At 70.5% G+C, this 46,955-nt stretch carries 39 protein-coding genes, 3 pseudogenes and 1 riboswitch; of the genes and pseudogenes, 24 read left to right on the top strand and 18 right to left on the bottom strand.

Annotated elements, in window-relative coordinates:
* Positions 1-70 precede the first annotated feature (70 nt).
* The 7 genes from U9R90_RS17875 to U9R90_RS17845 all read left to right on the top strand — a co-directional run bounded on the left by U9R90_RS17875 (position 71) and on the right by U9R90_RS17845 (position 8,372).
* Entirely contained in the window at positions 71-733 is a 663-nt protein-coding gene (locus U9R90_RS17875) for an SCO family protein (protein WP_411057448.1), read from the top strand.
* Positions 733-1,227 carry a copper chaperone PCu(A)C gene (locus U9R90_RS17870; RefSeq protein ID WP_411057776.1) on the top strand — a complete coding sequence of 165 codons (495 nt, stop codon included), beginning with the start codon at positions 733-735 and terminating at the stop codon, positions 1,225-1,227. Before U9R90_RS17875 ends, U9R90_RS17870 begins: the two co-directional genes overlap by 1 nt.
* 14 nt (positions 1,228-1,241) lie before the next feature.
* Entirely contained in the window at positions 1,242-3,335 is a 2,094-nt protein-coding gene (locus U9R90_RS17865; RefSeq protein WP_411057447.1) for a copper resistance protein CopC, read from the top strand.
* Between the two features lie 6 nt (positions 3,336-3,341).
* Positions 3,342-4,685: an iron uptake transporter deferrochelatase/peroxidase subunit gene (gene efeB / locus U9R90_RS17860; RefSeq protein ID WP_411057446.1), complete on the top strand. Its 1,344-nt coding sequence runs from the start codon at positions 3,342-3,344 to the stop codon at positions 4,683-4,685.
* Positions 4,686-4,773: 88 nt separating this feature from the next.
* Positions 4,774-5,709 (top strand): prephenate dehydratase, encoded by a 936-nt coding sequence (gene pheA, locus U9R90_RS17855; RefSeq protein WP_411057445.1) that lies wholly within the window; start codon positions 4,774-4,776, stop codon positions 5,707-5,709.
* Positions 5,710-6,261: 552 nt separating this feature from the next.
* The gene (gene serS, locus U9R90_RS17850) at positions 6,262-7,539 is read left to right on the top strand and encodes a serine--tRNA ligase (protein WP_411057444.1); all 1,278 of its coding nucleotides are present in this window, start codon (positions 6,262-6,264) and stop codon (positions 7,537-7,539) included.
* Positions 7,536-8,372 carry an HAD family hydrolase gene (locus U9R90_RS17845; RefSeq protein WP_411057443.1) on the top strand — a complete coding sequence of 279 codons (837 nt, stop codon included), beginning with the start codon at positions 7,536-7,538 and terminating at the stop codon, positions 8,370-8,372. The genes serS and U9R90_RS17845 overlap by 4 nt, the downstream gene beginning before the upstream one ends.
* A 31-nt stretch (positions 8,373-8,403) precedes the next feature.
* Here U9R90_RS17845 and U9R90_RS17840 read toward each other — a convergent pair whose 3' ends face one another.
* The 5 genes from U9R90_RS17840 to U9R90_RS17820 form a co-directional block, all read right to left on the bottom strand.
* Complete coding sequence (locus U9R90_RS17840; protein ID WP_411057442.1) at positions 8,404-9,027, bottom strand: NADPH-dependent F420 reductase; 624 nt, start codon at positions 9,025-9,027, stop codon at positions 8,404-8,406.
* 295 nt (positions 9,028-9,322) lie between these two features.
* Positions 9,323-10,042 (bottom strand): ABC transporter permease subunit, encoded by a 720-nt coding sequence (locus U9R90_RS17835; RefSeq protein WP_411057441.1) that lies wholly within the window; start codon positions 10,040-10,042, stop codon positions 9,323-9,325.
* A 16-nt stretch (positions 10,043-10,058) separates the two neighbouring features.
* Positions 10,059-10,970 carry an ABC transporter ATP-binding protein gene (locus U9R90_RS17830; protein WP_411057440.1) on the bottom strand — a complete coding sequence of 304 codons (912 nt, stop codon included), beginning with the start codon at positions 10,968-10,970 and terminating at the stop codon, positions 10,059-10,061.
* Entirely contained in the window at positions 10,967-11,848 is an 882-nt protein-coding gene (locus U9R90_RS17825) for an ABC transporter permease (RefSeq protein ID WP_411057439.1), read from the bottom strand. Before U9R90_RS17825 ends, U9R90_RS17830 begins: the two co-directional genes overlap by 4 nt.
* Positions 11,845-12,960, bottom strand: coding sequence for an ABC transporter ATP-binding protein (locus tag U9R90_RS17820; RefSeq protein ID WP_411057438.1), 1,116 nt, complete (start codon positions 12,958-12,960; stop codon positions 11,845-11,847). Before U9R90_RS17820 ends, U9R90_RS17825 begins: the two co-directional genes overlap by 4 nt.
* Before the next feature lie 208 nt (positions 12,961-13,168).
* On the opposite strand from U9R90_RS17820, the gene U9R90_RS17815 reads away from it, so the two are divergent.
* The 6 genes and pseudogenes from U9R90_RS17815 to U9R90_RS17790 all read left to right on the top strand — a co-directional run bounded on the left by U9R90_RS17815 (position 13,169) and on the right by U9R90_RS17790 (position 18,436).
* Positions 13,169-14,014, top strand: a complete 846-nt coding sequence (locus U9R90_RS17815; protein WP_411057437.1) for a M24 family metallopeptidase — start codon at positions 13,169-13,171, stop codon at positions 14,012-14,014.
* 2 nt (positions 14,015-14,016) lie between these two features.
* Positions 14,017-15,807, top strand: coding sequence for an SDR family oxidoreductase (locus U9R90_RS17810; RefSeq protein ID WP_411057775.1), 1,791 nt, complete (start codon positions 14,017-14,019; stop codon positions 15,805-15,807).
* Entirely contained in the window at positions 15,804-16,730 is a 927-nt protein-coding gene (locus tag U9R90_RS17805; protein WP_411057436.1) for a metal-dependent hydrolase, read from the top strand. Before U9R90_RS17810 ends, U9R90_RS17805 begins: the two co-directional genes overlap by 4 nt.
* A gap of 31 nt (positions 16,731-16,761) precedes the next feature.
* The gene (locus U9R90_RS17800) at positions 16,762-17,715 is read left to right on the top strand and encodes a MerR family transcriptional regulator (RefSeq protein WP_411057435.1); all 954 of its coding nucleotides are present in this window, start codon (positions 16,762-16,764) and stop codon (positions 17,713-17,715) included.
* 95 nt (positions 17,716-17,810) lie between these two features.
* A pseudogene (locus U9R90_RS17795) lies at positions 17,811-17,984 on the top strand (RNA 2'-phosphotransferase); the annotation flags it as partial.
* A 5-nt stretch (positions 17,985-17,989) separates the two neighbouring features.
* Positions 17,990-18,436, top strand: a complete 447-nt coding sequence (locus U9R90_RS17790) for a hypothetical protein (RefSeq protein ID WP_411057434.1) — start codon at positions 17,990-17,992, stop codon at positions 18,434-18,436.
* Positions 18,437-18,483: 47 nt separating this feature from the next.
* Here the strand turns inward: U9R90_RS17790 and U9R90_RS17785 are convergent.
* Together U9R90_RS17785 and U9R90_RS17780 are read right to left on the bottom strand one after the other, a co-directional pair.
* Positions 18,484-19,167: pseudogene (locus U9R90_RS17785) on the bottom strand (LLM class flavin-dependent oxidoreductase); the annotation flags it as partial.
* 404 nt (positions 19,168-19,571) lie between these two features.
* The gene (locus U9R90_RS17780; RefSeq protein WP_411057433.1) at positions 19,572-21,242 is read right to left on the bottom strand and encodes an SNF2 helicase-associated domain-containing protein; all 1,671 of its coding nucleotides are present in this window, start codon (positions 21,240-21,242) and stop codon (positions 19,572-19,574) included.
* Positions 21,243-21,444: 202 nt separating this feature from the next.
* Between U9R90_RS17780 and U9R90_RS17775 the strand changes: the two genes are divergently transcribed.
* From U9R90_RS17775 to U9R90_RS17760, 4 genes are all read left to right on the top strand, one after another.
* On the top strand, positions 21,445-21,756 hold the full coding sequence (locus U9R90_RS17775; protein WP_411057432.1) for a hypothetical protein: 312 nt from the start codon (positions 21,445-21,447) through the stop codon (positions 21,754-21,756).
* A 47-nt stretch (positions 21,757-21,803) separates the two neighbouring features.
* A complete protein-coding gene (locus U9R90_RS17770) occupies positions 21,804-22,052 on the top strand; it encodes a hypothetical protein (protein WP_411057431.1) in 249 nt (82 codons plus the stop codon).
* Positions 22,049-22,450, top strand: coding sequence for a DNA-binding protein (locus U9R90_RS17765; RefSeq protein ID WP_411057430.1), 402 nt, complete (start codon positions 22,049-22,051; stop codon positions 22,448-22,450). The genes U9R90_RS17770 and U9R90_RS17765 overlap by 4 nt, the downstream gene beginning before the upstream one ends.
* A 142-nt stretch (positions 22,451-22,592) precedes the next feature.
* On the top strand, positions 22,593-23,504 hold the full coding sequence (locus U9R90_RS17760) for an LLM class flavin-dependent oxidoreductase (RefSeq protein WP_411057429.1): 912 nt from the start codon (positions 22,593-22,595) through the stop codon (positions 23,502-23,504).
* Positions 23,505-23,562: 58 nt separating this feature from the next.
* Here U9R90_RS17760 and U9R90_RS17755 read toward each other — a convergent pair.
* Both U9R90_RS17755 and U9R90_RS17750 read right to left on the bottom strand, forming a co-directional pair.
* Positions 23,563-23,915 (bottom strand): annotated as a pseudogene (locus U9R90_RS17755) (hypothetical protein); the annotation flags it as partial.
* Positions 23,916-24,013: 98 nt separating this feature from the next.
* Positions 24,014-24,631, bottom strand: a complete 618-nt coding sequence (locus U9R90_RS17750; protein ID WP_411057428.1) for a hypothetical protein — start codon at positions 24,629-24,631, stop codon at positions 24,014-24,016.
* A 185-nt stretch (positions 24,632-24,816) separates the two neighbouring features.
* Here U9R90_RS17750 and U9R90_RS17745 point away from each other — a divergent pair, with 185 nt between their 5' ends.
* Together U9R90_RS17745 and U9R90_RS17740 are read left to right on the top strand one after the other, a co-directional pair.
* Complete coding sequence (locus U9R90_RS17745; protein WP_411057427.1) at positions 24,817-26,235, top strand: helix-turn-helix domain-containing protein; 1,419 nt, start codon at positions 24,817-24,819, stop codon at positions 26,233-26,235.
* 64 nt (positions 26,236-26,299) lie between these two features.
* Positions 26,300-27,184 carry a Cof-type HAD-IIB family hydrolase gene (locus tag U9R90_RS17740; protein WP_411057426.1) on the top strand — a complete coding sequence of 295 codons (885 nt, stop codon included), beginning with the start codon at positions 26,300-26,302 and terminating at the stop codon, positions 27,182-27,184.
* Between the two features lie 110 nt (positions 27,185-27,294).
* Here the strand turns inward: U9R90_RS17740 and U9R90_RS17735 are convergent, their stop codons facing one another.
* The 5 genes from U9R90_RS17735 to U9R90_RS17715 all read right to left on the bottom strand — a co-directional run bounded on the left by U9R90_RS17735 (position 27,295) and on the right by U9R90_RS17715 (position 36,512).
* Positions 27,295-28,350, bottom strand: coding sequence for a M23 family metallopeptidase (locus tag U9R90_RS17735; protein WP_411057425.1), 1,056 nt, complete (start codon positions 28,348-28,350; stop codon positions 27,295-27,297).
* Positions 28,351-28,474: 124 nt separating this feature from the next.
* Positions 28,475-30,223, bottom strand: a complete 1,749-nt coding sequence (locus U9R90_RS17730) for a GAF domain-containing sensor histidine kinase (protein WP_411057424.1) — start codon at positions 30,221-30,223, stop codon at positions 28,475-28,477.
* Between the two features lie 176 nt (positions 30,224-30,399).
* The gene (gene cydD, locus U9R90_RS17725) at positions 30,400-33,942 is read right to left on the bottom strand and encodes a thiol reductant ABC exporter subunit CydD (protein WP_411057423.1); all 3,543 of its coding nucleotides are present in this window, start codon (positions 33,940-33,942) and stop codon (positions 30,400-30,402) included.
* 45 nt (positions 33,943-33,987) lie between these two features.
* Positions 33,988-34,992: a cytochrome d ubiquinol oxidase subunit II gene (cydB, locus tag U9R90_RS17720; RefSeq protein ID WP_411057422.1), complete on the bottom strand. Its 1,005-nt coding sequence runs from the start codon at positions 34,990-34,992 to the stop codon at positions 33,988-33,990.
* Between the two features lie 11 nt (positions 34,993-35,003).
* Positions 35,004-36,512, bottom strand: coding sequence for a cytochrome ubiquinol oxidase subunit I (locus U9R90_RS17715; RefSeq protein WP_411057421.1), 1,509 nt, complete (start codon positions 36,510-36,512; stop codon positions 35,004-35,006).
* A gap of 202 nt (positions 36,513-36,714) precedes the next feature.
* On the opposite strand from U9R90_RS17715, the gene U9R90_RS17710 reads away from it, so the two are divergent.
* The gene (locus tag U9R90_RS17710) at positions 36,715-37,089 is read left to right on the top strand and encodes a cyclophilin-like fold protein (protein ID WP_411057420.1); all 375 of its coding nucleotides are present in this window, start codon (positions 36,715-36,717) and stop codon (positions 37,087-37,089) included.
* An 83-nt stretch (positions 37,090-37,172) separates the two neighbouring features.
* On the opposite strand, the gene hisC is transcribed toward U9R90_RS17710, so the two are convergent.
* Positions 37,173-38,252, bottom strand: coding sequence for a histidinol-phosphate transaminase (gene hisC / locus U9R90_RS17705; protein ID WP_411057419.1), 1,080 nt, complete (start codon positions 38,250-38,252; stop codon positions 37,173-37,175).
* Positions 38,253-38,604: 352 nt separating this feature from the next.
* Here hisC and U9R90_RS17700 point away from each other — a divergent pair, with 352 nt between their 5' ends.
* From U9R90_RS17700 to U9R90_RS17690, 3 genes are all read left to right on the top strand, one after another.
* Positions 38,605-39,720, top strand: coding sequence for a LacI family DNA-binding transcriptional regulator (locus tag U9R90_RS17700; protein ID WP_411057418.1), 1,116 nt, complete (start codon positions 38,605-38,607; stop codon positions 39,718-39,720).
* A 172-nt stretch (positions 39,721-39,892) separates the two neighbouring features.
* Complete coding sequence (locus tag U9R90_RS17695; protein WP_411057774.1) at positions 39,893-40,954, top strand: metallophosphoesterase; 1,062 nt, start codon at positions 39,893-39,895, stop codon at positions 40,952-40,954.
* Between the two features lie 183 nt (positions 40,955-41,137).
* Complete coding sequence (locus tag U9R90_RS17690; RefSeq protein ID WP_411057417.1) at positions 41,138-41,986, top strand: hypothetical protein; 849 nt, start codon at positions 41,138-41,140, stop codon at positions 41,984-41,986.
* 75 nt (positions 41,987-42,061) lie between these two features.
* Here the strand turns inward: U9R90_RS17690 and thiC are convergent, their stop codons facing one another.
* Positions 42,062-43,888, bottom strand: a complete 1,827-nt coding sequence (gene thiC, locus U9R90_RS17685) for a phosphomethylpyrimidine synthase ThiC (RefSeq protein ID WP_411057416.1) — start codon at positions 43,886-43,888, stop codon at positions 42,062-42,064.
* Positions 43,881-44,015, bottom strand: a riboswitch (TPP riboswitch). Its footprint overlaps the gene before it by 8 nt.
* A 71-nt stretch (positions 44,016-44,086) precedes the next feature.
* Between thiC and U9R90_RS17680 the strand changes: the two genes are divergently transcribed.
* Complete coding sequence (locus tag U9R90_RS17680; protein ID WP_411057415.1) at positions 44,087-45,472, top strand: YibE/F family protein; 1,386 nt, start codon at positions 44,087-44,089, stop codon at positions 45,470-45,472.
* A gap of 101 nt (positions 45,473-45,573) precedes the next feature.
* Here the strand turns inward: U9R90_RS17680 and U9R90_RS17675 are convergent, their stop codons facing one another.
* On the bottom strand, positions 45,574-46,011 hold the full coding sequence (locus U9R90_RS17675; RefSeq protein ID WP_411057414.1) for an SsgA family sporulation/cell division regulator: 438 nt from the start codon (positions 46,009-46,011) through the stop codon (positions 45,574-45,576).
* Between the two features lie 101 nt (positions 46,012-46,112).
* Positions 46,113-46,838, bottom strand: a complete 726-nt coding sequence (locus U9R90_RS17670; protein WP_411057773.1) for an IclR family transcriptional regulator — start codon at positions 46,836-46,838, stop codon at positions 46,113-46,115.
* Positions 46,839-46,955: the final 117 nt, after the last annotated feature.

Genomic DNA, 46,955 nt, shown 5'->3' with positions numbered 1-46,955 from the left:
CACCCCGAGGGCCGGACCCACCGGCCCGGTGTGCGCCGGGTCCACCGCCCCCTATTTGGGAATATGTCTCATGCGCAAGAAGACCCTCATCGCCGCCGCGGTGCTCGCGGCGGCCACCCTCACCCTCTCCGCCTGCGGCAGTGGCGGCGGCGGTGACGACACCGAGAAGCCGCTGGCCGATGTCTCCACCGAGCAGGACACCAAGGCCGCGACCGTCCTCGACCAGCCCTTCACCAAGCCGGACCTGGTCCTGAAGGACACCAAGGGCGAGAAGTTCGATCTGCGGGAGCAGACCAAGGGCAAGCCGACGCTGATCTACTTCGGCTACACCAACTGCCCCGACGCCTGCCCGCTGATCATGAGCAACATCGCGATCGCCAGGAAGTCCCTGTCCAAGGCGGAGCAGGAGCAGCTCCAGGTCGTCCTGGTCACCACCGACCCGGAACGCGACACCCCGGAGCACCTCGGCAAGTGGCTGAAGGGGCAGGACCCGTCGTTCATCGGTGTGACCGGTGACTTCCCGACCATCCAGGCGAGCGCCCGCACCCTGGGCATCACCATCGAGGAGCCGGTCAAGGAGAAGGACGGCACGATCACCTCGATGCACAGCAAGCAGGTCATCGCGTTCTCGCCGAAGACGGACAAGGGGTACGTCTTCTACAACGCCGAGACGGTCAGCGACGCCGACCTCGCCAAGGACCTGCCGAAGATCATCAAGGGAGAGAACCCGTGATCCGCCGCCGCGGTGCCCTGATCGCCGCCATAGCCGTCGCCGGCAGCCTCGCCCTCGCGGGCTGCGGGGGCGACACCGACACGTCGTCGAAGTCGCAGGCGAAGGCGGAGTCGAAGTCGGACGCCAAGCCGGAGTTGAAGATCAGCGGGGGATTCGTCCCCGAGCCCGCCATGGCCGACATGGCCGCGGGTTTCCTCACCGTCACCAACGCGGGTGCGGGTGCGGACCAGCTGACCTCGGTCACCAGCGACATCGGTGAGGTCACCATGCACTCCACCAAGGACCAGTCCATGAAGCCGGTGAAGTCCTTCGACGTACCGGCGAACGGCGCGCTGAAGCTGGAGCGCGGCGGCAACCACCTGATGCTCCAGAAGCTGAAGCACAAGCCGAAGCTCGGCGAGAAGGTGTCGGTGGAGCTGCACTTCGCCAAGTCCGGCACCGTCAAGGCCGAACTGGACGTCAAGGCAGCCAACCACAACCCGAAGACCCAGTAAGGGACTGACCGTTGATGAAGGCCACCGCTCGTCCCCGGCCGACGGCCGCCCCGCGTCTGACAGCCGCTCCCCGTCTGACGGCCGCCCCCCGTCAGATCGGGCAGCTGCTGCTCCTGCTGTGCGCCGTACTCGGCTCGCTGCTGGTCACCGCGGCGCCCGCGTCCGCGCATGCCGCGCTGACCGCGAGCGACCCGGCGCAGGGCTCCGTCGTCGAGAAGGCACCCACCGAGGTGACGCTCACCTTCTCGGAGAAGGTCGCGCTCTCGGACGACGCGATCCGGGTGCTCGACCCGGCGGGCAAGCGGGCCGACAACGGGAAGATCAGCGACCTGAGCGGTGACGGTGTCGTCCGGTACGGCGTGAAGCTGCGCGCGGGGCAGCCGGACGGCACGTTCACGGTGGCCTGGCAGGCGGTGTCCGCCGACAGCCATCCGATCTCGGGGGCCTTCACCTTCTCCATCGGCGCGCCGTCCGCCACCACGGTCGCCCTGCCGGACCAGGCGGCGGGCGGCGGCGTCGTCGGCACCCTCTACGGGCTCGCACGCTATGTGTCGTACGCGGGTTTCATCCTGCTGATCGGCGGGGCGGCCTTCGTCCTGCTGTGCAGTCCGCGGGCGGCCGAGCAGCGCCCGGTGCAGCGCCTGGTCGTACGGGGCTGGCTGGCGCTGACCGCGGCGACGTTGGCGATGCTGCTGTTGCGCGGCCCGTACACCGGGTCGGGGAAGCTCGCCGACGCGCTCGATCTGGCCGGGATCGGCGACGTACTGAACACCAAGACGGGGGCGGCGCTGGTCTCGCGGCTGCTGCTGCTCGCGGCGGCCGCGCTCTTCGTCGCCGTGCTCTTCGGGGCGTACGCGCGGCGTGCGGAAGCCCAGGAGGAAGCCCAGGCCCAAGCCCAGAAGTCCCAGGAGGCCCAGGCCCAAGCTCAGGAGAAGAAGGACCTCGCCTTCGGGCTCGGCATCGGCGGCACGGTCGTCGCGGCCGGTCTCGCCGCGACCTGGGCGCTGGCCGAGCACGCGTCGACCGGCATCCAGACACAGCTGGCGATGCCACTCGACGTGCTGCACATGCTGGCCGTGGCGACCTGGCTGGGCGGTCTCGCCGCGCTGCTCGTCTCGCTCTACCGCACTCCGGCGATCGAGCGGACGGCGGTACGCCGCTTCTCGCGGGTCGCCTTCTGGTCGGTGGCGGTGCTGGCCACGACCGGCGTGTACCAGTCGTGGCGGCAGGTCGGGTCCTGGTCGGCGCTGACGGGTACGTCGTACGGTCAGCTGCTGCTGCTCAAGATCGGGCTGGTGGTGGTGCTGGTCGGGATCGCCGGGATCTCGCGGCGCTGGACGGCGCGGCTGCTTGAGGCGAAGGCCACGGCGGACACCCGGGCGGACGGCAAGGCAGCCAGCAAGGCGGACACCAAGGTCGTCAAGCAGCGGGTGACCGTACCGGCAAAGGCTGAGGCGAAGGCTCAGACGGCAGCCAAGGCCGAGGGGGCCACCGACGCCGACCCCGCCCCCGACCCGGAGCGCGACCCCGACCCGGAGCGCGCCGCCCAGTTGGCCCGCCAGCAGGCCGTCATGGCCACCGCGCGCGCCAAGCGCGACCGCGACGCCGACCAGGAGCGCTCGGGCCTGCGGCGTTCGGTGCTCGCCGAGGCCGCGGTCGCGGTGGTCGTACTGGCCGTGACCACCGTGCTGACCAGCACCGAGCCGGGCCGCACCGAGGTCGAGGCCGCGTCCCAGAGCGCCGCGTCGAGCGCCGCCCGGCCGACCGGACCCGTACAGCTGTCGATCCCCTTCGACACCGGCGGTGAGAACGGCAAGGGGACCGTGCAGATCGAGCTGGCGCCAGGGCGGGTCGGCACCAACGAGGTGCACGTCTACGCCCTCGACCCGAAGAGCAAGCCGCTCGACCTGGAGGAGATCAGGATCGCCTTCACGCTTGAGTCCCAGGACATCGGTCCGCTGCCGGTCACGCCCGACCGCGTCAGCACGGGACACTGGAGCGCGAGCGGAGTGCAGATCCCGATGGCGGGCGACTGGCGGGTCGAGGCGACCGTGCGTACCTCCGACATCGACCAAGTGACTGTGGACAAGAACGCGAAGATCGGCTGAAGCAGCATGTCGAACACCTCGGACACCTCCGTGTCGGACACGTCCTCCGAGCCGAGCTCCACACCGCGCTCCAAGCAGGACGGGCAGATCTCCCGGCGCCGGCTGCTCGGCACCGCGGGCGCCACCGGCATCGCCCTGGGCGCCGTGGGCGCCGGAGCCGGGTACGCGGCCGGGCACGCCGCCGCCTCGCCCGCATCGCAGACCCCGCTGAGCTCCGTCGGCTCGACGGGCGTCGCCTTCGAGGGGGAGCGCCAGCCCGGCATCACCACCCCCGCGCAGGCGTGCGGCCACCTGATCGCCTTCGACCTGGCGCCCGGAGCCGGCCGCAAGGAGGCGGCGGCCCTGCTGCGCCGCTGGTCGACGACGGCCAGGCGGCTGATGGACGGCGAGAGCGGCGGCGGCGACACCGCGATCGCCCTGGACGCGGGCCCCTCGTCGCTGACCGTCACCTTCGGCTTCGGGCGCAGCTTCTTCTCCCGTACGGGGATGGAGAAGCAGCGCCCCGGTGCCCTGGACCCGCTGCCCGACTTCTCGTCCGACCGCCTTGACCCGGCCCGCAGCAACGGCGACCTGTGGGTGCAGATCGGCGCGAACGACGCCCTGGTCGCCTTCGACGCGCTGCGGGCGATCCAGAAGGAGGCCGGGGACGCGGCCCGGGTGCGCTGGCAGATGAACGGCTTCAACCGCTCGCCCGGCGCGACCGCGCGGCCGATGACCGCCCGCAATCTGATGGGGCAGGTCGACGGCACCAACAACCCGAAGGAGTCCGACGACGACTTCGCGCAGCGGATCTTCGTCCCGACCGACGCGGCCGACCCGAGCGACCCGGACGTCCCGAGCGCGGGCGATCCCGCCTGGATGGCGGGTGGCTCGTATGCCGTCGTACGGCGTATCCGGATGCTGCTCGACGACTGGGAGGGGCTCTCGCTGACCGACCAGGAGGCGGTCATCGGCCGCCGCAAGAAGGACGGCGCCCCGCTCTCAGCAGGTCCTGACGGCACCGAGACCACCGAGATGGAGCTCGACAAGACCGGCAAGGACGGCAAGGTGCTGGTCGCGGCCAACGCCCACGCCCGGATCTCCCGGCCGGACCAGAATGGCGGCGCCGCCATGCTCCGCCGCGCGTTCTCCTTCCACGACGGCTACGACGCGGACGGGAAGCCGGACGCGGGGCTGCTCTTCGTGTGCTGGCAGGCCGATCCGCTGCGTGGCTTCGTGCCGGTGCAGCGCAAGCTCGACCGGGGTGACGCGCTGTCGGCGTTCATCCGGCACGAGTCGAGCGGGCTGTTCGCGGTGCCCGGCGGGGCGCGGCGCGGGGAGTACGTGGGGCAACGGTTGTTCGAGTCGTGAGCGGCCCGCCCGTGTGCTGAGCCGGGGTGTCCGAGTCGTGAGACGGCACTCCGGGCCTGGAGCGCGCGGAGCCCATTAGGGTGACCGTATGTCGGCTACGCGCTACACCTATCTCGGCCCTGAAGGCACCTTCACCGAAGCCGCGCTGCGTACGCTCCCGGAGGCGGCCACCCGCGAGCTCGTCCCGATGGTGTCCGTGCCCGCGGCCCTGGACGCGGTGCGGAACGGCGAGGCCGCCGCCGCCCTCGTCCCCATCGAGAACTCGGTGGAGGGCGGCGTCACCACGACCCTCGACCAGCTCGCCACCGGTGAGCCGCTGATGATCTACCGCGAGGTGGTGCTGCCGATCGCCTTCGCGCTGCTGGTACGCCCGGGTACCTCGCTGTCCGACATCAAGACGGTCACCGGCCACCCGGTCGCCCAGCCGCAGGTGCGCAACTGGCTGGCGGCGAACCTGCCGGACGCGCTGTGGGAGTCCTCCGCGTCCAACGCGGACGGTGCGCGCCTTGTGCAGGAGGGGAAGTTCGACGCCGCCTTCGCGGGTGAGTTCGCGGCGGCGACGTACGGCCTTGAGGCGCTGGTCACCGACATCCACGACGCGCAGAAGGCCGCGACCCGCTTTGTGCTGGTCGGCCGTCCCGCGCGGCCCGCGGCGCCGACCGGGGCCGACCGTACCTCGGTGGTCATCTGGCTGGGTGACGACCACCCCGGTGCGCTGCTCGAACTGCTGCAGGAGTTCGCGGTGCGCGGGGTCAACCTGGTGCGCCTCGAGTCGCGGCCGACGGGCGAGGGCATCGGTACGTACTGCTTCTCGGTGGACGCCGAGGGGCACATCACGGACCGCAGGGTCGGCGAGGCGCTGATGGGGCTCAAGCGGATCTGTCCCCAGGTCCGGTTCCTGGGGTCGTATCCGCGGGCCGGGGTCTCGCGCGGGGATGTGCGACCGCTGCGGCCTGGGACGTCGGACCGTGAGTTCCTGGAGGCGTCGGACTGGCTGACGCGCTGCCAGGACGGTCGCTTCTGACGACCGTCTTTCACAGGTGCCGAAAGTTATCCACAGGTTCGGTTCTCGACCTGGGGATAAGTCGACAGCCGAGTCGGGCGTAGTCGACAAATCGCCCTAGAGGCCACGACTACCCCCACAGGGGCACAGGTCGCCGTTCGTCACCCCAATTCCTTTGATCAACTCTTTGGGGTGGGTGATTTCCACTCGAAAGTGGGTGTGAGTCGGGTTTGAAGCGGGAATCCTTCGGCTCGCATTCCCCCCGGTCAGGACAGGGATCGGGAATCCACAGATCTTGAACACAGCCTGTGGATAACTTTCCCGGGCTGTGCGTTTCTGTGGACAAGAGGCCGCCACGGGGTCACCAACTCCCGCCACGGGCAAGGAGAATCGGTCAAGAGGCCGCATCCGCTCTGCCCCGATTCAGGGAATGGTGCCCCCTTTTATTGACGACCCCGAACGATCACGTCGCGAGGAAATCAACAGCCTCACCAACCCCCTCAATTAGGACATAACGCCACGCAGGGGAATATCGAGTCGAAGGTCGGAACCCCACACCGGTAGCCTTGAGGGGTGATTGACCTTCGCCAGCTCCGTGAGGACCCCGACCGTGTCCGCGCCTCGCAGCGCGCCCGTGGAGAGGACGTCGCCCTGGTCGACGCCCTGCTCTCCGCCGACGAGCGGCGCAGGTCGTCCGGCGTCAGCTTCGACGAGCTCCGCGCCGAGCAGAAGGCGCTCGGCAAGCTCGTCCCCAAGGCCACCGGGGACGAGAAGACCGAGCTCCTGAAGAAGGCCGGTGAGCTCTCCGCCGCCGTCAAGGCCGCCAGCGCCGCGCAGGACGAGGCCGAGGAAGAGACCAAGCGGCTGCTGAGCCGGCTCGGCAACCTCGTCCACCCGGACGTCCCGGTCGGCGGCGAGGAGGACTTCACCGTCCTGGAGACGCACGGCACCATCCGCGACTTCGGTGCCGAGGGCTTCACGCCCAAGGACCACCTGGAGCTCGGCGAGGCGCTGGGCGCCATCGACGTCGAGCGCGGCGCCAAGGTGTCGGGCTCGCGCTTCTACTACCTGACGGGCATCGGCGCGCTCCTTGAGCTCGCCCTGGTGAACGCCGCGATCGCGCAGGCCACCGAGGCCGGTTTCATCCCGATGCTGACCCCGGCGCTGGTCCGCCCGCGCGCCATGGAGGGCACCGGCTTCCTCGGCCAGGCCGCCGAGGACGTCTACCACCTCGACAAGGACGACCTCTACCTGGTCGGCACCTCCGAGGTACCGCTCGCGGCGTACCACATGGACGAGATCATCGAGGCCGACAAGCTGCCGCTGCGGTACGCCGGCTTCTCGCCCTGCTTCCGCCGCGAGGCGGGCTCGCACGGCAAGGACACCCGGGGCATCATCCGTGTGCACCAGTTCGACAAGGTCGAGATGTTCTCGTACGTCGCACCGGAGGACGCGGAGGCCGAGCACCTGCGCCTCCTCGAGTGGGAGAAGCAGTGGCTGACCAGCCTCGGGCTGGCCTTCCAGGTGATCGACGTCGCCAGCGGTGACCTGGGCTCCTCGGCCTCGCGGAAGTACGACTGCGAGGCCTGGATTCCGACGCAGGGCAAATACCGCGAGCTGACCTCCGCGTCGAACTGCAATGAGTTCCAGGCACGTCGGCTGTCGGTGCGGATGCGCGACGGCAAGAAGGCCCGGCCGCTCGCCACGCTGAACGGCACGCTGTGCGCCGTACCGCGCACGATCGTGGCCATCCTGGAGAACCACCAGCTGCCCGACGGGTCGGTACGGGTACCCGAGGTGCTCCGTCCCTACCTGGGCGGGCGCGAGCTGCTTGAGCCGGTCGCCAAGTGACGCTCCCCGCCGAGGCCGCCGAGGCCGCCGGGAGCTCCCCGTTCCCGTACAAGCTGGTCGCGACCGACCTGGACGGGACGCTGCTGCGCTCCGACGAGACGGTCTCGCCGCGCACCCGTGACGCGCTGACCGCCGCCTGTGCGGCGGGCGCGGCGCATATCGTCGTGACCGGCCGGGCGGTGCCCTGGACCCGGCACATCCTCGACGACCTCGGCTACGAGGGGCTCGCGGTGTGCGGCCAGGGCGCGCAGCTCTACCACGCGGGGGAGCACCGGCTGCTGACCTCGGTGACCCTGGACCGCCAGCTGGCCGGGCTCGCCGTGTCGAAGATCGAGGCCGAGGTCGGCCCGCTGGCCCTGGCCGCGAGCCGCGACGGCCTGGCGGGCGAGGTGCTGGTCGGCCCCGGCTACCGGGTGCAGGAAGGCCCGCTGCCGGTGGTGGAGCTCACCGAGACCGCCGAGCTGTGGTCGGCACCGGTGAACAAGGTCTACCTCCAGCACCCCGGCCTGACCGACGACGAACTGGCCTCGGTCGCGCGGCAGGTCGCCGGGGACCTGGTGGGCGTGACGATGGCCGGTGCGGGCATCGTCGAACTGCTCCCGCTGGGCCTCTCCAAGGCCACCGGGCTGTCGCTGGCCGCACGGCGGCTCGGCCTCAAGGCCGCGGACACGATCGCGTTCGGCGATATGCCCAACGACATCCCGATGTTCGGCTGGGCGGCCTGCGGCGTGGCCATGGCCAACGCCCACGCCGAACTGAAGGCGGTGGCCGACGAGGTGACGACGTCCAACGAGGACGACGGCATCGCGCGGGTCCTGGAGCAGCTGCTCTAAGGCCCGCTCCAGGAGCCGCGCCGCTGTCGTCTCAGCGGGTCGGAGTGACCAGCCGCAGGTTGAAGACGTGGTCGCCGAGAGCGCCCGCGACGGCGATGAACATCAGGGCCAGGTGCTCCTGGCCCCGCGCGGTGGCGATGCCGCCCAGGTCGAGCCGGGCCTCGGGCGGCCAGCCGAGGTCTTCGAGCAGCCCGGCGACCTGTGCCTTGGCCGCCGCGTCGTCGCCGGAGAGGAAGACCGTGCTGGGGCCGCTCAGGGTCTTCTCGGGGTGGGCCATCACCACGCTGTCCATGGTGCAGAGCGTCTTGACGACCCGGGTCCGCGGAAGCGCCCGCTGAAGCTGCTCGCCGAGGCTGGCGTCGAGATGGGAGAGCCCCAGGTCCGGGGTGAGGTCGATGGCGATGTCCAGGAGGACCTTTCCGGCCAGCTGGGTCCGTACGGTGGGCAGCAGGTCGAGCGAGGCGTTGCCTCCCGTGGCGTTGACGACGATCTCGCCGTGCGCCGCCGCGTCGGCCACCGGGACCACCGGCAGCTCCAGGTCCCGCCCGGTGGTCTCCGGGTCGCGTGACCCGAAGACCACCTCGTGGCCCGCCGCGGCCGCTCCCGCCGCAACTGCCTTGCCTACATTGCCTGTTCCAAGGATTCCGATACGCATGGGAACGACGCTAGGCGCCGTACGCGGCCCGGGTATCGGGACAAGGGACCAGATGCGGCCGAGGTGGGACTAGGGCGTGTGTCGGAAGTCCCTCCGTCCGCCCGGAGGGCGGGCCCTGCGGCGTCTGGTGCGTGCTCTCGGCGTGCCGGGCGCTGGCCCTCGTACTGGATGTACTTGGGCCTGTGCCCGGTGCGGCGAGAGTGCGTGCCAGGCGTCGCGGGGCAGGAGGGACCTCCGACACACGCCCTAGGCCGCAGGGCCTCGTCCCACCTCGGGGTGCGGACCGCTCAGCGGGTCACTCCTCGCCCGCCAGCGTCAGCGTGCGCAGCTTCTGGCCCGCGTACCAGGTCGCGGCGACCGTGACCGCGGCCAGCAGGATCGCGGCGGTCGGGAGGGCGACGGCGGAGCTGACCAGCTGGCCGCCCGCGACCTTCTCGGCGAGGGCCAGGGACCACTGCTGGACGCTGAGGGTCTTGGCGCCCTCGATCAGCGAGCCGAACAGCGTCTCCCAGACCAGTGCGTAGACCAGCCCGATGACCACCGCGTGCCTGCTGACGGTGCCCAGGAGCAGGAAGACCGCGGCGTACGCGATCGAGGCGACCAGCGCGGCGACGGTGTAGGCCACCGCGATCTGCTGGCCGTTGCCGTTCAGGATCATTCCGGCGATGAAGGTGGGGATCGCCGAGAAGGCCATGGTCACGGCGATCGCGACAGTCAGCTTGGTGAGGATGATCGTCGGCCGCTTGATGGGCTTGGCCAGCAGATACACCACCGAGCCGTCGTCGATCTCCGGACCGATCGCGCCGGTGCCCGCGATGACGCCGATCAGCGGCACCATCGTGGCGAGCGCGAACCCGCCGAGCACATCGGCGGCGATCTGGTCGTCGGCGCCGCTGAAGCCGCGTACCGCACCGGCGATCACCAGCAGCAGGGCGGGCAGCAGGAACAGGATCAGGGCCCGGCGGCGGCCGAGCAGGGCCCGGTAGGTGAGCCGGGCGACCGTGGGGTCGTACATTTTCGTCAAGCTCCCTTCAGGCCGCGACGAGGTAGGAGAAGACCGACTCAAGGGACTCGTCGGACGGCGAGACCGTGAGCAGTCTGATGTGGTGCTCCTTGGCGACCTTCGGGAGCAGCTCGGTGAACCGCCCGAAGTCCACGGCCTGTACGCGCAGCGCGCCCTCGGCCAGGTCCACCTCGATGCCCGCCGTCGACGGGTCCGCGATCAGTGCGGCGGCCAGCGCGCGGTCGTCGCTGGAGCGCACCAGATAGCGGTGCGGGCGGTCGGTCATCAGGCGGCGGATACGGCGGAAGTCGCCGCTGGCCGCGTGCCGTCCGGCCACGATCACCTCGATGTGCGAGGCGAGTTGCTCGACCTCCTCCAGGATGTGCGAGGAGAACAGCACGGTGCGGCCGTCGGCGCCCATCCGGCGCAGCAGGTCCATCAGGTGCATGCGCTGGCGCGGGTCCATGCCGTTGAAGGGCTCGTCGAGCAGCAGCACGGACGGGTCGTGGACCAGTGCGGACGCCATCTTCACGCGCTGCCGCATGCCCTTGCTGTACGTGGAGATCTTGCGGTCCTCGGCGTACTCCATCTCGACCGTGGCGAGCGCCTGTTGGGCGGCCTTCTTGCCGAGACCGTGCAGTTCGGCGTTGGCGAGGACGAACTCCTTGCCGGTGAGGAAGTCGTACATCGCCTCGCGTTCGGGGACGATGCCGATCTCGCGGTAGATCTGTTCGTTGCGCCAGATCGTCTTGCCGTCGAGGGTGACCGTGCCGGTGGAGGGGGCGAGGAAGCCGCCCATCATGTTGATCAGGGTGGACTTGCCGGCACCGTTGGGGCCGAGCAGGCCGGTGACGCCCGGGCCGATCGTCATCTGGATGTCGTTTACGGCTACGACATTTCCGAACCAGCGGGATGCGTGGTCGATGTTGAGGGTTGTCACAGCCCGACCTTTCGGTAGCGGCGCATCAGGGCTCCGTACGAGCCCGCGACGAGTGCGAGGACGACCAGCAGGTAGACGACGCCCGTTCCGGTGCTCGGTCCTTCCCCTCCGGGGAAGGCGGACGCGGCGCCGAGGAACGCGGTCTGCACACCGTCGATCAGCGTGACGGGCGAGAACAGCCCGAGCCAGGAGACCGCGCCGGTGGAGCCCTGCTCCCAGGCGATGGCCTGCACGGTGGACACCGCGCCGTAGGAGACGGTCATGACGGCGATCACGGCGGCGACGCCGAAGCCGCGGCGCGGGGTCAGCGCGGCCATCACCAGCCCGAGGCCGGCGAAGAGCAGCGAGAGCAGGCCGACGGAGAGCAGGCCCTGTGCGAAGCCCTTGGTCTGGTCGGTGAAGTCCATCTTGGCGAGCAGTGATCCGATGTAGAGGATGGCGACGGGTGCGGCGGTCAGCGCGAAGAGGGCCGAGGCCATCGCCGCGTACTTGGCGAGTACGTAGTCGATCCGCTCGATCGGGCGCGAGAAGTACAGCGGTACGGACTTGAAGCGCAGGTCGCGGGAGACCGACTGCGGCGCCTGGGCGGCCAGGAAGAGCGCGATGACGGCCTGCAGGTAGATCGCGTAGCGCGTGTAGTCGAGCGGCAGGTCGTTGAGGTCGGTGGCGACGGCGACCGCGACGATGATCGCCGCGGGCAGGCACATCACGGCCAGGAGCAGCATCGGCAGCACCTTGGACTTGGCGCTGCGGCCAAGGCCGTAGGCGCCGCGCAGGGACTGCGAGTAGAGGGACCTGCGGGCGTACGCGCGGCCCAGGCGCTGGCCGTCGTACTTGCGGTAGCCGATGTTGTGGATCTGGGTGGTCTCGGTGCTCATCGGACCTGTACCTCCGGTGCCTGGACCTGTCCCTCTGGGGCCTGCGTCGCCGTCGCCGGGGCTGCCGCGTCCGCGGCATCCGCCTCTGAGTGGAAGACCTCCGCGATGTGGTGGCGGCGCTGTTCCATGCGGACGAGTCCGAGGCCGAGGTCCGCGACGGTGTCGCGCACGATGTCGTACGTCTGCTCGCCGGTGGCCTCGATCAGCAGGATGTGCCCGGCGCCGGGCAGACCGTCCTCCACGCGCGCGTGGAGTGTGACGCCCGCGGCGGCGAGTGCCTCGCGTACCGCGCGGCTGCCGTCCGGGTGGGCGTCGGTGTCGGTGACCTCGATCGCCAGGGTGCCCATGGTCTGGGTGAAGTCGCTGGTGGAGCTGGACCGCAGCAGGGAGCCGCCGTCGATGACGACCACGTGGTCGCAGGTGCGCTCCAGCTCGCCGAGCAGGTGCGAGGTGACCAGGACCGAGATGCCGAAGTCGGTGTGGACGCGGCGGATCAGGTCGAGCATGTCGTCCCGGCCGACCGGGTCGAGGCCGTTGGTGGGCTCGTCCAGGAAGACCAGCTCGGGGTCGTGGACCAGCGCCTGGGCCAGCTTGACCCGCTGCTTCATACCGGTCGAGTAGCCGCCGATGGGGCGGTACCGCTCTTCGTAGAGGCCGACATGGCGCAGGGTGTCGGCGGTCCGTTCGCGCGCCGCGGTGGGCGGCAGTCCGGACATCCGGGCCATGTGGACGACGAACTCGGTGGCCGAGACATCGGGCGGCAGGCAGTCGTGCTCCGGCATGTAGCCGACCTTCTCGCGGATGTCACCGCCCTGGGTGGCGACGTCCAGGCCGAGCACGTGGGCACGGCCTTCGGTCGCCGGGGACAGACCAAGAAGGATCTTGATCAGCGTGGACTTGCCGGCCCCGTTGGCACCGACGAGTCCGGTCACACCGGGGCCGATATCCACGGAGAGCCGGTCAAGAGCGGTCACCCGGGGGAACCGCTTGCTCAGGCTTTCGGTCGCGATCACAGTCACGTTTTCGAAGGTAGTGGCGCGGGCCACACCAGGCGTCAGACCAGGCGGCTGCTTCGGTCTCCGACTTCGGGCGTACGCGCCCGTAGGGGTCATCCCAAAGGCCTGTGCCCGTGTGTCAGGGGCAGGCGCGCACGGTTGACAGGGGCAGGCGCGCACGGTTGACAGGGGCAGGCGCGCACAGTTCCGGGCAGCGGGGTTTTCCACAGGTCTGCGACAGGCCTCTTGACGCAGCCGCTGAGCATTGTCACATTCATCAGTGTCAAGTTACGAGCACGTACCGCACACGGGACGGACCGGTGGCATGGCCTCAGCAGTGATGTCTGAACTCAGCGCGGAGCTGCGGGGGTTCAGGGAAGTGCAGACCCTGGCATACGAGTGCGCGGAAGCGGTCGCGGCGCAGCTCAGGCCGGGGGTGACCGAGCGCGAGGCGGCGCGGATGCAGCGCGAGTGGCTGCGTGAGCGCGGGGTGCGCGACTGGTTCCATCTGCCGTTCGCCTGGTTCGGGGACCGTACGGCCTTCGTGGGCTTCAAGGTGCCGCTGCAGTTCTTCCCGACCAACCGGAAGCTGGAGCCGGGGATGCCCTTCATCCTCGACATGGCCCCGGTCTACCGGGGCTACACCTCGGACATCGGGTACTCGGGGTGCCTGGGCCTCAATCCCGTACACAACAAACTCCTCGCGGACCTCCAGGCCCACCGCGAGCTGATCCTGCGCGAGGTCCGCGAGCGGCGGCCGCTGCGGGAGATCTACGAGAACGTGGACCGGCTGATGGTCCGCCAGGGCTATGCCAACCGGCACCGCGCCTACCCCTTTGGGGTCATCGCGCACAAGGTCGACCGGATCAGGGAGCGCCGCTGGTCGCCGACCGTCTTCGGGTTCGGCACCCAGGCGCTCAAGGGCCTGGCGGGGGACGCGATCCACGGCCACCGCGACGGCTGGTCGCCGCTGTGGAGTCCGTACAGGTTCTCCGACCACCCACCCCAGCCGGGCCTGTGGGCGGTCGAACCGCACCTCGGATTCCGGGGTACGGGCGCGAAGTTCGAGGAGCTCCTGGTGGTCACCGACTCGCGTAATCCTGAGGAGAGCGCGTTCTGGCTGGACGACGATCTGCCGCATGTGCGGCGCTGGGCGGAGGACGCGGCATGAGCATGGACGGTCTGCGGGGGGCGCGGGAGCGCTGGGTCCGTACGGGCGGCGTGGAGCTGTGCGTCGCCGAGCTGGGGGACACGGCGCAGCCGACGGTCCTGCTGGTGCACGGCTATCCGGACTCCAAGGAGGTCTGGTCCGAGGTCGCCCAGCAGCTGGCCGAGCACTTCCATGTGGTGCTGTACGACGTACGGGGCCACGGCAGGTCGACGGCGCCGACCCCGCTGCGCGGCGGTTTCACCCTGGAGAAGCTGACGGACGACTTCCTGGCGGTCGCGGACGCGGTCAGCCCGGACCGGCCGGTGCATCTGGTGGGGCACGACTGGGGCTCGGTGCAGTCCTGGGAGTTCGTCACGGTCCGGCGCACCGAGGGCCGGATCGCGTCCTTCACCTCGATGTCGGGTCCGTCCCTCGACCACTTCGGGCACTGGATCAAGAAGCGGATGGCGCGGCCGACTCCGCGCCGGGTCGGCCAACTGCTCGGCCAGGGCGCCAAGTCCTGGTACGTGTACCTGCTGCACACCCCGGTGCTGCCGGAGCTGGCCTGGCGTGGCCCGCTCGGCAGCCGGTGGCCGAAGATCCTGCAGCGCGTGGAGAAGGTCCCGGCCGGTGACTACCCGACGTCGTCGCTGCCGTCGGACGCCGCGCACGGCGCCTGGCTCTACCGGGACAACATCCGCGCCCGGCTGCGCAGGCCGCGCGCCGACGCGTACGCCCACGCGCCCGTGCAGCTGATCACCCCGACCGGCGACATGTTCCTGTCCCCGAAGCTGTACGAGGAGCTGGAGCTCTGGGCGCCCCAGCTGACCCGCAGGGTGCTGCCGGCCAAGCACTGGGTGCCGCGTACCCGCCCGGACCAACTGGCCGCCTGGATCACGGACTTCGTGCACACACAGGAAGACCTCGGACTGACCTCGGTGAAGGGGGCCGCGGTGGCGGCGCGGAGCACGGCGGCCACCGGACGGCACGCGGACCGGTTCGGCGGCCAGCTGGTACTGGTCACCGGAGCGGCCAGCGGGATAGGGCGAGCCACCGCGTTCGCGTTCGCCGAGGCGGGGGCCAGGGTGGTGGCCGTGGACCGGGACGCCGAAGGCGCGGCCCGTACGGCGGAGCTGTCGCGGCTGATCGGCGCTCCCGACGCCTGGGCCGAGACGGTGGACGTCAGCGACGAGCAGGCCATGGAGAAGCTCGCCGAGAAGGTCGCCACGGAGTACGGCGTGCTGGACGTCCTGGTGAACAACGCCGGGATCGGGCTCTCCGGCTCCTTCTTCGACACCACCGCGGACGACTGGAAGAAGGTCCTGGACGTCAACCTCTGGGGCGTCATCCACGGCTGCCGGATATTCGGCAAGCAGATGGCGGACCGCGGCCAGGGCGGCCATATCGTCAACACCGCGTCGGCGGCCGCCTATCAGCCGTCCCGGGCGTTGCCCGCGTACTCCACGTCGAAGGCGGCGGTGCTGATGCTCAGCGAGTGCCTGCGCGCCGAGCTGGCGGGCCAGGACATCGGGGTCTCCGCGATCTGCCCCGGCTTCGTCAACACCAACATCACCGCGACCGCCCGCTTCGCCGGGGTCGACGCGGCGGAGGAGCAGCGCCGCCAGAAGAAGTCATCCCGGCTGTACGGGCTGCGCAACTACCCCCCGGAGAAGGTCGCGGACGCGGTCCTCGACGCGGTGGTGAAGAACCAGGCCGTGGTCCCGGTCACCCCCGAGTCGCGCGGCGCCTATCTGATGTCCCGCTTCACGCCCAGGACGCTGCGCGCGATCGCCCGATTGGAGCCGCCGTTGTGAGCACGGAAGGACACTGTCCGCCGGAAGCGCACTATGCGATCGTCCCGCGCCGGGTCTCCTTCGACTGGGAGCGGACGCCGCTGCACTGGATACCCGGCGAGCCCACCGCCACCCATGTCATCAATGTGCTGCACCTGCTGCTGCCCGCGGGGGAGCGGTGGTTCGTCAAGGTCTTCAAGGAGGGCCTGCCGCTGGTCGACGACCCGGAGCTGCTGCGGGACGTCAAGGGCTTCATGGGCCAGGAGGCCACCCACAGCGTGCAGCACGCCCATGTGCTGGACCACCTGGCGGCGCAGCACCTCGACACCCGCCCGTACACCCGGTACGTCGACTTCCTCTTCGAGAAGCTCCTCGGCGAGCAGCCGCCGCTCGGCGCGCCGGTACCGACGCAGGAGTGGCTGCGCTTCCGGCTCGCGGTGATCGCCGCGATCGAGCAGTTCACGGCCGTCCTGGGCGACTGGGTGCTGCGGGCCGGCGCGCTGGACGAGACCGGCGCGGACGAGGTCATGCTGGATCTGCTGCGCTGGCACGGCGCGGAGGAGGTCGAGCACCGCGCGGTCGCCTTCGACATGTACCAGCACTGCGGCGGCGCGGGGCTGCCCCGCTATGCGCGGCGGGTTTGCGGGATGGCAGTCACCGCGCCGGTGATGCTGTACCTCTGGGTCTGGGGCGCCGCGTATCTCATCCGGCACGACCCCCGGCTCGCCGGGCGGCTGCGCTACTCGCTGCGCGAGCACAACCGCGCCGTACGCCGCGGGCTGCTCCCCACCTGGCGGGAGATCGGTGCGGCCGTTCCCCGCTATCTGCGGCGGTCGTACCATCCCTCGCAGGAAGGCTCGCTGCGCCGGGCCGTCGAGTATCTGGCGACCTCGCCGGCGGCGCGGGCCGCGGCGGGAGCCGTCGGCAGAGCGGCCATCGCGTGAGACGCGCCGCAGGGTGAGAGGGGTGGGGAGCGTGGACGAGCAGTCTGCCGCCGGGCACCGGGCCGAGTACCGGATCGAGGACCTGGCGCACCACAGCGGTGCCACGGTCCGTACGATCCGGGCCTACCAGGACCGCGGTCTGCTCCCCCGCCCGGAGCGGCGCGGCCGGTCGAACGTGTACGGGGACACCCATCTGGCCCGGCTGCGGCAGATCGCCGATCTGCTCGACCGCGGCTACACCCTGGCCTCCATCAAGGAGCTGCTCGAGGCCTGGGACTCGGGTCGCGGTCTCGGCGGCGTACTGGGCCTGGTCGCCGAGGTGGACGGGCCGTGGACCGACGAGGAGGCCGACCGCATCACCCGCGCCGAGCTGGACGCCAGGTTCGGCGGCCGGCCGAACGACGCGGCGGTCGAGGAGGCCATCGCCCTCGGCGTCCTGGAGCGCATCCCCGGCCGGGACGACGAGTTCCTGGTGCCGAGCCCTCAGGAGCTGGCGGTGGCCGCCGAGTTGCACGAGGCGGGGGTGCCGCTGGCCGCGATCGCCGCGCATCTGCGGGAGTTGCGCGGCCAGGTCGAGCACATCGCCTCCCGTTTCCTGGAGTTCACCACCGAGCATGTCTTCGCCCGCTATCTGGGCCACACCCCGCCGACCGACGCCGACGCGGCCGAGGCGGCTGTCCTGGTACGCCGGCTGCGGCCACTCGCCCAGCAGTCCGTGGACGCCGAACTCGCCCGCGCGATGCGGACGTTCGCCACCCGCCACCTCCAGCACCACCTCGGCGCCGCGAAGCCGGCACCCGAGCCGAGCGGCGACGTCTCCGTATCCCTTCCAGCCCATACGGTTCAGGCTGTGCACAGGCTTGTTGGGCAGGACAACGCCGCGGAGTTCATCGCGGTGGCGGCGGAACGCGAGGTGCAGTCCAGGGCGTTGGACGCCCTTGCCGCAAACCCCCTGAGCTCCCCGGATGTTGGCGAACCCCACTAATCGGGCCGCCACTTGTCCACAGCTTCACCAACTCGCCTGTGGAAAACCAGTGTTGCCTGTGGATCATGCATGGCTGGGTCGACATCGACACGCTCGTCGCGGCCGACCGCGAGACCGCGACCCGTGTCGGCGCCCGCCGCGGCCGTCCCGTCGTCCTGTCCGTGGACGCCGGAGCCATGCACCGCGACGGCCACGAGTTCCGGGTCAGCGACAACGGCGTCTGGCTCACCGCCGCCGTCCCCGCGAGCTATCTGCGCACGGCAAAATAGGGCGCATGGAACAACTGGGAAGCACCGAAGCCGTCGTCCAGGCCGTACGCGAGATCGCCGCGCAGTACGACCGCGAGTGTCACGCCACTCATGACATAGGCGCCGACCAGACCTCGCGCCGTACCGCCGCGGGCATCACCGTCACCACCGACCCTGACGGCTCGCTGCCGCACGAGGCGCATCTGGAACTCAGCGGCACCCCGGCGATCGAGGTGCGGGTCTTCCCCGAGGGCGACGCCAAGATCACCGTCGACAACGTGGAGTTCCACGACCTGCCACGCGACGACGTACCCCCCTTCCTGCACTCGGTGTACGGCGGCCTCGCCTACGTCAAAGGCCGGTTCTTCCCGCCCGGCTGGCGCCTCGTGGTGCCGCTGCCCGGCGACCGTACGTACAAGGAGATAACCCACGGCGTCGGCCTCACCCCCTGGCTGAGCAGCAAGGTCCGCTAGGGGGGCTCCCCGATCTCCGTGGGCCCGCGGCGGCGGATCACGAGGGCTCAGCCGAGTTGGGCCAGGGCCTCCGTGGCGATCCGCTCGAAGACCGCCTGGTCGGCGGCGAAGTCCGAGTCCGGGATCGGCGCGCGGATGGCGATCTCCGTGAAGCCCAGCTCTCGGTGCTTGCCCGCGAAGTCGACGAACGCGTCCAGCGACTCCATCGGACGTCCGCGGTCCGGTGTGAACCCGGTGAGCAGGATCTTGTCCAGCTCGGCCACGTCCCGGCCGATGTCCACGCACGCCTTGCCGAGCTTCTCGAACTGCCCGCGAATCGCGTCCCGCGACTGCCCCGGGGTGCCTGTCTCGAAAAGCTTCGGGTCGCCCGTGGTCACCCACGCCTGCCCGTGCCTGGCCGCGAGCTTCAGCCCGCGCGGCCCGGTCGCGGCGACGGCGAAGGGCAGCCGGGGCCGCTGGACGCAGCCGGGGATATTGCGGGCCTCGTCAGCGGAGTAGTGGGTCCCCTGGTGGGTGACCGCGTCCTCGGTCAGCAGCCGGTCAAGGAGCGGGACGAACTCCCCGAACCTGTCGGCGCGCTCGCGCGGGGTCCACGCCTCCTGGCCCAGCGCGGTCGCGTCGAAGCCGTTGCCACCGGCGCCTATGCCCAGGGTGACCCGCCCGCCGGAGATGTCGTCCAGCGAGATCAGCTCCTTGGCGAGCGTCACCGGATGCCGGAAGTTGGGCGACGTGAACTTGCGGGCCGAGGCAGCCGGTTGGCGGGGCCCGCGTACGCGTTACTCCCCGTTCTGCTGCCAGACGGAGGTGAGCGCGGCGACCGGGTCGGTGTCGGCCGGTGCGGCGGGCCACCATTCGCCGTCGTCCTCCCTGAGGTAGGGGTACCAGCGGGTGTCGGGGCCCAGGCGAAGTTGGATGCCGTGGTTGGTGAGAGTGAGGCGGTTGCGCCAGGCCCGGAGAGGGGCGGGCGCGGCGGTCATATCGGCGAGGGCCTCGGCCAGGGCGGTACGGGCGGCCGTCATCATCGTCGGGTCGGGGGTGTGGGCCTGTTCGGCGACGGTGATGGCGGTGGGGCCGCCGTGGCGCCAGGCGCGGGTGAGACGGGCGAACGCGGTCGGTTTGGTACCGGTGTTCTGGATCAGGTGGTGGAACCACTCGGGTCCGGGACTGCTCGCGGCGATGCGGACCGCGTCCTGGTGCTGGGACAGGTGCAGGCTGGTGGTGTCGCCCGCGAAAATCCGCGCGGCGCGTGTCGCAACGTCGGCCATGAGGTGCTCCAGGTCCGGGGTGGCCAGGCCGGTGCCGGGTGGTGGGGCCACGGGCAGCGCGGCTGTGTGGGCGGCTGGTTCCGGGAGTTCGGGCAGCAGAGGGGCGTGCTCGGCCCAGCGGCAGTACGCGGCGGCGGCCGGAATACCGGTCGGGGCGGGTGGAGCGGCGGTCTGCCGGGGTGCCGTACGGCGGGCGCGCAGCTGGGCGAAGACCTCCTCGCGGCCGCGCCCGCGCAGCGCGAAGAGTACGAACGGGTCGGCGTCGGCGGTTCCATCCGGCGTCGCTTGGCGCGGGCCACCAGCTTCGGGTCGGCGACCACCCATTGGTCGCGCAGCCGGACCAGGGGGCGGCGTGCCTCGGCGAGGGCGTCCAGCTCAGCCTCGGTGAGCGGCTCACCGCCGAGTGAGATCCGCCAGCGGAAGTCGAGCAGGGCATCGGTGTCGAGGAGGCCGCCCACGGCGGACCCGGGGGCGGTGCGCTGCTCGATCTGAGCGGTCGCGGTGAGCGCCTTGACCAGTTCGCGCGGCCAGTGCACGTCGATACCGGCCGCGCGCAACGTGTCGGTGGCGTCCCCCAGCAGGTCGAAGGCTTCGTCGTCGGTCAGCCGGAGCTGATCGGGCGTGGCGTCCTTGAGTAGACGTGCGAGAGGGGGCCAGACGCGGGCGCCGCGGCGCAGTGCGAGCAGCGTCTCGGTCTCGGCACGCGGGCCGAGCAGCCGCGCCGTCTCGGTCGGCTCGCTCCACAGTCGGCTGGCCTCGATGACGAGCGCCGGGTCCGCCGCGGTGTGCAGCTGCAGGCTGGCCCGGAACTGTCGGCGCCGCCCCTCGGGAACGTCGACACGCAGCGAGACGCCGACCTCGGCGGCGAACGCGGCGGCGGTCTCCTCGGCCCACTCGCGCAGGACGGGTACGGCCCGCGCCTCCCGCCAGGCGTACGGCAGCGCTCCCATGGCGAGCGGAGCGGCCGGAGTACGGACCAGATCGTCAGCGACCGCGTCGCAGAACTGGCCTACCAGTGCGGCCGGTTCGGCGATCCGCAGCGGGGGTGGTCCGGGCTCGGGCAGGCAGTGGGCGTGGGGCGGAAAGTTCGCGGCCAGGGTGTCCAGCGCCTGACGCTGAGCGGCGGTGAAGGGGCCCGCCTGCCAACTGTCGTAGCCGGCGGGGGTGAGGCCCGGGTGGAGACGGCCGTCGGCGAGTAGCCGCAGCGCGAAGCGGGCGGCGGTCTGCCACGCGGCAGCGGAGGGATGCGGCGCCGTGGCTCCGGTAAGAGCGGCAACGGCCACGGCGACAGGGAGCGCGTAACCCTCCACCCTGCGCCGCCTGACCGAGCGGCCGTGCGGCAGCACCAACTCCACTGACTCGGTTTCGATGCCTGCAGGTGCCACGCTGTTCCCGGCGGCCGCTCCGGCGGGTTTCCACAGCAGCATCCGCCCGAGGCGGGCGGGCTCGCCGGGCAGGAACATTGCCGCCCAGCCGCCTTCGAGTAGCCCCCTCGCGAAGGCGGCTGCCTCCGGCGTGGCCAGCGGCGGCGCACTCCTCATGCCCATACCCGGCTCTCGTGCAACGACCCGTGCCACTCCCGACCGCCTTACCGCTTTCGGAGGGCCTTCTTCGTAGCTCGCCCACCACCGAACTCCACCAAGCACTGTCATCCACTGGCAAGTTCGGGCCTGGCCTTCACTGCCGGAAATGAGCCAGAACGCAGGGGCTTCTGCCTCTACGGCGCAGCGCTACGGTGAGGTCATGAGCCCCTTGGACCCCGCCACGCTGGAGAAGCTGATCGAAGACGCCACCGTGGACGCCTACGGCGAGGAGGAGCAGCTCATCGGCCTCTTCACAATGATCGAGGAGAACCTCGCCGTACCGTTCACCACCACTGTTCTCGGCGTCGAGGTGGACGTGATCGGTATCGATCTGACCAGGGACGGACGCGTGGTCGCCCGCTGTGCTCGGGGAGCGGTCCGGCAGAACATCGGCGTTCTGGACCTGCCGCTGCCCGACCCCGCCCCAGAGGGTTCGCCCTGGATCGAGGCATACCGCCACTGGGCCCGGTGAAACGAACAGAGAGCACGCAACGCGCATACCGCGATATGCTCGCTCTCATGGCTGACACCACGCGCATCACGGTGACGCTCCCCACCGACCAGGTGGCGGAGCTGAAGAAGCTCACAGATAACGTCTCCGGCTACGTGGCCGACGCGGTCGCCCGACAGATCCGGCACCAGCTCCTCGGAGCCGACCTGCGCAGCCACACAGACGAGCACGGGGCGTTCACCGAGGAGGAGCTGAGCGAGGCCCGAGCGCGGATCTTCGGTACGACGCACACCGCGGGCGACGCGAGCGCCGCGTGAGCGGCCACATCGAGACCGTCGTCCTGGACAGCGAGGGGCTGTCAGCCTGGGTTGCCCAGGACCGGAAGATTCTGGCGATGTTCCAGGTGTTCCACGAGATGGGATCCGATCTCGTCGTCAGCGCCAACACCATCGTGGAGGTGAGCCACACCCGGGTGAACCTGCCCCGGCTGCGATGGGCCCTCTCCCGGGTCAAGGTGGAGCCGGTCACGGAGGAAGCGGCCAAGGCCGCGGCACAACTACTCAAGGACGCCGGGCTGCACGGGCACAAGTACGCGATCGACGCCACCGTCGCGGAAGCGGCCCTGCGCCAGCCCGGCCCGGTCGCCATCCTCACCTCAGACGTCGACGACATGACCCGGTTGTGCGGCAACAAAGCCCAGATGATCGGGCTTTGACCGGCCCGCCGTCCCACTCCACCTGAGCTGTCTGGAGGGGCGGGGGATGTCATGGGGCGCGGACGTGCGCACCGAGAGGCCGTCTTGCTGGATGCCCACCGTGTCAGCCTGGACGTCGGCGTATCGCCGTAAGCTCTGAGCCATGAGTCTGCGCCTGAGCACCGTGATCCTGCCCGTACGCCGCTGGCACGACGGCGGCCGCGCCCAGTGGCAGCGCGCCGAGGAGCTCGGCTTCCACACCGCGTACACGTACGACCATCTGTCCTGGCGCACCTTCCGCGACGGCCCGTGGTTCGGGGCGGTGCCCACCCTGACCGCCGCGGCGGCCGCCACCAAACGGCTGCGTTTGGGAACGCTCGTAACGTCGCCGAACTTCCGCCACCCCGTGACGCTCGCCAAGGAACTCATCTCGCTCGACGACATCTCCGGCGGGCGGATCACACTCGGCATAGGCGCCGGCGGCAACGGCTTCGACGCCACGACGCTCCTCAAGGCAGACACGGAGCCGTGGACTCCGCGCGAGCGTGCCGACCGGTTCGGGGGGTTCCTGCCGCTGCTCGACCGGCTGCTGACCGAGGAGTCGGTGACGTACGAGGGGACCTTCTACTCGGCGACCGAGGCGCGGAACATCCCCGGGTGCCTACAGCGGCCGAGGCTGCCCTTCGCCGTCGCGGCCACCGGCCCGCGCGGTCTGAAGCTCGCGGCCCGGCACGGGCAGGCGTGGGTCACGACCGGCGACCCGAAGCTCTTCGAGACAGGCACGCCCGAGCAGTCGCGCGACGCGATCCGGGGACAGATCGAGAAGCTCGCCGCGGCGTGTGCGGAGATCGGCCGGGACGTCGCTGAGCTGGACAAGGTCCTGCTGACGGGCTTCACCCCGGACCGCAACCGGCCCCTGGAATCCCTCGATGCCTTCGTGGACTTCGCGGGTCAGCACGCGGAGCTCGGCTTCACCGAGATCGTCCTGCACGCTCCGATCCCGGACTCGGACTTCGCCACCGACCAGGCCGCCTTCGAGGAGATCGCGACCGAGGCACTCGCGCAGCTGCGCTGATCATCCGCACGGTGCGGGTCAGGTCAGGTCAGGACCGCATTTGCCCTGATCAGCGCGCGATAGGCGAAAAAGCCTTGACTGAGGTGACGAGGGTCCCGAGCCGCAGCCGTTCGGTGGCGGCCGCCGCGGCGGTCAGGGTGGGCAGCACGCCGAACCACGGGCCGTCGCGGAAGGTGCGCCAGGACAGATGGTCGTACGTGTACGCCGAACCACGGGCCGTCGCGGAAGGTGCGCCAGGACAGATGGTCGTACGTGTACGCGGTGTGGAAGCCGAGCTCCTCGGCGCGCTGCCACTGGGCGCGGCCACGTGTACGCGGTGTGGAAGCCGAGCTCCTCGGCGCGCTGCCACTGGGCGCGGCCCCCGCCGTCGAGCCAGCGGCGTACGGGCAGGATCACGGTACTCAGACGCAGACTCGTGAGACAGAGCCTACGTGGGGCCGAGCAGCCCCTCGGCTCGGAGCTCAGCGCAGGGCGCTGAGCTCCCGCCACTCAGCGGTACGGAGACGCAGTCAGCGGTAGAGCTTGTGCACCGCGACACGCGTGGTCCACCTGAAGTCGTTCACCGGGGCATCCTTGAGCCAGCCCAGCTGCCCCCACTTGACGTAGGTGACGGTCCGTCCGTCGCGGCCCACCGACATCAGGTGGATGTCCTTGCTGCCGACCTCGCGGTTCACGGTGTCCAGGCTGTAGACGTACGCGCCGTCCTCCACCCGCAGCTTGCCGTGCGGGCGGCTGGTCGCGTCCCAGTCGGGGTACTCGCGTTCGATGCGGTCACCGCAGCTGAGGAGCGCCCGGCGCAGGGTGGTGACAAGCGCGGCGGCCTCGGCCTCGGTCGCGGCGACCGTGGTGACCTGCTCGCCGCCGGTGTCCAGCTCGGTGCGGAAGGTGCGGTGCCTGGTGCCCTCGGCCTTGAAGGCATCCGGGGCGCAGAGCACCCCGAACTCCGGCAGCCCGTCGGCGACCGGTTCGGCCGTCCACGGCGTGGACGACGGCGGCATCTCGTCGGCGGAGAGGAACGCGGGCTCCGGGGTCTCGGTGGCCGCGGCGGTCGTGCTGAGCGGGACGACGGCCAGCGCGAGACCGAAGGCGGCGGTGGAGGCGGTGAGCGCGGCGCGGAGTGTGTTCATAACGGCATCCCTCGATAGGTGATCGACTGCGGTGAAGACGCTCACTAGCCTCGGCAGCGAAGGGAGTTGGCACAATGGATTGGCCTCCGCACGGCGAGATGGAACGATTCCACCCCCGTTGACGTGGACATATGTGAGTGGGGTGGAACACGGTCCGGAATGGCGACAGAGCGGGGGCGGGGCGGATGGCCAGAGCGAGGGAAGCCGCGGTCGAGGAGTTCGCGGAGCAGGTGCGCGCGCTCAAGGAGCGTTCCGGCCGCAGTTACGGGTCCCTCGCGCGACGGCTGAACATCAGCGCGTCGACGCTGTACCGCTACTGCTCGGGCGAGGCGGTACCGGCGCAGTTCACTCCGGTCGAGCGGCTGGCACGGATGTGCGGCGCCTCGGCCGAGGAGCGACTCCACCTCCAGCGGCTGTGGATTCTCGCGGACGCGGTCCGACGGCCACCGGCCACCGCGGGTACCGCGTCCGCCGTACCGGAGGAGGCGCGGGGCGATCGGTTTCACGTGAAACAGACTCTGCCGCCCGAGCCCGAGACTCCGGAATCTGCCCCGGCGCCGGAACAACCGGAGCAGGCGGAGTTGCCCGGCGACGGCACCCCGTCCACCGCGTCCACACCCCCACACGGACGCCCCACGTCCCGTACGCGCCACCGCCGCTGGGCTGTGCTCGTCGCGGCTGCCATCGCGGTCGCAGGGATGGGGCTGGGTGCCCTGGCGGCCTCCGGCTCCCCCTCCAGCCCGGGCTCCAGCCCCAGCCCAGGTTCCAGCCCCAGCCCGGATTCCGCCTCCAGCCTAGGTTCCAGCTCCAGCCCGAGTTCCAGCTCCAGCCCGAGTTCCAGGTCCAGCCAGAGTTCCAGCTCCAGCCCAGGTCCCGGCTCCAGCCCGAGTTCCAGCTCCAGCGCAGGCCCCAGCCCCGCCCCTGCCTCCGGGGCCACTCCGGCCAAAGGCCGGGAGACACCCGCCGCCGCTGCCGAAGTGCCGTTCACCTGGAGCGTGAAGCCCGATCTCGCGCCGGACGGGTGCGGGCACTTCTATCTGGCCGACCGCGATCCGGACCAGGTCCCCGCACCGCCGCCACCGCAGGACACCGCCGACTGGATGGACCCCCTGGACGCCGTGAGCGGAGGCAGCACCCAGCTCCGTATCAACCTCCAGGGCACCTCCGAGAAGCCGGTGGTGCTCGAAGCCCTGCGCGTACGGGTCACCGACCGCGCGGCGCCCGTGAAGTGGAACCTCTACCAGACGACCGCCGGGTGCGGCGGAGCCCTCAGCCCCCGCTACTTCGACGTGGACCTCGACCAGCCCCGTCCCCGTGCCCGGTCCGTCGCGGGCTTCGACGGCGAGGCCGAGCGGGAGATCCCCGCGGTGTCGTTCCCGTACACCGTGACCTCAACGGACCCCGAGGAACTGGTGGTGAAGGCCGAAACGGCCGCCTGCGACTGCCGCTGGCGCCTGGAGCTGGAGTGGAGCAGCGAGGGCCGCTCGGGCACGGTCGAGATCACCGACGACGGGCGCTCGTTCCGCACCAGCGGCATGAAGGGACGGCCGCTCCACTGGTACGACGACGAGGGCAGCCGCTGGGTCAGCGACGGCACGGGCTGAGGAGTCGGCGCCTCCACAGCCCGTCGGCATCAAATGTGCGCCCTCCCGCACGCCTGTGGGGCATATGCGGCACCATAGGGAAGTGACTGAACAATCCGGCCGCCCCGGACCCCCTCAGGCCCCCACCAGCCCGATCCGGCTGATCGCCACGGACCTGGACGGCACGCTGCTGCACGACGACAAGTCGGTGTCCGAGCGGACGATCGCCGCGCTCGCCGCCGCCGAAGAGGCCGGGATCGAGGTCTTCTTCGTGACGGGGCGCCCGGCCCGCTGGATGGACGTCGTCAGCGCCCATGTGCACGGCCACGGCCTGGCCATCTGCGGGAACGGCGCGGCCGTCGTCGATCTGCACGGCGGCCCCGGCACGCACCGCTTCGTCAAGCTCCGCCCGTTGGAGCGCGCGGCCGCGCTCGGCGTCATCGACATCCTGCGCACCGCCGCCCCCGGCACGTCGTTCGCCATCGAGCGCACCGGCGGCATACACCACGAGCTCGCCTACCCACCGCTGCACCTCGACCCCGCCGTGACCATCGCCCCGGCCGAGAAGCTGCTCGCGGAGAACTCCGACGTCGCCGACCAGCCGGTGCTCAAGATCCTCGCCCACCACACCGAGCTGTCCCCGGACGCGTTCCTCGCCCTGGCCCGTACCGCCATCGGCGACCACGCGTCGGTCACCCGCTCCAGCCCGACCGCGCTCCTGGAGATCAGCGCATCCGGCGTCTCCAAGGCCAGCACCCTCGCGCTGTGCTGCGCCGAGCGCGGCATCCCACCGGAGGAGGTCGTGGCCTTCGGCGACATGCCGAACGACGTGGAGATGCTGACCTGGGCGGGCACCTCGTACGCCATGGGCAACGCCCACGCGGACGTGATCGCCGCGGCCTCCGGCAGGACCGTCGCCAACAACGAGGACGGCGTCGCGGTGATCATCGAGCAGATCCTCCAGAACTAGGGCCCATCCCGGGGATCAGGCCTGGACGCGGCGCCCTGGCTGGCCGACTGACTGGCTGACTGGCTGACTGGCTGGCTGGCTGACTGGCTGACTGGCTGACTGCCTGAGGCTCAGAGCTCGACTCCCCGCTCGGCCAGCCACTCCCTCGGATCGACTCCCGACCCCAGCTGTGGAGTGAGCCGCACCTCGAAGTGCAGGTGCGGCCCGGTCGAGTTGCCGGTCGTGCCCGCCTGCCCGACCCACTGCCCCGGACGCACCCGTTCCCCCTGGTCGACGGTGACCGCCGCCAGATGTGCGTACTGCGAGTAGTAGCCGCCGGAGTGCTTCACCAGGACCTCCATTCCGAAGCCCGCACCGCACTTCACCCGCACCACCCGTCCCGCGCCGACCGCCCGCACCGGCGCCCCGATGCCCACCGCGAAGTCCTGCCCGGTGTGCCGGTTTGCCCACCGCGCGCCGGTGCCGCCGAAGCCCGCCGACAGCTCGTATGTCTCCACCGGCGCGACCCACTTCCGCCCGGTGACCGGTGGCGGCTGGTCAAGGCGTACGGCGCCACGGCAGCGACCCGCCGTGACCTGGCGGTCCGCCTCGCCCTGCAGCGTCCACTGCGCCTCGTCCAACTTCGCCTCGATACCGCGCTTCAGCCCGGCCAGCTGCGCGGTGCGCTTCTCCAGTGCGTGCCAGGCCGCCTTCGCCTTCTGCTCGTCGGCGTCCAGGCGGCGCGCGGCCCGCTGCGTCCTGGCGATCGCGTTGTCGACGGCCAGATCGGCCTGCCAGGCGGCTCGCTGACCGCGCATCAGTTCATCGGGGTCGGCGGCCAGGAGCAGTTGGGCGGTGTACGGGATGCCGCCACCGCTGCGGTACTGGGCGCGGGCGATCCGGCCGAGGTCGGTCTGCAGCATCCGTACTTCGTTCCGCTGCCGGTCGAGCAGCCGCCGCAGCCGCTTGGCGTCGGCGCGCTGCAGATCGGCGGCCCGGCGGCCCTGCTCGTACTCCTGCGTCGCCTTCGCCGCCTCCTTGTACAGCCGCGCCACCTTGGCGCTGGTGCCGGGCTCTTCGGCGGCCCTGTCCGACTCTTCGGCGGCCGTCGCGGGCGTGGCGAGCGCACCCAACGTGGTGAGCACCAGGGCGAAGAGCGGACAGCGGCGGCGGTGTCGGTGGCGCATCTACGGATCGTCGCCCGGCCACGCCGACGGCGCCCGTACGAGGCGTGCAACGGGGTGACCCGTGCCCCGTACGGTCCAGGCGCACTGCGCCGAACAGGGGCCTCCGCCGTACGGGCTCACGGGATCACAGCGGCGCCTGCCAGACCAGCGTCGTCCCACCCCCGCCCGTGCCGATCCCGGGCCCGTACCAGCTGTCCCCGCCCAACTCGTCGGCCCGCCGCCTGAGGTTCTTCAGGCCGCTGCGCCGACCGCCCTCCGGGATGCCGACACCGTCGTCGGCGACCGTGAGGCGTACTCCCCGCCGTCCGTCCGCGAGTTCGACGCCCGCGTCGACGACGACCTCGATCCGCGAGGCCTGCGCGTGCCGGAAGGCGTTGGACAGCGCCTCCCGCAGGGCCGCGATGAGGTTCTTGCTGGTCAGCTCGCCGACCAGGCTGTCCACCGGGCCGATAAAGCGGTGCGCGGGCGTGAAATCCAGTGGCACGGCCGCCATGTTGATCTCCCGCAGCACCCGGGTACGCAGCCCGGCCGGTACCTCGGTGGGGCCCTGCTGAAGGGCGAAGATCGCGGTGCGGATCTCCTGGATCGTCACATCCAGCTCGTCGACCGCCGTACTCACGCCGTCCCGCACCTCGGGGACGACCGCCCTGCGCTGTGCGCTCTCCAGCATCATCCCGGTGGCGAACAGCCGCTGGACGACCAGGTCATGGAGGTCCCTGGCGATCCGGTCGCGGTCCTCGAAAACGGCGAGCCGCTCCCGGTCGCGCTGCGCCTCGGCCATCATCAGCGCCAGCGCGGCCTGCGCGGCGAACTGGGCGGCGAGGTTCTTCTCGGCCTCGGTGAACGGCTGCGCGCCGGGCAGCCGCGGCGTGGCGAGCGCGCCGAGCACCCGCCCGTCACTCCGCAGCGGCAGCATCATGCACGGGCCGAACTCCCAGTCCAGCTCGCTGAGCAGGCGGACGCCGGTGGCCGGTTCGTCCACGAAGACCGGCTCGCCCCCGAGCAGGTCGTCCACCACGGGGGACTCCGGAGGGATCACCATGCCCAGCGCGCCCGAGGGCGCGCCCACGGCGTCCGTGGCGACCGCGGCGATCTCCAGACCGCCCTCGGCCGCGGGCAGCAGCACCAGGCCCACCGCCGAGTCGGCCAGTCTGCGCGCCTGTTCGGCGACGACGGAGAGGGCTTCGTCCGCGTCGGCGCCCGCCAGCAGCGCGGTGGTCACGGCCACCGAGCCGTCGATCCACCGCTCGCTCTGCCGGGTGATCTCGTACAGCCGCGCATTGCCGATCTGGATTCCGGCCTCGGTCGCGAGCACCTTCACCATGTGCAGGTCGTAGGCGGTGAATCCACCGGGTTCCCGCTTCTCGGTCAGGTAGAGGTTGCCGAACACCTCGTCGCCGACCCGGATCGGAACGCCCAGGAAGGTCCGCATCGGGGGGTGGTGCGGCGGGACGCCGACGGACCGCGGATCGGCGGTCAGATCGTCGAGCCGCAGCGGGACGGGGTCCTTGATGAGCGCGCCGAGCAACCCGCTGCGGCCGTCCGGCAGGGTGCCGATCCGGTCCCGCTGCTCCAGGGAGATCCCGTACGTGACGAAGTCGGAGAGCCCGTCGCCCTCGTCGTTGATGACACCGATCGCGGCGAACTCGGCACCGGTGAGGGAGGCCGCGGTCTCCGCGATGCGGTCCAGGATCGAGTGCAGCCGCAGTCCGCTGCCGACCGAGACCATCGCCTCAAGCAGCTGCGGCAGCCGCGCGGCCAGTTCCTCGGGGAGTGCCTGCAGGCTTCGGGCCGCCTGCGCGGCGGCGTGGGAGCCGGTCACGTCACGGTCCGGGAAGGGAGGCGGCTCGTCGGGGACCGCGGCGTCTGACATGCCTTGAGCCTAATGAGACGATTTTGGGAGGGAAAGTCGACTTCAGACACTCACGAGCCTTCAGGCGTTCAGGACCCTTCAGGCGTGCAGGGACCCTCAGGCGCGCAGGGACCCTCAGGCGCGCAGGGACCCTCAGGCGCGCAGGGCCCCTCAGGCGCGCAGGGCCCCTCAGCCACCTATGAACTCCGTACGGCGAGCAGCTCGGTCTCCCGCTCGCGCTCCCGCATCCGCCTCAGCGGCCCGTCCGCCCCGGCCAGCTCCTCGTACCGGCCGCGCTGCACCACCCGGCCCTCGTCCAGGACGATCACCTCGTCCACCGCCTCCACCCCGGCGAGCCGGTGCGTGATCAGCACGGTCGTCCGCCCTTCGGTCGCGGCCAGCAGGTCGGCGGTCAGCGCGTCGGCCGTCGCCAGGTCGAGGTGCTCGGCCGGTTCGTCCAGGACCAGTACGGGGAAGTCGGCGAGCAGCGCGCGGGCCAGCGCGAGCCGCTGCCGCTGCCCGCCGGAGAGCTTGGCGCCGTGCTCGCCCACCAGAGTGTCCAGGCCGTCGGGCAGTGACTCGGCCCAGTCCAGGAGCCGGGCCCGGCGCAGGGCGTCGCGCAGGTCGTCGTCGCTGGCGGTGGTGCGGGCCAGCCGCAGGTTCTCGCGTACGGAGCTGTCGAAGAGGTGCGCGTCCTGGGCGCACAGGCCGACCAGGCGGCGTACGTCGTCCCCGTCCATGGCGGCGGACTCGACCCCGCCGAGCGTGTAGCTGCCCTGCTCCGTGTCCAGGAAGCGGAGCAGCACCTGGGCGAGCGTGGTCTTGCCGGAGCCGCTGGGCCCGACGACCGCGACGCGTTGGCCCGCGGTGAGGGTGAGATCGACTCCGGCCAGCGCCGCGCGGTCTTGTCCCGGGTGCCGGGCGGTGAGGCCTCGCACCGCCAGCGGGAAGGGGTCGGCCGGTGCCTCCGCGGGACGCGCGGGCTCCCGTACGGGCTCCGGCGCGTCCAGTACGTCGTACACCCGCTCCGCGCTCTTCTTGACGCGCTGCCGGTACTGCACGGCCAGCGGCAGCCCGGTCACCGCTTCGAACGCGGCAAGCGGGGTGAGCACGACGACGGCGAGCGCCACACCGTCGAGCCGCCCTTCGCGTACGCCCTGCACCCCGACCAGCGCGGCCGCCGCGACGGTGAGCCCGCAGGCGAGCGCGGAGAGCCCGGCGCCGAGTGCGGTGGCGGTGGCGGCTCGGGAGGCGAGCGAGGTGAGCTCGGTGTCGGCCTGCCTGGTCTGCCTGGTCCGTGCGGTGAGCGCCCCGGCCACGGTGAGTTCGGCGGTGCCGGTGAGCAGGTCGGCCACCCGGGTGGCGAGCACCCCTCGGGCGGGCGCCAGGCGGCGCTCCGTACGGCGGGCCAGCGCGCCGCTCAGCAGCGGCACGCCCACCCCGGCGACCAGCAGCCCCACGGCGAGCAGGGCGCCGGCCTCCGGCAGCAACCAGGCCGTGAACCCGACGGCGCCCGCGCCGACAACAGCCGCCGCGCCGACCGGCAACAGCCAGCGCAGCCAGTAGTCCTGGAGCGCGTCCACATCGCCGACCAGCCGGGACAGCAGATCGCCGCGCCGGGCCGAACGCAGCCCGGCGGGCGCGAGGCGCTCCAGCCTGCGGTAGACGGAGACCCGCGTGTCGGCCAGCATCCGCAGCACGGCGTCGTGCGTCACGAGGCGCTCGGCGTACCGGAAGACGGCGCGCCCGATCCCGAACGCCCGCGTCGCGGTGACCGCGACCATCAGATAGAGCACGGGCGGCTGCTCGGACGCCCGCGAGATCAGCCACCCGGAGGTGGCCATCAGCCCCACCGCACTGCCGAGCGCAAGACTCCCCAGCAGCAGCCCGAGCCCCAACCGCCCCCACCGCTCCCGAGCCGTGTCCCGTACGCGCGCCAGAACCCCGCGTGCCCCCGATGTGGCCAACACCCGACCACGGGCCACGGCCTCGGCTGCTGCCGGGGCTTCGCTCACCACAGCGGCTTCGCCCGTCCCGCCCGCGGCACCGGTCGCCGACGTTCGCGGCTCCGCTCCCGCACGTACGCTCGCCCCCACCTGACCGCCCCCGGGCACCGCCTCGACCCGCACCACCCGATCGGCCACGGCGAGCAACGCGGGCCGGTGCACCACCAGCAGCACCGTCCGCCCGACGGAAAGCCGCCGGACCGCGTCCACGACCTCCGCCTCGGTCGCCCCGTCCAGCGCGGCCGTCGGCTCGTCAAGCAGCAGCACCGGCCGGTCGGCCAGGAACGCCCGCGCCAGCGCGAGCCGCTGCCGCTGTCCCGCGGACAACCCGGCCCCGTCCTCACCGAGTACGGTGTCGACCCCGTCCGGCAGGGCGTCCACAAAAGCCAGCGCCCCCGCATCCCGCAGCGCCTCCCGCACCGCCGAAGCACCCGCGTCCGGCCGCGCGAGCCGTACGTTCTCCGCGATCGACCCGGCGAAGAGGTGCGGCCGCTGCGGCACCCACGCGATCCGCTCGCGCCACTCCTGAAGGGACACCGTGGCGAGGTCGGTCCCCCCGACACACACCCGCCCCGCGTCCGGCCGGACGAACCCCAGCACCGCGCTCAGCAGCGTCGACTTGCCCGCACCGCTCGGCCCGACGAGCGCCACCGTCTCTCCGGGCTCGACCGTGAACGACGCTCCGGAGACGGCCGCGGTATCCCGCCCGGGATAGCGGACCGTCACCCCCTCCACGCTCAACGCCCCCGCGGGCACGGCCCCGGACCCACTCACCGGCACCGGCGTCTCCAGCACCGTGAAGATCTCCTCGGCCGCCGCAAGACCCTCCGCCGCCGCGTGGAACTGCGCCCCGACCTGCCGCAGCGGCAGATACGCCTCGGGCGCCAGGATGAGCACCACAAGCCCGATATACAGGTCCATCTCGCCGTGCACCAGCCGCATGCCGATGGTCACCGCCACCAGCGCGACCGACAGCGTCGCAAGGAGCTCCAGGGCGAACGACGACAGGAAGGCGATCCGCAGCGTCCGCATGGTCGCCTGCCGGTACTCGGCGGTGATCTTCCGGATCGACTCGGCCTGCGCCTTGGCCCGCCCGAACACCTTCAGCGTCGGGAGCCCGGCGACCACGTCGAGGAAGTGCCCGGACAGCCGGGACAGCAGCCGCCACTGACGGTCCATCCGGGCCTGGGTCGCCCAGCCGATCAGCACCATGAAGACCGGAATCAGCGGCAGTGTCACCACGATGATCGCCGCGGAGACCCAGTCCTCGGTCACGATCCGGGCCAGTACAGCGACCGGCACCACGACCGCCAGGCCCAACTGCGGCAGATAGCGCGCGAAGTAGTCGTCGAGCGCGTCGACTCCCCGCGTGGCCAGCGCGACCAGGGACCCGGTCCGCTGACCGCTCAGCCACCCCGGACCGAGTTCCGCGGACCGCTCAAGCAGCCGCCCGCGCAGTTCCGACTTGACCGCCGCGCTGGCCCGGTGCGCCGCCAGCTCGGTGAGCCAGCCGACGACCCCACGCCCCACCGCGACGGCGGCCAGCAACAGCAGCGGCGTACGCAACGAGGCCACATCGAGGCCCTGTTGGAATCCGCCTACCACCACCTCGGCGATCAGCATCGCCTGGGCGACGACCAGTCCCGCCCCGACGAGCCCGAGGAGCACCACCGCGACCAGGAAGAAACGGGTGGCTCGGGCGTACCGGAGCAGGCGCGGGTCGATCGGTTTCACGTGAAACAGTCCCTACTCAGTGCACGTCACTGAAGTGCACCGCACTCAGTGGACATCGGCGGCGATGTGCTGGGTACCGATCCGCTTGCGGAACACCCAGTACGTCCAGCCCTGGTAGAGCAGCACCAGCGGAGTCGCGATGGCCGCGCACCAGGTCATGATCTTCAGGGTGTACGGACTGGACGAGGCGTTGGTGACCGTGAGGTTCCACTCCTCGTTCAGCGAGGATGGCATGACGTTCGGGAAGAGCGTCAGGAACAGCATCGCCACCGCGGCCGCGATCGTGACGCCGGAAAGCGCGAACGACCAGCCCTCGCGGCCCACCTTGATCGCCCCAATGGCCCCGACCAGCGCCACCACGGCGACCAGCATCGCGACCAGGCTCTTGCCGTTGCCCGTGTCGGCCTGCGTCCAGAGCAGGAAGACCAGGGCCAGAACCGCCGTCGCCAGACCCAGCCCGAGCCCGAGCTTGCGTGCCCGTACCCGGATGTCGCCGTCCGTCTTCAGCGCCGCGAACACCGCGCCGTGGAAGGTGAACAGGAAGAGCGTGACCAGACCGCCGAGGATCGCGTACGGGTTGAGCAGATCCCAGAAGTTGCCGACGTACTCCATGTCCTGATCGATCTTCACCCCGCGCACGATGTTGCCGAAGGCCACGCCCCACAGCACTGCGGGCAGCAGCGAGGTCCAGAAGATCGCGTGCTCCCAGTTGGTCTGCCAGCGCTCCTCATTGCGCTTGTGCCGGTACTCGAACGCGACTCCGCGCACGATCAGGCAGACGAGGATGAACAGCAGCGGCAGGTAGAAGCCGGAGAACAGCGTCGCGTACCACTCGGGGAAGGCGGCGAAGGTCGCGCCGCCCGCCGTGAGCAGCCACACCTCGTTCCCGTCCCAGACGGGCCCGATGGTGTTGATCAGGACCCGCCGCTCGGTGCGGTCGCGGGCCAGCACCTTGGTCAGGACCCCGATCCCGAAGTCGAAGCCCTCCAGGAAGAAGTAGCCGGTCCAGAGAACGGCGATCAGAACGAACCAGACGTCGTGGAGTTCCATACCTCAGCTCCTCAGTACGAGAAGGCCATCGGCCGGTCGGTGTCGGGGTCGTCGCCACCGATCTTGGTGGGCGGGTTGAGGTCGGCCTCGGTGAGCTCCGGCGGTCCGGCCTTGACGTACTTGATGATCAACTTGACCTCGATGAAGGCGAGCACCGCGTAGAGCAGGGTGTAGACGACCATCGACGTGATGACCTCCCCCTGCGAGACATTGGGGGAGACGGCGGAAGCGGTCTTCATCACGCCGAACACGACCCAGGGCTGACGGCCCATCTCGGTGAAGATCCAGCCCCAGGAGTTGGCGATCAGCGGGAAGAGCAGGGTCCACAGCGCCAGAATCCAGTAGAGCTTGGTGAACTTCGGGCTGAGCGCCTTGTTCTTGAAGAGCACGAGATGCGGCACCTCGTCCTCACCGACCCGCATCGACTGCGGCAGCATGAACTTCTTGCGGGTGAGCCACAGTCCGAGCACACCGATGGCGAGGGACGCCATCCCGAAGCCGATCATCCAGCGGAAGCCCCAGTACGCGACGGGGATTATCGGCCGGTAGTCCCCGGGGCCGTACTCCTCCTGCATCTGCTCGTTGAGCTCGTTGATGCCGGGGACATGCTCGTTGAAGTCGTCGTGGGCGAGGAAGGACAGCAGTCCCGGAATCTCGACCGCGACCTTGTTGTGGCCCTTGTCCACATCGCCGTACGCGAAGATCGAGAACGGCGCGGAGTCCTCGCCGTCCCACAGCGCCTCGGCGGCGGCCATCTTCATCGGCTGCTGCTCGAACATGATCTTGCCGAGGATGTCGCCGCTGATGGCGACGAGCAGACCGCTGATCGCGACCGTGACCAGGCCGAGCCGCAGCGAGGTCTTCATCACCGGCACATGCTTCTTACGGGCCAGGTGGTAGGCGGCGATGCCGACCATGAACGCCCCGCCGACCAGGAAGGCGGCGGTGATGGTGTGGAAGAACTGGGCCAGGGCCGTGTTCTGGGTGAGCACCGAGAGGAAGTCGGTGAGCTCGGCACGCCCCTTCTCCTCATTGATCCGGTAGCCGACCGGGTGCTGCATCCAGGAGTTGGCCGCCAGGATGAAGTACGCCGAGAGGACCGTGCCGATCGACACCATCCAGATGGTGGCGAGGTGGAGCTTCTTCGGCAGCTTGTCCCAGCCGAAGATCCAGAGCCCGATGAAGGTGGACTCGAAGAAGAAGGCGATCAGGGCCTCGAAGGCAAGCGGGGCGCCGAAGATGTCCCCGACGAAGCGCGAGTAGTCGGACCAGTTCATACCGAACTGGAACTCCTGCAGGATGCCGGTGACGACACCCATCGCGATGTTGATCAGGAAGAGCTTGCCCCAAAACTTGGTGGCCTTAAGGTACTTCTCCTTCTCGGTCCGCACCCACGCGGTCTGCAGGCCGGCCACGAGCGCCGCCAGCGAGATCGTGAGCGGGACGAAGAGGAAGTGGTAGACGGTGGTGATACCGAACTGCCAGCGCGCCAGGGTCTCTGGCGCCAGAGCCAAGTCCACGTCGTCACTCTCCTTACGTCGGCGTGGTCACTGCGGCAGTCTGCCCCTTTGATATCCGGCATCTAGGGACCAACCAGGACACGCTTGTGAACGCGTTCACATTCACAAGCATTATGTCGTACCAGGTTCGGGGATCTTTCGGCGGGGGGGGCCTTTTCGCGACCCCTTCCCAATCACTTCAACATATTGTTGAATCCGCGGCATGCAGATCCGAATCTCCTGGCCCGCCGGGCACCTCACCGCGACCCTCGACGACACCCCGACCGCCCAGGCGCTGCGCACGGTCCTCCCCCTGTCCGCCACCGCCAACACCTGGGGCGAGGAGGTCTACTTCGACACCGGCGTCAGCGTCGCCGGCGAGCCCGGCGCCCAGCAGGTCGTGGACCCGGGCACGGTCGCCTTCTGGACGGACGGCGACGCCCTGGCGCTGCCGTACGGGCCCACACCGATCTCGCGAGGCGACGAATGCCGCCTCGCGAGCCCGTGCAACCTGCTCGGCGCACTCGACGGGGACCCGCGTCAGCTGGCCACTGTCCGCAGCGGCGACCCGATACGCGTGGAGCTGGTCGGCGAGTAAGCCGCCGCCGACCAGCCCTGAGACGTCCGAGACTGCTCAGCTCCGAGATGGCTCAGAGCCGAGACCGCTCAGCCCGAGACGGCTCAGAGTTCCTTGCGGAAGGCCGCGGCCGTGTGCAGGAAGAGGTCGTTGGCCTCCGGCTCACCGATCGAGGCCCGCATGCCCTCGCCCGGGAACGGCCGCACCACCACACCGGCCTTCTCGCAGGCGGCCGCGAAGTCGGCCGTGCGCTCCCCGAGGCGCAGCCAGACGAAGTTGGCCTGTGTCTCGGGCACCGTCCAGCCCTGGCTCCGCAGCGTCTCGACCATCCGGGTGCGCTCGCCGACCAGGGTGCCGACCCGGCCGAGCAGTTCGTCCTCGGCACGCAGGCTCGCCACGGCCGCGTCCTGCGCGAGCTGGCTGACCCCGAACGGCACCGCGGTCTTGCGCAGCGCGGCCGCCACCGGCTCATGGGCGATCGCGAAGCCGACCCGCAGCCCGGCCAGTCCGTACGCCTTGGAGAAGGTGCGCAGCACGCAGACGTTCGGCCGGTCGCGGTAGAGCTCGACGCCGTCCGGCACCTCGGCGTCCCGGATGAACTCGCGGTACGCCTCGTCGAGCACCACCAGCACATCGCTCGGCACCCGGTCCAGGAACCGCTCAAGCTCGGCCCTGCGCACCACCGTGCCGGTCGGGTTGTTGGGGTTGCAGACGAAGATCAGCCGGGTCCGGTCGGTGATCGCCGCCGCCATCGCGTCCAGGTCGTGCACCTCCCCCGGCGTCAGCGGCACCTGCACCGACTTCGCCCCGCTGACCTGCGTGATGATCGGGTACGCCTCGAAGGACCGCCAGGCGTAGATCACCTCGTCGCCCGGGCCCGATGTGGCCTGCAGCAGCTGCTGGGCGACACCGACCGAGCCGGTGCCGGTCGCCAGGTGCGAGGCGGGCACCCCAAAGCGTTCCGACAGCTCGTTCATCAGGCCCGTGCACGCCATGTCCGGGTAGCGGTTGAAGGACCCGGCGGCCGCGGTCACCTGCTCCATCACCCCGGGCAGCGGCGGGTAGGGGTTCTCGTTGGAGGACAGCTTGTACGCCACCGGTCCTCCGGCCGCCGCCGGCTTGCCCGGCTTGTAGGTCGGGATGCCGTCCAGCTCGGCGCGCAGCTTCGGGCTTGTCTCGCTCACCGCAGGTCCTCCTCGTGCCACCCAGGTTCGAATACTGCTCACCTTATGAGGATTCGGCGTCGGTGCGAATGGCCTGTGGAAAACCGCGAGGGGGGAGCGCTCAGATCCATGGCGTACGCCCGTGGCTCACGCCGTGGCGCGCATCACCCGTGAGGGTGAGTTGAGACCTCTTCGAGACATAGACCAGTCAGCAGACCTCTGCGGGTAGACGACCACCAGGCGAGCCCTCGACCCCGTAACTCCCTTGGGTTCCAAGGTCATTCAGGCGATCACCCCATGCAGAAACGTGCCTGTCAACGAGTGAATATGCGCGCCCGCCGAGCACCCTCATGAGCCCTACTATCGGCTCGCCATGACAGCAGCAGGGAAGCACCAGGTGAGCCGGGCGCAGACTCGGGGAAGCCGGCAAGGTCGAGCGGGCATCCGGGACGTGGCCGCCGCAGCCGGGGTCTCCATCACGACCGTCTCCGACGCGCTCAACGGCAAGGGCCGACTCCCCGACGCCACCCGCCGACATGTCCGCGAGGTCGCGGAGCGGCTGGGCTATCGCCCGTCCGCGGCGGCCCGAACGCTCCGTACCGGGAAGTCGGGCCTGATCGGCCTGACGGTGACGACGTACGGGGATGAACCTTTCACCTTCACCGAGTTCGCGTACTTCGCCGAGATGGCGAGAGCCGCCACATCCGCGGCCCTGGACCGCGGCTACGCCCTGGTCATCCTCCCCGCCACCTCACGCCACAGCTCCGTCGACATCTGGTCGAACGTCGCCCTGGACGGCACCGTCGTCATCGACCCCTCCGACCACGACCCGGTCGTCAGCGAACTGATCCGGCACGGCCTGCCGGTCGTCTCAGACGGCCGCCCGGCCGGCTCGCTGCCGGTCACCGCCTGGGTCGACAACGACCACGAGGCCGCCGTCCTCGGCATCCTCGACCACTTCGCCGCGGCCGGCGCCCGCCGTATCGGCCTGCTCACCGGCACCACCACGGACACCTACACCCGGCTCTCCACCCAGGCGTATCTGCGCTGGTGCCGACGGATCGGGCAGGACCCGGTGTACGAGGCCTATCCCGCCCACGACCCGTGTGCCGGGGCGGTGGCCGCCGACCGGCTGCTGGCCCGGCCCGACCGACCGGACGCCGTCTACGGCCTCTTCGACCCGAACGGCACCGACCTGCTCGCGGCCGCCCGGCGCTATGGACTGCGGGTGCCCGACGACCTGCTCCTGGTGTGCTGCAGCGAATCCCTGGTGTACGCCACCACCGAGCCGCCCATCACCACACTTTCACTGAAGCCGCGCCGGATCGGCACCGCCGTCGTGCAGCTGCTCATCGACGCGATCGAGGGCGTGGACGCCGGCCGTCCCGTCGAGCAGGTAATACCGACCGAACTGATCGTGCGGACCTCCTCACAGCGCCGCCCGCCACGCACCACCGTCAGCCCTCCGCGTACGCCCGGGCCGGGCTAGCAAGGAGAGTTACCCCTCAATTCGGGAGAAATCCCGATGAACTGTGGGTCCGACATCGATTCACCACCCCTGGTGCATCACACAGTGCGAGCGGCATTCCTATGATGGGCGCACGACACTGCGGACCACTGCGACCAGGCGGTCCGATCCGGTGGAGGAATGCGGCGCGACGGTGGTGGAGGGGTCGATGACTCAGGGGGCCGGTCAGGGACCCACGGTGCGTACGGACACGGTCCGCGATTTTCGCGTACCCGCGTATGTGCACCAGACCGGCCAGGAGCCTGCCCAGCGCGAGGAGCCCGACGGGTACACGCCGACGCAGCGCGACCTGCCCGTCATCAACCGCGGTGACACGGTTCAGGTACAGGTCACCGAGACCCCCGTACCGGCCTCGAACCCGAACGGCCTCGGCCCGCTGTACGTCGTCGGCGATGTGCACGGCTATCTCGACGAGCTGGTCGTCGCCCTGCGCGAGAAGCAGCTCATCGACGACGAGGGCAACTGGGCCGCGGGCAACACCCGCCTGTGGTTCCTGGGCGACTTCACCGACCGCGGCCCCGACGGCATCGGGGTGATCGACCTCGTCATGCGGCTCTCCGCCCAGGCCGCGGCCTCCGGCGGCTACTGCAAGGCCCTGATGGGCAACCACGAGCTGCTGCTGCTCGGCGCCAAGCGCTTCGGCGACACCCCGGTCAACTCCGGTGCGGGCACCGCCACCTTCCAGGCGGCCTGGCTGCTCAACGGCGGCCAGAAGACCGATATGGACCGGCTCCAGGACGTCCATCTGCAGTGGATGTCCCGGCTCGACGCCATCGAGCTGGTGGACGACCACCTCCTGGTGCACTCCGACGCCACGGCCTATCTCGACTACGGCGACTCGATCGAGGCGGTCAACGACACCATCCGCGAGGCCCTCACCCGGAACGACGCCGACGAGTACTGGGACCTCTTCAGGAAGTTCACCAAGCGCTTCGCCTTCCGCGACGAGGGCGGCCCGCAGGCCGTACGCGAACTCCTCGGGGTGTACGGCGGCACCCGCATCGTGCACGGCCACAGCCCCATCCCGTACCTCCTCGGCGAGGTCGGCAACGAACACGCGGGGGACGGCGAGGACAGCGCGGGCCCCCGCGTGGAAGGGCCGCATGTGTACGCCGACGGGCTGGCCATCGCCATGGACGGCGGCGTGACCATGGCCGGAAAGCTGCTGGTCTGCCAGCTCCCGTTGGATAACTGAGCGTTACACGGGCAGGCGTAAGAAAACCGGTACGTCGCTGACCAGGGGCCCAATTTCCGGAAACACCCTGTCACGCCGTGCCGTAACCCCTCTACCATCGGCATATCCGTAGCAGGCTCTCCTCCGTTTCCGCCCGACTGCCCGCACCTACGCGAGTATCCAGGCCCTACGGAGCATCGGGGGATGCACATGAACAGCGCTCCACACCTGCTGAACGAGGACCGCCAGGACTATGAGCGGGTCCTCGACGAGGCGCTGCGCTCCGCACCACAGCGACCGGATCTCGCCGCGATCGGCGAGCGACTCAATCCCGAACAGCTGCGCACCATGGCGTTGAACGCGACCGCTCTGATCACCACCGCGGCGGCGGCCGAATACCAGCACTACGTAGAGGTCCGCGAGGAACTGCGCGCGCCCGCTTCGAGCTCGACCCGCGAGTCGTCCACCAGTGAATCCAACCCCGGCACCGTGGGGCTGGCCACCGCCACCGGCGAGGTCACCGAGACCGCCGGTGCGGGCCTGGTCGCGGTCCTCGCGGTGCTCGCCCCCGTCCTGGCGGGCGCCGCCGCGGCGATCTTCCTGCTGGTCGGCTACATCCTGAAGATGCTCAGCCCCGAGCCGGCGTTCGCCGACACCCTGCTGACCGCCGGGTGGGTGTTCGGCGCGCTCACCGCCGCCGGCATCCTGGTGGCCGCCATAGGGCTGCTCCTGACGGCCCTGCGCAACGGCTCCACCTCGGTCCAGGCAGGCGCCCGGGGTGAGCTGACAGAACAGGTGGCCCAGGCCAGGGAGGCCTGGCATACGGCCCTGCTCGAGCGCGGCATACTGCCCTTCCTGCGCGACGCCCTCGCCACCCCGGGCATCCCGGAGGCCCGCCCTGAGCCCCCCGACGGCCGCATGCCCCACCTCGGTTACCACCGCCCGGGGTTCAGCAGCCCCGACAACGGCCCCGCGGCCGGGCACCGACCGACGTACAGCAGACCGGACTTCTCCAGCCCGGACTACGGCGGCCCGGACCACCAGCCCGAGTAGGGCGGGCCGTCCGGGCCGACCACCGCGTGTTTCACGTGAAACACGCGTTCGACGAGACGCGCACTCAGGGCCGAGTCAGTCCGCGATCGGCAGGTAGACGCGGTTGCCCGCGGCCGCGAACTCCTTGGACTTCTGCGCCATGCCCTCCTCGACCTCGTCCTGCGTACCGCCGTGCTCCCGGCGGATGTCATGCGAGATCTTCATGCTGCAGAACTTCGGCCCGCACATCGAGCAGAAGTGCGCGGTCTTGGCGGGCTCGGCCGGCAGGGTCTCGTCGTGGAACTCCCGTGCCGTGTCCGGGTCGAGGGCCAGGTTGAACTGGTCCTCCCAGCGGAACTCGAAGCGCGCGTCGGACAGCGCGTCGTCCCAGTCCTGCGCGCCCGGGTGCCCCTTGGCGAGGTCCGCCGCGTGGGCCGCGATCTTGTAGGTGATGACGCCGGTCTTCACGTCGTCGCGGTTGGGCAGGCCCAGGTGCTCCTTGGGCGTGACGTAGCAGAGCATCGCGGTGCCCCACCAGCCGATCATCGCGGCGCCGATGCCCGAGGTGATGTGGTCGTAGGCGGGCGCGATGTCGGTGGTCAGCGGGCCGAGCGTGTAGAACGGCGCCTCCTCGCAGATCTCCTGCTGGAGGTCGATGTTCTCCTTGATCTTGTGCATCGGGACATGGCCCGGGCCCTCGATCATGGTCTGTACGTTGTGCCGCTTGGCGATCGTGTTGAGCTCGCCCAGCGTGCGCAGCTCGGCGAACTGCGCCTCGTCGTTGGCGTCCGCGATGCAGCCGGGCCGCAGGCCGTCGCCGAGCGAGTACGTCACGTCGTACGCGGCGAGGATCTCGCAGAGCTCCTCGAAGTGCTCGTAGAGGAAGCTCTCCTTGTGGTGCGCCAGGCACCAGGCCGCCATGATCGAGCCGCCGCGCGAGACGATGCCGGTCTTGCGGTTGGCGGTGAGCGGGACGTACGGCAGCCGCACACCCGCGTGCACGGTCATGTAGTCGACGCCCTGCTCGGCCTGCTCGATGACCGTGTCCTTGTAGATCTCCCAGGTCAGGTCCTCGGCGCGGCCGTCCACCTTCTCCAGCGCCTGGTAGAGCGGCACGGTGCCGATCGGGACGGGGGAGTTGCGCAGCACCCACTCGCGGGTGGTGTGGATGTTGCGGCCGGTGGAGAGGTCCATGACCGTGTCGGCGCCCCACTTGGTGGCCCAGGTCATCTTGTCCACCTCCTCCTCGATGGAGGAGGTGACCGCGGAGTTGCCGATGTTGGCGTTGACCTTCACCAGGAACCGCTTGCCGATGATCATCGGCTCGATCTCCGGGTGGTTGACGTTCGCCGGGATGACCGCCCGGCCCTGGGCGACCTCCTCGCGGACGATCTCCGGGTCGATGTTCTCGCGGATGCCGATGAACTCCATCTCGGGAGTGATCTCACCGCGGCGGGCGTACGCGAGCTGGGTCACGGCCTGGCCGTCCCGGCCGCGGCGCGGCTGGCGGGGGCGGCCGGGGAAGACCGCGTCCAGGTTCTTCAGGCCGCCGCGCGGCGAGGTGTGCTTGAGGCCGTCGTCCTCGGGGCGGGCGGGGCGGCCCGCGTACTCCTCGGTGTCGCCCCTGGCGATGATCCAGTTCTCCCGCAGCGGGGGCAGACCGCGGCGGACGTCGGTATCCGCGTTCGGATCGGTGTACGGCCCTGACGTGTCGTACAGGGTCACGGCCTTGCCGTTGGTGAGGTGCACTTGGCGGACCGGGACCTGCAGGTCAGGGCGGGAGCCCGTGACGTATGCCTTGTGCCAGCCGATGGACGTCCCGGCCTCCGTGTCGTTCGAGTTCACAGTCGCGTCCGTGTTCACGGTGGCGTCCGCGTTCTCGTTCGAGTTGGAGGCAGGCGTGCGAATGTCCGATGTGGTCATGAGACCTACTCCCTACGCCGGCATTACCCGGTAACAGGTTCGGCGGTCGACGCAGCGAGTTCCGTATGTCCCATACGGAGGTCAGCGCCCTCTCAGCCCGGTGCTCCGAGCTCCCGCGATTGCAAAGGTGCCCCCACGCTAGCGCCCCGTCGGCCACGCTGAACAGAGGGCCCCTGCCGTTCTTGCGATGATCGGTCGGTGACCTCCTCGCAGCAGCCGCCTCCCGAGCCCTCCGAACCGCCGCACCAGCACGGTCCCGGACGTGTCCCCGGGCACGCTCCCGACCACGGCCACGGGCACTCCCACAGCCATGGCCCGGCCGCCCCCGTTTCCCAGCATCTGCGCAAGGTGATCGCCGCTGTACTGATCCCCTTCGCCGCGGCGGTCGTCGTCGGTCTGGCAGTGTTCTGGCCGGGCGGCGCACCCGCGCACGAACGCACCGGGGTCGGTTTCGACCGCCAGACCCAGCAGGCCAAGGTGGTGAAGGTCGAGCAGGTCGACTGCAAGGACGTGAACGCCTCGCAGGTGCCGCCGACAGGTGATACCTCGACCCCGGAGGGGTCGTCCGCGCAGCAGCAGGCGACCGGCGACTGCGACCGGGCGACGGTCGAGGTGACCACCGGCAAGGACAAGGGCCGCACCTTCGTCGAGATCGTCCAGCCTGACCAGACGCGGAAGCTGAAGGAGGGCCAGGGGGTGGTGGTGGCGTACGCCCCCGACGCGCCCAGGGAACTGCAGTACTCGGTGACCGATGTGGACCGGCAGGTCCCGATGGTGCTGCTTGCCGCGATCTTCGCAGTGGTGGTGGTCCTGGTGGGGCGTATGCGCGGCCTGATGGCTCTGGTCTCGCTGGCCATCAGCTTCGCGGTGCTGACGCTGTTCATCCTGCCCGCGATCCTCCAGGGGTCGAATCCGCTGATGGTGGCGGTGATCGGGTCGAGCGCGATCATGCTGGCCGCGCTCTATCTGTGCCACGGTCTGACGGCCCGTACGTCGGTGGCGGTGCTCGGCACACTGATCTCGCTGGTGTTGATCGGACTGCTCGGCTCGGTGTTCATCGACTGGGCGGAGCTCTCTGGCAACACCGACGACAACACCGGGCTGATCCACGGGCTCTACCCGGACATCGACATGAGCGGCCTGCTGCTGGCCGGCGTCATCATCGGCTCGCTCGGTGTGCTCGACGATGTGACGGTCACCCAGACATCGGCGGTCTGGGAGCTGCACGCCGCCGATCCGACGATGGGGGCGCGGAAGCTGTACCGCGCGGGCCTCAGGATCGGCCGCGACCACATCGCCTCGGTGGTGAACACGCTGGTCCTCGCTTACGCGGGCGCGGCGCTGCCGCTGCTCCTGCTGTTCTCGATCGCACAGAGCAGTGTGGGCACGGTCGCGGGCAGCGAGCTGATCGCCGAGGAGATCGTGCGCACGCTGGTGGGTTCGATCGGCCTGGTCGCCTCGGTGCCGGTGACGACCGCGCTCGCGGCGCTGGTGGTCTCGGCCGACAAGGCCGGTGGTCCGGCGCCCGCCGCCGCGGGGCGGGCTCAGCCGCGTGGCGGGCGGGGTCGGCGTCGTAAGCGCTGAATCGTCCGGCGTAGGTGCTGAATCGTTCCGCGAGATCGAGGCGGCGCGGCGCAGCTCGCGTTCCGGCTCAGCTCACGCTCCGGCTCAGCCCGCGTTCCAGCTCAGCCCGCGTTCCGCTCCTGCGCCAGGATGCGGTCGAGTGCGTCGTCGAGGTGGCGTTCGAAGTCGGCGAGCGCCCGCTCCTGGCCCAGCGGAACCAGCTTGTCGGTCCGGTCCAGGAAGGCGATCAGCGGCGCGATTCCGGACCGGAACAGTGCCTGGTCCGCGCCGACCTGGAGCCGGATGACGGCATCGGCCAGGGGCTCGGGGCCGTCGGGCGCGATGCGCACATCGCCGTCGCCGCACGGCTCGTTGATCCCGTCGACCAGGAGTTCCCGGCTGAACGCCCAGGTCACGGGGGCGTCGCCGGGCAAGTGGAAGGTCAGTCGCACGGCATAGGGGTCGCCCGTGTCGTAGCGCAGCTCGACCGGGATGCGGAACGAGAGCTCCTCGGATACGAGGAAGCTCATCATGACCTCTGCCTGTACGGACTCGCGCATCGCCTACCCCGTTGCTGTGCTGTCGAATGGCCCTGGGACGGTCTTCCCGACCTTTACGGCATCTTGCTCAACGTGTCCAATGGATCACAAGGAGTGAGTTTTCAGATGCTGATAGAGAACGCCAGCGTGGCGAGCTTCCTCCCCACGTCACTCTGCAGTTCACGCACCGCGGGCAGCAGCCGGTCGGCCTGGTGCACGGGCAGCGAGATGGCCAGCGTGGCGGCGGTGGTTCCGGCCGTGATCGGTACGGCCGCGCAGACGGTCCCCAGGGCGTACTCCTGACGCTCGATGACGGGCTGCATCCGGCCCGTCGCCGCGAGCCTGCGCAGCAGTACGCGGTCGTCGCCGACGGTGTACGGGGTGATGGACTGCACGGGGTAGCGGGCGAGGTGGTCCCGCCGCGACTCCTCGTCCAGTTGGGAGAGCAGGCACTGGCCGATCGCATGCGCGTGCGCGGTCTGGCGGAAGTCCGCCCACTCCTCCACGGCGGGGCTGCCAGGGGTGTCCGCGACGGCCACCACCCGGACCTCACCCTCGCGGTAGACGGCGAAGTAGACGGGGACACCGATGGCATCACGCCAGTGCTCCAGCACGTCGCCGATCATGCCGCGACGTTTCTGCTGGGCGCCGCTGTCGGCCATCATCTCGGCCGCGGGACCGAGCGCGAACACGCCCCTCTCGCGACGCAGATAGCCCTCGTGGGTCAGCGTGCGGAGCAGGTGGTACGCGGTCGGCAGCGCGAGCCCGGCCTCGCGCGCGAGCTGTTTCGCAGGCGCCCCTTCCTCATGGGCGGCCACGGCCTCCAAGAGCCGCATCGCCCGCTGCACCGAACCGATCAGGGTCGGAGCGGCGGTGGTGCCGACTGCCGTGGTGGTGGTGCTCACTGCCGTGGCCAAGGTGCACTCCCGAGGCGCGTGGGGGGGTCCCCCGTACGGAGCCACGGG

This window comes from Streptomyces sp. E11-3 (assembly GCF_046540415.1).
GTDB lineage: Bacteria > Actinomycetota > Actinomycetes > Streptomycetales > Streptomycetaceae > Streptomyces.
The sequence above is the reverse complement of the archived record's forward strand: the minus strand, read 5'-3'. Positions and strand labels throughout refer to the sequence as shown.

Bases quoted from the DNA above. Each gene is read 5' to 3' on its own strand.
- U9R90_RS17730 (WP_411057424.1), bottom strand. From the start codon at position 30,223: ATGTCAGACGCCGCGGTCCCCGACGAGCCGCCTCCCTTCCCGGACCGT.
- U9R90_RS17675 (WP_411057414.1), bottom strand. From the start codon at position 46,011: ATGCGCGAGTCCGTACAGGCAGAGGTCATGATGAGCTTCCTCGTATCC.
- U9R90_RS17815 (WP_411057437.1), top strand. From the start codon at position 13,169: ATGGCCTCAGCAGTGATGTCTGAACTCAGCGCGGAGCTGCGGGGGTTC.
- U9R90_RS17745 (WP_411057427.1), top strand. From the start codon at position 24,817: ATGGCCAGAGCGAGGGAAGCCGCGGTCGAGGAGTTCGCGGAGCAGGTG.
- U9R90_RS17750 (WP_411057428.1), bottom strand. From the start codon at position 24,631: ATGAACACACTCCGCGCCGCGCTCACCGCCTCCACCGCCGCCTTCGGT.
- U9R90_RS17865 (WP_411057447.1), top strand. From the start codon at position 1,242: ATGAAGGCCACCGCTCGTCCCCGGCCGACGGCCGCCCCGCGTCTGACA.
- U9R90_RS17875 (WP_411057448.1), top strand. From the start codon at position 71: ATGCGCAAGAAGACCCTCATCGCCGCCGCGGTGCTCGCGGCGGCCACC.
- cydB (WP_411057422.1), bottom strand. From the start codon at position 34,992: ATGGAACTCCACGACGTCTGGTTCGTTCTGATCGCCGTTCTCTGGACC.
- U9R90_RS17690 (WP_411057417.1), top strand. From the start codon at position 41,138: ATGCACATGAACAGCGCTCCACACCTGCTGAACGAGGACCGCCAGGAC.
- U9R90_RS17825 (WP_411057439.1), bottom strand. From the start codon at position 11,848: ATGAGCACCGAGACCACCCAGATCCACAACATCGGCTACCGCAAGTAC.
- U9R90_RS17840 (WP_411057442.1), bottom strand. From the start codon at position 9,027: ATGCGTATCGGAATCCTTGGAACAGGCAATGTAGGCAAGGCAGTTGCG.
- pheA (WP_411057445.1), top strand. From the start codon at position 4,774: ATGTCGGCTACGCGCTACACCTATCTCGGCCCTGAAGGCACCTTCACC.
- U9R90_RS17710 (WP_411057420.1), top strand. From the start codon at position 36,715: ATGCAGATCCGAATCTCCTGGCCCGCCGGGCACCTCACCGCGACCCTC.
- U9R90_RS17835 (WP_411057441.1), bottom strand. From the start codon at position 10,042: ATGTACGACCCCACGGTCGCCCGGCTCACCTACCGGGCCCTGCTCGGC.
- U9R90_RS17820 (WP_411057438.1), bottom strand. From the start codon at position 12,960: ATGACCCCTACGGGCGCGTACGCCCGAAGTCGGAGACCGAAGCAGCCG.
- U9R90_RS17740 (WP_411057426.1), top strand. From the start codon at position 26,300: ATGCGGCACCATAGGGAAGTGACTGAACAATCCGGCCGCCCCGGACCC.
- U9R90_RS17790 (WP_411057434.1), top strand. From the start codon at position 17,990: ATGGAACAACTGGGAAGCACCGAAGCCGTCGTCCAGGCCGTACGCGAG.
- thiC (WP_411057416.1), bottom strand. From the start codon at position 43,888: ATGACCACATCGGACATTCGCACGCCTGCCTCCAACTCGAACGAGAAC.
- U9R90_RS17735 (WP_411057425.1), bottom strand. From the start codon at position 28,350: ATGCGCCACCGACACCGCCGCCGCTGTCCGCTCTTCGCCCTGGTGCTC.
- U9R90_RS17700 (WP_411057418.1), top strand. From the start codon at position 38,605: ATGACAGCAGCAGGGAAGCACCAGGTGAGCCGGGCGCAGACTCGGGGA.
- U9R90_RS17810 (WP_411057775.1), top strand. From the start codon at position 14,017: ATGGACGGTCTGCGGGGGGCGCGGGAGCGCTGGGTCCGTACGGGCGGC.
- U9R90_RS17760 (WP_411057429.1), top strand. From the start codon at position 22,593: ATGAGTCTGCGCCTGAGCACCGTGATCCTGCCCGTACGCCGCTGGCAC.
- U9R90_RS17770 (WP_411057431.1), top strand. From the start codon at position 21,804: ATGGCTGACACCACGCGCATCACGGTGACGCTCCCCACCGACCAGGTG.
- efeB (WP_411057446.1), top strand. From the start codon at position 3,342: ATGTCGAACACCTCGGACACCTCCGTGTCGGACACGTCCTCCGAGCCG.
- U9R90_RS17775 (WP_411057432.1), top strand. From the start codon at position 21,445: ATGAGCCCCTTGGACCCCGCCACGCTGGAGAAGCTGATCGAAGACGCC.
- U9R90_RS17780 (WP_411057433.1), bottom strand. From the start codon at position 21,242: ATGAGGAGTGCGCCGCCGCTGGCCACGCCGGAGGCAGCCGCCTTCGCG.